Source organism: Corynebacterium sp. MSK039, from assembly GCF_030232315.1.
GTDB lineage: Bacteria > Actinomycetota > Actinomycetes > Mycobacteriales > Mycobacteriaceae > Corynebacterium.
Genome location: NZ_JASPJL010000009.1, coordinates 1 through 57,671, shown reverse-complemented (window position 1 = coordinate 57,671; position 57,671 = coordinate 1). Strand labels below are relative to the sequence as shown.

Sequence of the window (57,671 nt, the reverse complement as noted above, 5' to 3'; positions counted from 1 at the left end):
CTCTTTCTCTAGTTAGGAACTCGCGCGGTGCCCTTAGGCAGCGTTGCGGTCCGTCATGTTTTCGCCGGCTTCACGGGTGCCCGTGCGGTCGGAAACGAATGGGTGGGTAGAGGTGGAGTACGGAGCTTCACCGATGGACTTCAGAGCCTCGGAGTTCGGAGCCTCCGGGTTGTCCTGACGGAACTTGATGTAGTCCGCGAACTTCTCCGGGGAGACGACGCGCAGCTCGAAGTTCATCATGGAGTGGTAGGTACCGCACATCTCGGCACAGCGACCGACGAATGCTCCCTCTTCCTTGATCTCGGAGATCTGGAAGCGACGCTCAGACTGGTTTGCCTCTGGGTGCGGGAACACGTCGCGCTTGAAGAGGAACTCTGGGATCCAGAAGGAGTGGGCAACGTCCGCGGAGGCGAGGTTGAACTCGATTGCGGTGTTGGACGGAACAACCAGGACCGGAACCTCGTCGGTGGAGCCGACGGTCTCGATCTTGTTGAAGTTCAGGTAGCTGTAGTCTTCCTTCGAACGGCCGTGGATCGGGCCGACACCGTGGTTGGTGTTGGAGCGGATCTCGTACTTGGAGTCCTCAGCGCGCTGCTGAGCCTCCTTGTCGACGCCCTCGTAGTCCTGGCCGCCCAGCAGCTCGCCGTTGATCTCGCCGTAGCCGAACTTCCAGTTCCACTGGTAGCCGGTGACGTCGACCTTGACCTTCGGGTCCTTATCCAGGGCGGTAACGCTGTCCTGGGTCTGGACGTTGAAGAAGAACAGGACCATGACGATCAGGACCGGGAGGGTGGTGAGCACCAGCTCGAGCGGGACGTTGTAGCCCGTCTGACGTGGGAATTCCTCGTTGTCGCCACGGCGGGAGCGAGCCTTGCTGGAGTAGCGACCCATAACGAAGAACATCAGGGCCCACATGATGATACCGATGATCCAGGCAGCCACCCAGACCCAGACCCAGTAGTTGCCCATCTGCTCAGCCTCCGGGGTGATACCCATCGGCCAGCCCATGCGGAGAGCATGGAAAAAGCCGTTCTCCGGGGGCGCGACGTTACAACCAGCAAGGGCGAGGCCGGACAGGCCGAGCGTCCCTGCCATAGCAATACGGCGAGTCATACCGTGCACTTTTCGCTGTTCCACGCGATTATGCCTTCCTCGTTCACACGTTCATAGCCTTGGGTTTTTCGGCGTTATCGCTCGTGGTGAGCGCACGCTTGTTGCGCCCAAGACTGCTTCACTAGAGAACTTTAGACCATATACAGCGAATTGCCACTATTCGTTGCGGTGGGTGCCACATTTTGGGGGTTTCCTGTGAGCCCCTCCCCCCGTCCGGGGCAACTTGCCCGTTTTCTGCCCCGCGCGCCAGCTAGGACGAGCGCCCCCGAGCGCGTAGTTTGTAGTCTAACCGACCTGGCTCGCGGCCACCTCTGTTCCGCGCGTCAGTTTATATAGTCCCCGATGATTCAGGAGTAGTAAAGCACCCTATGTGTGGCCTACTTGGTTTACTGTCCGCCGACGGCACTGCCAACACGTTCACCGACCCGGTCGCTGAAGCGCTGCCGTGCATGCGTCACCGTGGTCCGGATGATAGCGGCACCTGGAACGACGACGATGTGGTCTTCGGCTTCAACCGCCTGTCCATCATCGACCTGGAGCACTCCCACCAGCCGCTGCAGTGGGGGCCGGCGGATCAGCCGAACCGCTACTCCATGACCTTCAACGGCGAGATCTACAACTACGTCGAACTGCGCGAGGAGCTCCAGCGCTTGGGTTACTCCTTTAATACCAGCGGCGACGGAGAGCCGATCGTCGTTGGTTTCCACCACTGGGGTGCCGATGTGGTCAACCACCTGCGTGGCATGTTCGGCATCGCGATCTGGGATTCGGTCGAGCGCCGCCTGTTCCTCGCTCGCGATCCGTTCGGCATCAAGCCGATGTACCTGGCGTCGACAGACAAGGCGACGGTCTTCTCTTCCGAGAAGAAGTGCATCCTTTCCCTTGCGGACGCCATCGGCCTGAACCTCGATCTGGATCCCCGGGCTATTGCTCACTACACAGATCTGCAGTACGTCCCTGAGCCGGAGAGCCTGCACAAGAACATCTTCCGTCTGGAGTCGGGCTCCCGCGCGTTCATCACTCCCCCAGCGGAGGGCGCACAGGGCGGCTGCACCATCGAGGAGGAGCGTTACTTCGAGCCGAAGTTCCCTGTGGCTAAGGTGCCGGCGGGCGGCGAGGATGCCCTCTTCCAGCGCATCGCCGAGGCCCTGGAGGATTCCGTGGCCAAGCACATGCGCGCGGACGTCACGGTGGGTTCCTTCCTTTCCGGCGGCATCGACTCCACGGCCATCGCCACCCTGGCGAAGCGCCACAACCCGGACCTGCTGACCTTCACCACGGGTTTCCAGCGCGAGGGCTACTCCGAGGTGGATGTCGCCGCGGAGTCCGCTGCGGCGATCGGCGCGGAGCACATCGTCAAGGTGGTCAGCCCGGAGGAGTTCGCCGACGCGGTGCCGAAGATCATGTGGTACCTGGACGACCCGGTTGCCGACCCGGCGCTGGTGCCGCTGTACTTTGTGGCAGCCGAAGCCCGCAAGCACGTGAAGGTCGTGCTCTCCGGCGAGGGCGCGGACGAGCTCTTCGGTGGCTACACCATTTATAAGGAGCCTTTGAGCCTCGCCCCATTCGAGAAGATTCCTGGCCCTATTAATAAGGTGTTGGCGAAGCTGGGCGACGCACTGCCGGACGGCGTGCGCGGTAAGTCGCTGCTGCAGCGCGGCACGATGTCCATGGAGGAGCGCTACTACGGCAACGCCCGCTCCTTCAACTACGAGCAGCTGGAGCGCGTCCTGCGCGAGGTCCGCCCCGAGTGGGATCACCGGGAGGTCACCGCCCCGATCTACGCGAAGTCGAGGGACATGGATCCGGTGGCCCGCATGCAGCACCTGGATCTGTTCACCTGGCTGCGCGGGGACATCCTGGTCAAGGCGGACAAGATCACGATGGCGAACTCCCTGGAGCTGCGCGTTCCGTTCCTGGACAAGGTCGTTTTCGACGTCGCGGAAACCCTCCCGATCGATATGAAGATCTCCCACGGGACGACGAAGTACGCGCTGCGTAAGGCGATGGAGCGCATCGTTCCGGAGCACGTGCTCAACCGCAAGAAGCTGGGCTTCCCGGTGCCGATCCGCCACTGGTTGGCCGGCGACGAGCTCTACGGCTGGGCGAAGAAGCACATCGAGGATTCCCAGACGGATCACATCTTCAACAAGGCCGAGGTTCTGGCGATGCTCGAGGAGCACCGGACGGCGATGAACTCCGGTTCCGGCCCGGATCACTCCCGCCGCCTATGGACGGTGCTGGCGTTCATGATCTGGCACGGCATCTTCGTGGAGAAGCGCATCGACCCGGGCATCAGCGAGCAGGATTACCCGGTGAAGCTCTAAGGCCACGCTCTTAGGCCGCTGGGCCGGGGCGGGAAACCCGCGCCCTAGGCCCTACCCCGGGCCCTACTCCCCCGGGGCCCTGCCAAGCCCTGGGACCTCACCGCTCGCTAGCCCCTGTTGGGCTCCTTGCAACAGAAAACGCCGCGGCACCCACTCAACGTGGGGCCGCGGCGTTTCGCCGTCTTCCCTCTTTCGCTCCCCCGCAGCCGCGGGGTCAAGGGCCTTTCTTCGGCTTAGGAGAAGGAGTCGCCGCAGGCGCAGGAGCCGGAAGCGTTCGGGTTATCGATCGTAAAGCCCTGGGACTCGATGGTGTCCGCGAAGTCGATCTTCGCACCCATCAGGTATGGGGCGGACATGCGGTCGACGACCAGGTTCACGCCCTCGTACTCGTCCTTCAGGTCTCCGTCCAGGGAGCGGTCATCGAAGAACAGCTGGTAACGCAGGCCAGCGCAGCCACCTGGCTGGACCGCGATGCGCAGTGCCAGGTCGTCGCGACCCTCCTGGGCCAGCAGGGAGCTTGCCTTGGCCACAGCGGCGTCGGTCAGCTCGACACCCGTGACCTTCTCTGGGGCAGTCATATTTCCTCCTCAATAAGGATGGTTTCGATGCTCGTTTAGGTTACTCGCGAAGCGGTGCGAATTCCACAAGCTCGCGCTCCGTCCTCCCGTACAACGAACGTCGCCGCGAAACTATTCCATCCTTTTGATAGCCCCCTGATTCTGCTCTAGCCTAAGAGGCGTGAAACAGTCGCGTAAGAAGAGCACATCCACCTCCGCTGCCGCCAGCACCGCCGCAGCATCCGCCGAGGCCACCCCAGAGGCTGGGGACAAGCAGCCTGCCAACAAGGCCTTCACCCCGCCGAAGGGTCGGCCGACCCCGAAGCGTAACGAGCAGGAGCGCCAGGCCGGCGTGCGCCGCGGCCCATACCAGGGCCCAGAAACCCCGGCCGAGGCCCGTAAGCGCCGTAAGGAACTCAAGGCCTCCATGTCCAAGGAGGAGTACAAGGAGCTCAAGGCCAAGGAGCGCCGGGAGCGCGAGGCCGAGCGCCGCCACATTAACGAGCGCATGATGGCCGGCGACGAGCGCTACCTCATGGACCGCGATAAGGGTCCGGAGCGTCGCTTCGTCCGCGACTGGGTGGATTCGCACCGCTACCTCGGCAACTACTTCATGCCGATCGCGCTGGTCGTGGTCGTGATCATGGTGATCGGCCTGCGCAACCCGATGCTGGCGAACACCGCCTCCCTGGTGATGTTCGGCATCCTGATCCTCATGGTCATCGAGGGCATCATCCTGGGCCGCAAAGTCAACCGCCTGGTGCGCGAGAAGTACCCGGACACCACGCTGGGTAAGTTCGGGCTGGGTATGTACGCCTTCGGCCGCGCGACGATGATCCGCAAGATGCGTAACCCTGCCCCGCAGGTAGAGATCGGCGAGGACGTTCGCTAAATGGCAGTGGACTTCACGGCCGTGGAAGCAGTCGATCCGACGCGCGTTGCTGAGGCGACCCGCCGGCTGGAGGCGACGACGATGGCTGCCGGTGGCGGCCGTGCGAGCTTGGGGGAGCTCGCCGCCTGGGGTGGCTGGTTGGCGGCCTGCCAGGGCCGGGAGCTGCCCGCCGCGCTGGAGCGCGTGACCTTGGCGGTCGTCGCGGGTGGGTCTTCAACGACGCCCAGCGTGTCCGTTCTCCCAGAGGACTCCCTTTCTCAGGTGGGCGAGCTGTATTCCTCGGGTCGCTCCCCCGTCGCCGCCGCTGCGGTGGCCCAGGATGTTCGGGTGGAGTTTATCGACGCCAACGCCGCGGCCGCCGATCAGCTTTCCACCGAGCAGGCCTCCCCTGGAGCGGAGCCCGGCATCGAGAAGTGGCTAGCGGCCGGCGCAGCTTTCGCCGATGCGGAGGCAGATAAGGGCACGGAGCTGCTGCTGCTCGGCGATTTCGGCCCGGGCACCACGACCGCGGCCGCGACAATCATCGGCGCGATCTGCGGGATCGAGCCGGTCAAGGTCATCGGCTGGGGTTCCGGCATTGACGACCAGGGCTGGCGGCGCAAGGTCGCCCAGATTCGCGACGGTATGTTCGCGGTGCGGGATGTGCGCACGGAGCCCCGCGAGATCCTCGCCCGGGTGGCCGCGCCGCAAATCGCGGTGCTGACCGGGATCCTCGCGCAGGCCGCGATTCGCCGCACCCCGGTGATCTTCGATGGGGCGGGCTGCGCGGCGGCCGCGCTGTGCGCGCAGATGCTGGCTCCCACCGCTCGCGACTGGTGGCAGCCTGCCTCTCCCGGCACGGAGCCGGCGATCGTGCCGGCGCTCGGCGCGTTGGGGCTGAGCCCGATCCTGCCGTCCAGAATCGGTCTGGGTCAGGGAGCGGGCACGCTGCTCGCGTTGCCGCACTTGCGCCTGGCCACGCAGTTTGCCGAGGGCGGGGCCTAAAACTGCACTCCCCTGATCAGCGCCCTGCCTAGCAACGCTTCAGGCCCCAGCGCCACCGAAAGTGAACTAGCCCCCGAAAGTTGGCTTGTTTACCCCTAGACGGTACGGAAACTGCTCCCCAGTAGTTGGTAGCTGATAACTCAGCCCAACTACTGGGGAACAGTTCATTTATTTAGCGGGGTTTCTTCGGTTTATGAGTCGTCTAATCGCGACAGCTAGCAGGTTGAAAGGGGTGCAAAGCAGCGCTATTCCCACAAAGGCAAAAACAACCCCAATTCCTTCTTGGGATGATATTCCAAAGGCTGCATCGAAGGCGAAAGCTGTGCCAAAACCTGAGCCTGTAAGAAGGGCTATAATGAGAGATTCCTTGACGGACCTGTAGTTAACATACGCAATCATGCTCGATCCGAGTATCAGGGAAATTCCGCAACCAATAATCTGCCATTTAGGGAAGTGAGTAGGCGCGCCATATAGAAAAAACTCTTCAATGCTTGATCCCGGAGACCATGAAAGCCAGGCTGCAGCTGACAGAAGTCCAACAAGAAAAGATGCAACGGGTGCCCTATATGGAAGTCGTGAGTTCTGAGCACTTTCAGGAACATGCCTGTTTATTAAAACGTAAACTACTACGGTGGGAACTAGCACCAAGATAAAGGCGGCCCAAAGGAATTGCCGAGGGTGAAAATTTCCAATCAGCATTGCGTCCCCAATCAAAGATTATCGCTGTGAAATCCTGTAACAACAACCCAGTAGGTATCTCTGAAGTCTCTGCATCCGTACCGTCGTGGGTCTGGGCCACTATAAACATTTGTGCAGATAGTTTCCATGTCGCGCCAGAGTTTGTTATTACAAGACCCGTACCCGATACCTATTCTATCCATTTCATCCATACAAATATCATGTCTAGCGCAACCGCCACTGAATTCAGCATTTTGTCCAGGGGAAGGGAATTGGTCTGGTGAGTTGGTGCAGTAGTCATGACGACCGATGCCAACCCAGTCCTTACTTCCGTCAATACAAGCCCAGTAGTCGTACTCTGATGGGATAGTAACACCGCCATATTGATCCTGAGTAGAGTCGGGGATCGGGCATCTGCTCACAGAGCGAGCAAACGTTTGGGGCGTTATGCCAGATGGTAGCGCTTGATCAACCGGAAGAGTCAGGCCTCTTGATTCAAGCAGTTCGAGTGCGAATTTGTTGATGATCTTTCCATTAACAAGCGACTCCCCTGAAGAATCAATGACAGCCCTAGCATCGAGTGGTTTTTTAGAAAAATCCTGTTTAACTAAAACTGGTGCTTCGGGATCTTGCTGCGCTGAACCTGCCGGGTACCCCCATTCTGACTTTTCGTACCCCCTGAGTGACCAAATGACGAGTGGCAGCCCTCGCACTTCATGCGCGCCGTGTTGTGGGTGCCAGTAGATCTTTCCGTCTACGAAGTTACTAAACCGCCCGATACCGTCAGGAGTTATTGTTTCATCACCTGTGGGGTAGCCTAGCGGGCCTTTCTCCGCTCCGGTGTGAACCCACTTGTTGTAGATCGCGCCGCGTATTGTGGCTAGGCCCGCCAGTGAGCCGTAGATGTGGCCGTGTTCGAAGGATTGCTTACGCCCGATACCATCAGACAGGCCAAATTCGTCGGTAGTGGGGTAGCCCAGCGGGCCACGCTCCCATCCGGTACGAGCCCAGGCGACAGAAAAGTGCGTGGTGATCGGATGAGCGCCGGTATTAGGGTGCCAGTAGATGAACCCGTTGACGAACTCGTTACGACGCCCTACACCATCGGGGACCTTCAACTCGTCAGATTTTGGCCACGTCAGGAAGCTTCGCGGCCCACCGAGAGAATCATATTTCTCGCGAATCTTTCCGCAGACCTTAAACGGGCTGGGCCAGTACGTCCGGCACGTATCGACGACGGCAAAATTCTGAGGCCGAGAGCGCGCCTGCGTGGCCTGTTCTTCAGCTTCTTGAACTTCGGCGCGGTTGGCTTGTTCTTTAGTGAAACCGCCGGGAATTTCCTCCTTATCGGAACGCATCTGTCCCGGAGTGACCTTGCTCTTGGGGTTGGTGGTAGGGTGCCAGTTTTTGCCCGCTTGGTTATCGACGGTGTTGTCATCGAAGCCTGGTTCTGCCGGTTCGAGATCTTCGCGCCCGGGGGCGACGTAATCGGCGTTATTTGCGGATGGTGTGCTGGCAGCTGCCGGTGGCTGTGCGGACTGAGACTGCACAGCGGGAGTGAAACCGATGCTGAGGGTGAGGGTGAACAGGAGGGTGGAGATAATGCGAGATGGTCTGGCCATGGTGGGTCATCTTTCGATGTGATGAATGGGTAGAAATGACCCTAGCGCGCGATGGCTACTTTAGGGCAGAAACCACTTAACAGCTAGGAAATCTTACAAAAATGCAGGAAGAATCCTAAACGTATTAAGCCTGGATTTTTCTGACAGCGCTATTCCTCGCTATATCTGTTCTTTTTATATATGGAACATGTGAACGGCCGAGGGTGCGCTAGCCCCCTTCCGAAACTTGGACTTGTTAAATCCTAGTCGGTTAGGAGCTCAAGGGGCTGATTCCGATATTGCATTGGAGTCAGGCCCTTGAGTCGTTGTTGGATGCGTGCAGTGTTGCACCACTTGACGTACTCGTTGATTGCGTGGTTCAACTCCCCGACGCTATCGAGGACCCCCGGGGGGGGGACATCCCTGCCCTTAAATGCCCAGAGAAGTTCTCCATTACGGCGCTGCTATAGCAGTTTGCTTTACGCGCCATCGATCATGTGATCGGCACCGTCGATAGAGCCTGCGTGATGCATACCTCAGCACTCCGACTCTGCGTGCAGCGCCGTGGTTTCCCACGCCCTATACGCACCAGGTAACTTACTGCTCGCGCTAATCTTCGCGCGGCGAACTTCGCGCGCTCAACGAAAAACTGCTCCTCACTAGTTGGTAGCTGATAACTCAGGCCGACTAATGGGAGCAGTTCAAAGACGGTTGCCGGGGCCTCAATCTCTCTCCACCGCCGCGCGAGGCGCGTTACGGAGCTAGGGCGTTATCGCAGGCGCGCTACTGCAGGTCCTCAGCCGGAACCAGGGTATGCAGCCAACCGTGCTTATCCTCCACGGCACCGCGCTGGATGCCCGTGAGGTGGTCGCGCAACCGCATGGTGACCTCCCCGGTCTGGGCACCGTTGATGTCGTACGCACCGCCGGCGTACTTCACGGAGCCCACCGGGGTGACCACGGCCGCGGTGCCGCAGGCCAGCACCTCGGAGAGCATGCCGGAGTTCGCGGCCTGCTCCCACTCCTCGATGGAGATGCGGCGCTCGTTGACGTTGTAGCCCAGGTCCCGGGCGACCTGGATCAGGGAGTCGCGGGTCACGCCCGGCAGCAGGGAGCCGGAGAGCTCCGGGGTGATGACCTCGGCATTCTCCCCCTCGCCGAAGACGAACATGAGGTTCATGCCGCCCATCTCCTCGACCCACTTGCGCTCGACGGCGTCCAGCCACACGACCTGGTCGCAGCCCTGCTCGGCGGCCTGGGCCTGGGCCATGAGGGAACCGGCGTAGTTACCAGCGCACTTCGCGGCACCGGTGCCGCCGGGTGCGGCGCGCACGTACTCGGTGGACAGCCACACGCTCACCGGCTTGATGCCGCCGGTGAAGTAGGCGCCCGCCGGGGAGGCGATGACCATGTAGGTGTAGGTCTTGGATGGCTGCACACCCAGGTGGACGTCCCGGGCGATCATCAGCGGGCGCAGGTACAGCGCGGCCTCGCCGCCTGCTGCTGGCACCCACTCGTGGTCGATGGCGACCAGCTGCTTCAGGGACTCGAGGAACAGCTCCTCCGGCAGCGGGGCCATGCCCAGGCGCTCGGCGGAACGGGCCATACGCTGGGCGTTCTGCTCCGGGCGGAAGGTGGCGATGCTGCCGTCCGGCTGGCGGTAAGCCTTAATGCCCTCGAAGATGGCCTGGCCGTAGTGGAAGACCATGCTGGCCGGGTCCATACTCAGCGGACCGTAGGGCTCGACGCGGGCGTTGTGCCAGCCGATCTCCTCGTCGTAGTCGATGAGGACCATGTGGTCGGTGAAGTGGACGCCGAAGCCCGGGTTCTCGAGGACCTTGGCGATGTCCGCCGAGGAGGTGCGGTTCTCGTTCGGCGTGACGGTGAAGCTCAGATTGGTGTTTGGTGCGGTGGTGTTCGGTGTGCTTTCGCTCATGGCTACAACCATAGTTCCTCGAAAAATTGTGAGTACAGTTGATGGCGCATTAGTGAGTTTTCGCATTGCGAAAGGATTGATTTTCGATCATGACCACCCAGCCAGGCCAGCCGATCGCGCTGGATCCCGCCCAGACTTATTCCGCCCTGCCGAACCGTGGCACGATGCCGGCGATTGACCTCGTCGCGGAGGTTCCGGCAGACGCGGAGGTGGACACGCTTATCGTTCCGGTGTTCCAGGGTGCCAACGGCCTGGAGCTGGCCGCCACGGGTTCTGGTCTGTTGAGCAAGGAGCAGGAGATCACCCTGTGGCGCGTGCTCACCAGCGTGGGTGCGACTGGCAAACGCGAGGAGCTCACCCCGGTTCCGGGCGAGCTGCTGGCGACCGAGGGCACTGCCCCGGCGGCCAAGATCCTGGCGCTGGGCCTGGGCGATATCGACGAATCCACGGACGAGGACATCCGCGAGCTCGCGGGCGTGGCCTCCCGTGCTGCGAGCCTGGGTTCCAAGGTCGTCTCTAGCCTCGGGTTGATTTCCCCGGAGGCCGCGCTGGTCGGTCACGCCCTGGGTGGTTACCGTTTCGCTGGCTTCAAGGGCGCTTCCGCCAAGGACGCCGCTGGTCAGGACGTTTCCGCTAAGGACGACGACGCAGCGTCCGACTCCCCCGCCACCATCACGGTGCTCGCCCGCGAGGCCGACGCCGCCCTGCTGGCCCAGGCTCAGGTTGACGCCGCCGCGGTGGCGCTGGCCCGCGACTTCGTGAATACCCCGGCGAACTTCCTGTACCCGGAGACCTATGCCAACACGATCCGCGAGGTCGCTGAGGCCGTGGGGCTGGGCGTCGAAATCCTGGATGAAAAGGAGCTGGAGGAGAAGGGCTACGGCGGCATCGTCGGCGTCGGTAAGGGCAGTGAGCACGCCCCACGCCTAGTGCGCCTGACCCACGAGCCGTCCGCGGATAACGAGGCACCGCAGGTCGCACTCGTCGGTAAGGGCGTGACCTTCGATACCGGCGGTATTTCCCTGAAGCCGGGCGCGAATATGTGGGACATGATTTCGGACATGGGTGGTTCCGCGGCTGTCGTCGCCACGATGGTGGCTGCCGCACGCCTGGACCTGCCGATGAAGGTCATCGCCACGATCCCGCTGGCGGAGAACACCCCGAGCTCCACCGCGACCCGCCCAGGTGACGTGCTGCGCCACTACAACGGTCTGACCACCGAGGTGCTGAACACGGACGCCGAGGGCCGCCTGATCCTGGCGGATGCGATGGCGCGCGCCTGCGAGGATGAGCCAGATTACCTCATCGAGACCGCGACCCTGACCGGCGCGCAGATGGTGGCGCTGGGCAACCGCACCCCGGGTGTCATGGGTTCCATCGCCTTCCGCGACAAGGTGGCGGAACTGTCCCAGGAGATCGGCGAGAACGGTTGGGCCATGCCGCTGCCGCCTGAGCTGGGCGAGGCGCTGAAGTCCGATGTGGCCGACCTGCGCAATATCTCCGCCAGCCGCTGGGGTGGCATGTCGGTGGCTGGCCACTACTTGGCCAACTTCGTGACCGAGGGCGTGGAGTGGGTGCACGTCGATATCGCCGGCCCGGCGTATAACACCGAGGGCGCGTTCGGCTACACCCCGAAGCGCGGCACCGGTGTGCCGGTGCGCACGATCCTGGCGACCCTGCGCCACCTGGCGGCGTCCACCAAGGAGGGCTAGCCCCCGCCCTGGTCCCCCTGGGCGAGACCTGCTCAGGGCGAGGGCCCCTTCCCCGGGCAGCTAGTACCCCGGGCGAAGCCCCCCTTCCCCCTGGGAGCGCTAGGACTCCTCTTCCGAGCGGCGCGCCTGTTCCATGCGGGCGCGCCGTTCGCGCTGTTCCAGACGCTTTTTGATCAGCCGGTCGCGCTCGATGCGGTCGCGCATGCGCTGCGGGTAGCCGGTCTCTTCGGCGAAGTAGAGGGGGATGTTGAGCTTCTTGGCGACCACGTCGATGCCCTTCGGCCCGCCGATCTTGCGCCGCGTCCAGTCGCCGGAGCCGTCAACGAGGACGACCGACATCTCGTTGATGAGGGTCTCGGGTTCCACAAAGCCCTCCACCCCGCCGGTCTGACCACCGTGCTGCGCGGACCAGGTGCTCAGGTACTCCAAATCACGTGCGCGGATGGTGTCTCCGGGCGCACGCGGCGGCTTGGTCTGATTCTTGCTGGATCGGCCAAAAAGATTGAACACAACTCACCATTCTAGGCAGTCCGGTTCTCGGTCGGGGTTGGGTGCGTCGAAACTTGCTTGAGAGCGTACAATTGTTGAGTAACTGGTCTTTAAACTCGACCACAGCTAGTTTTCGCGTTTCAAGAGGAGCTTCAACACCATGGCGCAGTCCGTCGAAATGCCCGAGTTGGGCGAATCGGTCACTGAGGGCACCATCACCCAGTGGCTGAAGAAGGTTGGCGACAAGGTAGAGGTGGATGAGCCTTTGCTCGAGGTGTCCACCGACAAGGTTGATACCGAGATCCCCTCCCCTGTTGCCGGCGTTCTGCTGAAGGTAATGGCCGAAGAGGACGACACGATCGAGGTCGGTTCCGTCATCGCTGAGATCGGCGAGGAGGATGAAGCTCCTTCCTCCGACGACGAGGGCGACGACTCCTCCGACGAGGACGAGGCTGCAGACAGCTCCGACGAGGACGCTGCTGAGGAGTCCGAGGACGACTCCTCCGACGAGTCTTCTGACGATTCCGCTTCCGAGGGTTCCGGTGAGGGCGAGGACGTCACCATGCCGGAGCTCGGCGAGTCCGTCACCGAGGGCACCATCACCCAGTGGCTGAAGTCCGTCGGCGACAAGGTCGAGGTCGACGAGCCGCTGCTCGAGGTCTCCACCGACAAGGTCGACACCGAGATCCCATCTCCGGTCGCAGGCACCCTGGTCGAGATCCTCGCAGAGGAGGACGACACCGTCGAGGTCGGCGACGTCATCGCCCGCATCGGCGACGGCTCCGGCAAGCCGGCCAAGAAGGAAGAGCCGAAGGCTGAGGAGCGGGAGGAGACCGAGGACGAGGACGCTGAGGACTCCTCCGAGGACGCATCCGAGGACACCTCCTCCGACGAGTCTTCTGACGATTCCGCTTCCGAGGGTTCCGGTGAGGGCGAGGACGTCACCATGCCGGAGCTCGGCGAGTCCGTCACCGAGGGCACCATCACCCAGTGGCTGAAGTCCGTCGGCGACAAGGTCGAGGTCGACGAGCCGCTGCTCGAGGTCTCCACCGACAAGGTCGACACCGAGATCCCATCCCCGGTCGCAGGCACCCTGGTCGAGATCCTCGCTGAGGAGGACGACACCGTCGAGGTCGGCGACGTCATCGCCCGCATCGGCGACGGCTCCGGCAAGCCGGCCAAGAAGGAAGAGCCCAAGAAGGAGAAGTCCGAGGACAAGTCTTCCGAGAAGGAAGAGAAGTCTGAGAAGAAGGACGACTCCAAGCAGGAGCAGAAGTCCGAGAAGAAGGACTCCGGCAAGGACAAGGCCGCGTCCGCCCGCGAGGCTGCGCGCGATAAGGCTGCGGAGACCACCGCACGCCCGAACGTCGCTGACCGCAGCGCGAAGTCCGGCTCCGCTGGCGAGCCGTCCGGCGATAACCTGCCGTACGTGACCCCGCTGGTCCGCAAGCTGGCCGAGAAGAACAACGTGGACCTCTCCAAGGTCACCGGCACCGGCGTTGGCGGCCGCATCCGCAAGCAGGACGTCCTGGCTGCTGCCGAGGGCGATAACATCACCACCGGCGCGAAGACCAACCTGCCGGCCGGCCCGCGTGCGTCCACGCACAAGGTCGACCCGGATAAGCAGGAGCTGATCGGCACGACCCAGAAGGTCAACCGCATCCGCGAGATCACGGCACGCACCACCCTGGAGTCCCTGCGCAACTCCGCGCAGCTGACCCAGGTCCACGAGGTCGACATGACCCTCGTCGCCGACCTGCGCGCGAAGTCCAAGAAGGCCTTCCAGGACGCCCACGGCGTGAACCTGACCTTCCTGCCGTTCTTCGCGAAGGCTGCCGTCGAGGCGCTCATCTCCCACCCGAACGTCAACGCGTCCTACAACGCTGAGACCAAGGAGATGACCTACCACGACCGCGTGAACCTGAGCATCGCGGTGGACACCGAGGACGGCCTGCTCTCCCCGGTCATCCACGATGCGCAGGACCTGAGCCTGCCGGAGCTGGCGAAGGCCATCGCGGACATCGCTGACCGCGCACGCAACAAGAAGCTGAAGCCGAACGATCTGGCCGGTGGCACCTTCACCATCACCAACATCGGTTCCGAGGGTGCCCTGACCGACACCCCGATCCTGGTTCCGCCGCAGGCAGCCATGGTCGGCACCGGTGCGATCGTGAAGCGCCCGGTCGTCCTGACCGAAGACGAGAACGAGGCCATCGCTATCCGCGACATGGTCTTCCTGCCGCTGACCTACGACCACCAGGTCATCGACGGCGCCGACGCAGGCCGCTTCATGTCCACCCTGCGCGACCGCCTGGAGAAGGGTGACTTCGAGGAAGACCTGGAGCTCTAAGCTCCTTCCTCCCCTCCCTGGGGCCGTAAGCCCCCGCCCCTACACGGTGGCGCTGGTTGATGGCAGCGCCACGCGCGGAAGATAGCGCCCGCGGGTAGTACCGAGCACGCCGCTCGCCCCGCAGCATTTAGACCCCTGAGCCTCAAGGCTTGGGGGTTTTATGCTGCGCGCTACACTTGGCAAACATGGGCTTTCAAACCGGCAGTATCCGCATGGACTCCACCCCGATCGAGGTCAACGAGCTCGGGACCGTGGACTACGAAGAGACCTGGCATCGCCAGGCTGAACTCGCCGCCGAACGCGCCGAGGGGAAGATCGGCGACCAGCTGCTGATGCTGGAACACCCGTCGACCTACACGGCGGGTAAGCGCACGGAGGACAGTGACCGGCCGGATAACGGGCTGCCGGTGGTGGACGTCGACCGTGGTGGTCGCATCACCTGGCACGGTCCCGGCCAGCTGGTTGCCTACCCGATCATCAAGCTGGCCGACCCGGTGGACGTGGTGGACTATGTCCGCCGCCTGGAGGAGGCACTGATCCAGACCTGTAAGGACGTGGGCCTGGAGGGCACGGGCCGCGTCGAGGGCCGTTCTGGGGTGTGGCTGCCCGCCGGCGTGGTGGGCGGCGAGCTGAAGCCCGCCCGGAAGATCGCAGCGATCGGCATTCGTGTCACCCGCGGGGTGACGATGCACGGGGTCTCCCTGAACTGTGACAACACCATGGAGTACTACGGGCACATCGTGCCCTGCGGCATCGCCGATGCCGGGGTGACCACGCTCTCCGCCGAGCTCGGCCGGGACGTCACCGTCGAGGAGTGCCGCGAGGCGCTGGAGAAGAACATCGTGGCCGCGCTGAACGGCGAGCTGGCGGTGCACAAGGACTAGCCGCAGTGCTCGCCATGCCGGTGATGTTTGGGCAGGTCAGCCCGCACGCCGAGATTGTTAGCAATCATCGGGGGACCAGCGTAGGGTGGTCTGTATGACTGTCAGCGCTAACGGACGCCGGATGCTTCGCATTGAAGCTAAGAACTCGCAGACCCCCATCGAGGCTAAGCCCCGCTGGATCCGCACCACCGCGAAGATGGGCCCCGAGTATCGGGACATGAAGAACCGCGTGACGGGCATGAGCCTGCACACCGTGTGCCAGGAGGCTGGCTGCCCGAATATCCACGAGTGCTGGGAGGACCGCGAGGCCTCCTTCCTCATCGGCGGCGACACCTGCTCCCGCCGTTGCGACTTCTGCCAGATTAAGTCCGGTAAGCCCACTCCCCTGGACCGCGACGAGCCGCGCCGTGTGGCGGAGTCCGTCCGCGAGATGGGCCTAAAGTACGCCACCGTCACGGGCGTGACCCGCGACGACCTGGACGACGAGGGCGCCTGGCTGTACGCGGAGGTCGTCCGCAAGATCCACGAGCTCAACCCAAACACGGGCGTGGAGAACCTCACCCCGGATTTCTCGAATAAGCCGGAGCTGCTGCAGATCGTGTTCGAGTCCCAGCCGGAGGTCTTCGCCCACAACCTGGAGACCGTGCCGCGCATCTTCAAGCGCATCCGCCCGGCCTTCAAGTACGAGCGCTCCCTGGAGGTCATCCGTGCGGCTCACGATTACGGGCTGATCACGAAGTCCAACCTGATCCTGGGCATGGGCGAGACCGAGGAGGAAGTCGTGGAGGCCATGCGTGACCTGCGCGAGGCGGGCACCGACATCCTCACGATTACCCAGTACCTGCGCCCGACCTCCATGCACCACCCGATCGAGCGTTGGGTGCGCCCGGAGGAGTTCGTGGCACACTCCGAGGCTGCTTATGACATGGGCTTCCCGGCTGTCATGTCCGGCCCGCTGGTTCGCTCCAGCTACCGTTCCGGCCGCCTGTACGCGCAGGCGATGCGCGCCCGTGGCCGGGAGATCCCGGAGAACCTCTCGCACCTCAATGAGAAGCTAGACGGCTCCACCCAGCAGGAGGCCACCAACCTGCTGGATAAGTACGGCGCTTCCGAGGAGACCCCGGTCGCTTACCGCTAGGGAAACCCAGCGATGTAGCGCTAAAGATAATCCTGCGGCGTACCGCTAGCGCGAGAAGCGTTGAGACGCGCGTAAGGCTTCGCCCCTTGCGCGCGTTTCTTTGTTTTTCGCTGCATGTTCTATCCTGGAGCACATGGCTAAGGACATCCGCGAGAAGGAAAACAAGAAGGCAGAAAAGGCCGCCAAGCGCGCCGCCCGCAAGGAGCAGCGCGGTCAGCTGTGGCAGGCCTTTAAGCTGCAGCGGCAGCGCGATAAGAAGCTGATCCCGCTGATGCTGGTGGGCTTTTTGGTGCCCGTCGTGCTTCTGCTTCTGCTTTCCACTGTGTTCGGCTGGTGGTGGCTGAACCTCATCGTGGGTATCCTGCTGGGCATCGCCGTGGCGGTGTGGGTGTTCACCCGCCGCCTGCAGAAGGGTGTCTACGAGCAGATCGAGGGCGAGGCCGGCGCTGCCGCCTGGACCCTGAACAACCTGCGCGACGGCGTGGGCATGAAGTGGATTGTCGAGCCGGGCATCGCGCAAAACACGAACCTGGATGCCGTCCACCGCGTCGTCGGCACCCCGGGCATCGTCCTGGTCGGTGAGGGTGATTCGAACCGTGTAAAGCAGATGATCGCCCGCGAGCGGAAGAAGATCGCCCGCATCGCTGGCAGTGCCCCGATCTACGACGTCGTCGTCGGCGACGGTGAGGGCGAAGTTCCGGTCCGTAAGCTGCAGAACCACCTGATGCGTCTGCCACGGAACATTAAGAAGAACGAGGTCGATGCGCTGAACTCCCGCATCGATTCGATTTCCCGCCTGCAGTCCCCGATGGCGAATATGCCGAAGGGTCCGCTGCCGAAGGGCGGACAGATGGCCGGCATGAACCGCCGCGCCCGCCGTGCTGCACAGCGTGGCAAGAAGTAAAACTTAAGATATTTTGCGCTCAACCGGCCGCACTCTGTGGCCGGTTTTTGCTTGGAGATTTGGGATTAATTTGTGGAATTAACGAACATCGGGATCGTCATGCTGATGAACATGCTCGGCGTGATGACCCCTGGACCAGACCTGTTCCTGGTGCTGCGGATGGCCTCCCGCTCGCGGAAGCATGCCTTCGCGGCGATCGGCGGGATCGTCACGGCCCTGATGTTCTGGTCGACGCTGGCCGTGACCGGCGCGAGCGCGCTGCTGAATAAGAAGCCGTGGATCCTGGATTATCTGCAGATCTTCGGTGGCCTGTGGTTGGGCTATATGGCCTTTAGCCTGCTGCAGCAGGTGCGGGAGTACTACCGCACGCGGGTGGGGGCGAACGCTGATCTGGTGATGCCCCCGGGCTTGGGCTCGCCGCGTGCTGCCTACCGCACGGGCGTGGCGACGAACCTCTCCAACCCGAAGGTCGTGCTGTACTTCACGGCGATTCTGGCGCCGTTCCTGCCGGTGGGCGCGCCGTGGTGGGTCTCTGTGGTCTATGTGGTCACCATCATGGCCTCGGCGGCGATTGTGTTCAGCCTGATCGCGCTGTTTGTGTCGACGCAGCGGGTGCAGTCGCGGTTGCTCTCCGTCTCCCACCTGATCGACTTGGGTGCGGGGCTGTTCTTCGCCGTGGTTTCGGTGACGTTGCTGTACAACGGCCTGACCGGCCTGTTGGGCTAGCGCTTCGGCGCCGGCGGTCTCGTTTCGCCGGGGCTCCCCCTCCTGGGTCCCGCAGCCAGCCCCTCTTTCTTGAGCTCCCCCGGTCGCTTTGCCCCTGTTTCTTGCGCCCCCGGTGGTTTTGCCCCTGTGGCCGCGCGGTCCGCGGCCCTGTTCCCCTTTTCGGGAGGGGCTAGCGGGTCTTGATGACGCCGGTTTGGGTCACGCGGTCGTGCAGCCCGCGGCCGTCGGTGTCCTGGACGACGGGCGGGAACATGAAGATGGTCAGCAGGATGCGCACGAAGGAGCGCCAGAGACCGACGCGCTGGGTGGCGTCGTCCAGGCGGGCGACACCGATGCCCATCACCGCGTGGCCTGGGGTCTGGGCCAGCAGCCAGACGGTGAGCAGGCGCATCAGCACGAAGACCAGCATGGTGAGGGTGGACAGGCCACCGAACTTGGTGGTCTGGGTGGTGATGAAGAACGCGATGCCCATGCTGAGGAACCAGTCGATGAGCAGCGCGATCATGCGGGGCATCAGCGGTGAGAGCGAGCCGGGACCGTCCTTGGGCAGGCCGATAGCCTCGCCCGGGTAGGAGCTGAGTTTGTTCGGGTCTTCGTTTTGGCCGGGCAGCTGGGGGCCCTCGAGCCAGGAGCGCTTCTGAGTCATGATGGTTTTGAGCCTATCCAAGCGCGGGGGTGGGAACAATTTCCCGCGCCCCTGCTGGGCTTATTAGGCTGCCCTGACCCGGCTGGAGTGAGGCTCGGCCCGGGACCGGGGTTAGCGGCTGATCACCTTCTTCGTGGTGCGCGGCTTGGCGCCCAAGAATTGGCGTTTGAAGTACTCGGAGACCGAGCTGGCCCACTGGCCGGCGCCTGGCTTTACTTGTCGCCCGGTGTTGGCCGCCCCTCCCCGTGCGCCAGGCGCCATGCCGCCGTAGAAGCCGCGGCCGCGTTGGTTGTTCTGCGCAGCGGCGGCCTGCTCGGCGTGCGGTGATGCCGTGGTCGAATAGCCGTGGCTGGTGCCGTGCATGCCCGTGTTCGGGGCCGTGTTGGGAGTGCCCGGCGCGCCGACACCGTGCAGCCCGCGGCCCGCCGCACCGTTGCGGAGGTTCTCCGGGTGTGCGGCTGGTAGTTCGGGGCGGACGACGGTGGCCCGTGGCGTTCTCCCCTGCCCGGTGGTGGCGTGGGTTCCGTAGCCGTGGTTGCGGCTACCGGTGCGTTCGCCGGTTGTTTCTGCCCCGCCGAGCCCCGGTGCGTTACGGAGGGCGGAATGCGCGCCGGTGCCGTGTGGAGCACTGCCTGCCCGTGGCACCGGCGCGTGTCCTGCGTTTGGCCGGTGTGCACCCGTCGTCGGCAGCGCGGGGCGAGCGGGCTGTGCTCCCCTCGCGCTCGGGCTCCCACCTGCACCGCGTTGGTTGGTTCCAGGCAGGGCGAGGCCCGGTGCGGCTGCGTTGGATGGAGCCCCGCCCGGCATGCCTGCTGTGTGGGCGGGGGCGTGCGCGGGCAGCTGCGCACCTGCCGGCGCCACGCCCGGACCCGCGGGTGCTGCGGTGTTAGCACCTGCCGGGGCGACGTGCTGCTGGCTGGCGGGGATGTGCTCCCCTGCCGCTGGGCTGGTGTTCCCGGCTGCTGGCGCGTTGGCGGCGGCGTTACCCCGACCTGCCTCCGTCACAGCGTCGGCGGTTTGTGCCCCGAGTTCTTGGACGTTGTTCGCAGCGGCGGGTGCGACGTTGCCGTTGATGCCCTGGAATGCCTCGGCGGGGCCGGCGGTGTTGAAGCTGGTGATGTTCACCCCGCCGCCCCCGTTGTGCCCGACGACGGGCACCCCGAAGTTGTGGACCGGTGGCTTGAGCAGCTCCAGCGAGGGCTGCAGGTGCGTGCTCACGAAGGTCGCTACCGCAGCTTTCCGGGCAGCCAACACCCCGGGCCCAGTCCCTGCCAGTGAGTTAGTGCTCAGCAGCCCTTGGAGATAAGTCAGGTTCGCTGCCCTCACCACTGGAAACTGGCTCGCAGATTCGGCCATGAGCGCAGCGTTGCCGGAGATGTTGTGGCCCCGCTTAACGAAGTCCTCCAGAGCATTCCGCACCTCATCGAAAGCTCTCCCCCTGTTGTTTCGGGCGAGGTCGCCGGAGATCGAGTGCAGGGTGTGCGCCGTGGCCTCCAAGCGGGTGGCTGCCTGCGACCATCTTTCTGCTGATGCCAGTGGTGCTGCATCCGAGCTGGTGAACATTCCGATCAGAACTTCAAGCTCGGTGCCTGCTTCCGCGACTGTCACGGGCGCCGTGTAGTTCAGGTTCTTGAATGGTTCGTTGTCTCGTGGCTGAAAACATTCAAAGCTGCCAACTCCAGCTGCGTGCTTCGCGACATCAAATTTGTCGAGCACCTTCGCGCTGGACTTATCCTGCTGATCGATCGCGAAGCCGAGGCTATCCAGCAGATCCATCGCCCACTGCAGGTCCGACTCGTATTTCTCCATGGCCTGCAGCACGTCCCCGGGCTGGCCGTTCCAGAACGTCTCGTGCTGAGCATAGGCCTTGGCCAACGAAGGAACCGTTGTGTAACTCTGCGTCCAAAACTCTATCTGGTCAGGGGTTGCCCTGTTGGCCAGTGTCGACGCGATCCCCTGCTTCGCACCGTCAATGTCTGCGATAGAAGCTTGCAAGTCCATTTATGACTCCCCCAAAACATTGTTGAGCACCTGCCAATAGAAGGCGCTATTTTTACAATTCGCTTCTCGCGATCTCACGTTCAAGTTTCCCGATTGGACATAGAGCCGGTGTTCATCCCGAAGGCGGGTTCCCCGAGCAACGCAGGCCACAGCTTCAGGGTTCGATGCGATGACTACAAGCGCAGATTCTCGAGACAACTGGTAGTCGGTCTCCCCCTGGTACACCTCGAGATCGCCCATCGGCGTTCCCAAAGAGGTGGCGATGGTATCCAGCTGTTCAGCCCTATCCACGCCGTAGTTCACATATGTGCAGCCATAGCGATAGTCGTAGTTGCTACCCAACCCCTCGTCATCCGTGTACCCCAGCTCGGCCATGCGCTCGCGCACCACCGGGCTGCAAATATCCGGCAAGCCCACGAAGTCCCCCTTCACCTGCCTCTGCTTCAACTTTGGGATGTCCACCGGCTCGCCCACGAAGCGCTGCGATTCCCACACCACATGCTCCCGGCGGCCGTAGGGCTCCTTCTCGAACCAGATGCCGTCGAAGCCCTCCGGCCTGGGCCAAGAAAGATCCATCCCACCGTTATTAGACAACCGCTCGCCCAGTTCGGTTCCCACGTAGTTCCCCGCGTCCACGATCGGCATCACCCCCGCAGCCTCCCGCCGCAGCTCGCCACCCGTGCCGGGCGCGAAACCCATCACCCCCGCCAACCCCAGAACCATGGCGATCACCACCACAACCCGCATAATCCCGCGGGGAGATCGGGTGGATTTGCGGGGGTTGACGTCGTAAAAAAAGCTGGTCACAGCGCCCCCTCGAAAACAACGACTTCCCACCCCACCCCGCAACCGGTGCCCCCTGCTGCGGGAACGAGGTAAAAGAAACAGTAACCCAGCGGCCACCGGCGTGGACGGGAAAAACGGAAAGTTCACCCCCGCGTTATCCCCGAGGGCAATACTCCGGATAACGGCGGGTAAAATATGACCCCAGCAACCCCCGAAAACACGACTACGAAGAGCGGAGTTTAGCGTGGCATTTGAAACACCCGAAGAGGTCGTGAAGTTCATCAAGGACGAGGACGTGGAGTTCGTCGACATCCGCTTCACGGACGTCCCTGGCACCGAACAGCACTTCAGCATCCCCGCAGAGGCTTTCGACGAGGACGCCATCGAGGAAGGCCTGGCCTTCGACGGTTCCTCCATCCGCGGATTCACCACCATCGACGAGTCCGACATGAACCTCCTGCCGGACCTGTCCACCGCGAAGATCGACCCCTTCCGCGAGGCGAAGACGCTGAACATTAAGTTCTTCGTCCACGACCCGTTCACCCGCGAGCCGTTCAGCCGCGACCCGCGCAATGTGGCGCGTAAGGCGGAGCAGTACCTGGCGTCCACCGGTATTGCGGATACCTGCTTCTTCGGCGCGGAGGCGGAGTTCTACCTCTTCGACTCGGTGCGCTACCGCGTGGAGGGCCACGAGGCGTTCTACAGCATGGATTCGGATTCCGGCTGGTGGAACCGCGACCAGGAATTCGACCTGGATGGGTCCCGCAACCTGGGCTACAAGACCCGCCCGAAGGGTGGCTACTTCCCGGTCGCGCCGTACGACCGCTACCAGGACCTGCGCGACGAGATGAGCAAGGAGCTCATGAAGGCGGGCTTCACCCTGGAGCGCCTGCACCACGAGGTGGGCTCTGGCGGTCAGCAGGAGATCAACTACAAGTTCGACACGCTGCTGGCCGCGGCGGATGACATCCAGACCTTCAAGTACATCATCCGCAACGTGGCGTGGCGGAACGGGAAGTCCGCGACCTTCATGCCGAAGCCGCTGGCCGGCGATAACGGTTCGGGTATGCACGCGCACCAGTCCCTGTGGAAGGACGGCGAGCCGCTGTTCCACGACGAGAACGGTTACGCAGGGCTGTCTGATACCGCCCGCTACTACATCGGCGGCATCCTGGAGCACGCTGGCGCGGTGCTGGCGTTCACCAACCCGACGCTGAACTCCTACCACCGTCTGGTGCCGGGTTTCGAGGCTCCGATCAACCTGGTGTACTCGCAGCGCAACCGTTCCGCTGCGGTGCGTATCCCGATCACGGGCTCGAACCCGAAGGCGAAGCGCATTGAGTTCCGTGCGCCGGACCCGAGCGGTAACCCGTACCTCGGCTTTGCCGCGATGATGCTGGCTGGCCTGGATGGCATCAAGAACCGCATCGAGCCGCACGAGCCGGTGGATAAGGACCTCTACGAGCTGCCGCCGGAGGAGGCGAAGAGCATCCCGCAGGCGCCGACCTCCCTGGAGGGCGCGCTGAAGGCCCTGGAGGATGACAACGAGTTCCTCACCGAGGGTGGCGTGTTCACCGACGACCTGATCGACACATACATCCGCTACAAGGTGGATAACGAGATCATGCCGTCTCGCCTGCGCCCGACTCCGCTGGAGTTCGAGATGTACTACGACTGCTAGTTGCTGTTGTAGCGGGAGGCCCGGGAGCGTGATGCTTCCGGGCCTTAAGCTGCTGGGAGAGCCACCTAGTGGAGCTCCGCTAGCTAGTGGCGCTCCGCCAACTCCGCGAAGATTGCCGTGTTGAAGTTGAACGCCCGCTCCGCCTCCGTCAGCAAGGTCGCGCGCTGATCATTATTCAGCGCCAGACCATCCACCCGCTCGCGGTATCCGTTGCGGTACGGCGGGATCTTTCCGATCGCGCTGAAGTCGTAGAAGTTCAGCGCCCCAGCCGGAATCCCGTAATGGGAGCGCAGCATCGCAGCGATCACCTGCCCGCCGGAAATATCGCCCAGGTAGCGGACATAATGATGCGCCACCACTTCCACAGGTTTACCCGCGATCTCTTCCAACCGCGCCACATAAGCGGCGGTTGCTGGCAGGGCCTGGATCTTCTCACGCCAGTCCTCGCCGATAAACAGCTCTAGGTCCGCCTCCAGTGCGTCACGACGCTCAAGCCGTGGGTCCGCTACCGCACCGGCGATCGGGCTGTTGGCTACGCTGCGGGCAGCGTTTTCGAGGGCGTCGTAAACAAACCACAGCTGGCCGGCAAGATCGGCCGCAGCGGCTTCGGTGAGCTGCCCACTGAGCAGGCGCTGCATGAAGGAGGAGTTTTCCGCCCTCGCGTGGACTGCCGCGGTCGCGTCACGCAATGCAGCAGACAATGGTTTATCGATGGTGGTGGTCAAGGTTCTTCTCCAAGGTTTAATCGGACATATTGGAATAGGAATTTAAGGGTAGCCACACCTTAGTTGGAGACGTGTAGGGTGTCCCGACCTGCGGGAAAGTATTTTCTCCACCGCTGCCTCCTATTCCTAAGATGTGGCAACCCTCGTTATTGACGGGGCGATGCCAACCGTCCGCCGCTATCACGCGGCCCGTCGTTGTAGCTCTAAACTTTCAGCGTTGTGCCTGAGTATTTAACGGCTCGGCAATTAGCGCTGGAAGAAAGAACGAATGTTGTCGAGAGCACCAGACTTCACGACTGCCTGCCACAGGATGCCGAACATCCCGCCGATGGCTACAGCTCCGAGGAAGTAGTTCCAGAAGTTCTTGAACTTCGAGATGGCGGAGGACCCGGTGTCCTTGTCACCCTGGCCGTCCTTATCCTTATCCGGCTTCGGGGTCTCTGGCCCCTTCGGGTTCTCCGGCTCGGTCGGCTTCGGGGCCTCCGGGGTCGTGGTCTCCGGCTCCTTCGGCTTCTCCGGCGCAGGCGGGGTCGGGGTCTCCGGCCCCTTCGGGTTCTCCGGGGTCGTGGTCTCCGGGGTCGTGGTCTCCGGGGTCTCCGGCTCCTTCTTCTCGCAGGAGACCTTGAGGGTCACCTTCGCCCCATCCACCTCTGGGTTGTAGTTAGGGCCATACATACCCATGAACAGGAAGTCGACGCCCTCGACAGCACCAGCTTCATCCGTGCCCGGCTGGGGCACATAGGTCACGTCGCTCGCATCGAGGGTGAGGGTGTCACCCTCCTTCTTCCACTGCGCCTTACCGTGACCGAAGGCACCCTCACCGGTGCGCTTGTTTTCCTCAGTGCGGTCGTCTGCGGTGTATTCGTGCATGGCCTTACCTTCGACGAAGTAGGCCTCGTACTCGGAACCGAGCTGGGCCTTGTCCCCGTCGGTCTGGACGAATGGGTTGATCATCTTCGAGTACAGCGCGCCGTGGTGACCAGTGAAGGTGACTGAGGAATCCTTGGCCCTAATCTTCGAAGCGGTGACGTTGCCGTTCTCGTCTACCGTCACCGTGGAGGTTGCCGGGTCGACGTCGAAACCGAAGGTGAAGTCCTTGGCGTTCGGTTCCCCGTTTTCGTTCACCGGGCCGGCGGTCTCCCAGGTCCCCTGGGCGATACGGCCCTTGATGTACTTACGCCAGGACTGCTTGACGCCCCAGTCGAAGGAGCCGGATTCAATGGTGCAGGTTTCTGCTTCTGCCGCGGACGCCTGCGGCACGGTGATCGCGGTAGCTGCGATGGCGGTCACCAGGATTCTTTTAAGCATGGAATTCCTCCAGTTGATGTGAGAAAAGTGGATTGATGGTGGGCGTGGCACGTTGTGGCTGCACCTGCAGCCCGTTGACGGAGATCGGCCACCCGTACACCTCGGACAAGGTGTGATCGGTGAAAACCTCCGCCACACGCCCTTGAGCTGCTAACCCCCCACATGAGACGCACACAATGTGATCGCAATATGAGGCTGCCGCGTTCAGGTCGTGGAGTACGACGAGTGCGGCGACTCCGGCTTCCCGGGCGAGGGATTTCACGGTCCCCAGGAGCTGTTCTTGGTGACGGATGTCGAGGGCCGCAGTCGGCTCATCCAAGAGAACAATCGGCGTGTTTTGGGCAAGCACGCGGGCAAACGCCACCCGCGCACGTTCCCCACCGGACAAGGTGCTGATGTCACGTCCCGCGAGGTGGGCGACGTCCGCGGCCTCCAGGGCGGCGTCGATGAGCTGCTCGTCAAGGTCCGCATGCGGGGTTCCGCGCCAGGGGCGGCGCCCCATGGCGACGACGTCACGGACCAGGAATTCGAAGGACACCGCGACGTCCTGAAGCATCACCGCACGTGTCCGAGCGAGGTCCAGAGGTGGGGCCTTCGGTGACAGTCCGCCGACGCTGATCTCGCCGGTGTAGTCCATGTCCCCCGCCACCGCGGCGAGCACCGTGGACTTGCCAGCACCGTTCGGGCCGATCAGCCCAGTGACTTCACCTGGCTTGGCAGTAAAGGATACGGAGTCGACAAGGGTGCGCTCCCCGACTGTGACGGTGAGGTTGTCAACGCTGAGCATCAGTGCACCCCTTTCCGCATCATGCGACGCAAAAGAATGAAGAATGTTGGTCCGCCAACCAGGGCGGTGAAAATGCCGATCGGCAGGTCCGCGAAGGGAATCAGGGTTCGTGCTGCCACGTCCGCGAAGCCGATAAGCACCGCGCCCCCGAGCGCAGAGGCCGGGATGAGGATGCTGTTTTCCGGCCCAACGATGCTGCGCAGTAGGTGGGGAACGATGAGGCCGACGAAGCCGATGAGGCCGGCGAAGGCCACCGCCGCGGCGGTGAGCACCGCGGAGGCAATGATCGCCACGATGCGTAGCACGGGAACGTTCACACCGGTGTGCGCTGCGGCGCGTTCGCCGAGCGCGAGAATGTCCAGCTGCTTACCCAGGCGCAGCGCCACGGCGATGCCGAGGATCACGACGGGTAGAACCACCCAGACGTGCTTCCACTGCGAGCCGTTGAAGGAGCCCATCTGCCAGAAGATGATCGCTTCTCGGTTCGCGGTCGGTGCGAGGTACACCATGAAAGCGATCACGGCATTGCACACCGCGTTGATGGCGATGCCGGTGAGGATCAGGTGGACCACCGTCACACGCCCGTTGTGACGAGCGAATTGGTAGATGATGAAGGTCACCACGAGCGCGCTGACGAAGGCGAGTGCTGGAACGGTGAAGGTTCCCAGGAAGGAGACGTTGAAGACGATCGCCACCGCGGCACCCACACCTGCGCCGGAGGTCACTCCGATGATGGAGGGTTCCGCTAGTGGGTTGGCGAAGATCGCTTGCATCAGCGTTCCCGCAACTCCCAGGGCGGCGCCCACGAGGAGCCCCAGCACCAGGCGTGGCAGGCGAATGTTCCAGACCACGCTGGCGGTGAGGGACTCCTGGCCGGGGCCAAGGGTCAGGATGGGTACCAGGTCACGGATCGTGATGTAGTACTGCCCGAGGATGATGGAGACCAGTGCGGCCAGGATGACGAGTACTCCTAGACCCACGAATACCCATCTGCGCTGTGTGCGGCGGCGGGCGAAGATCTCGCTAGGCGTTGTTTGGGTCATAGACAGCCTTTGCGAGCTTGACCAGCGTCTGGCCGGTCATGGGACCGAAGGCCAGCGACTGGCCGTCGGGGATCGTAACGATTCTTTGCTTCTGACCAGCGATGGTCTGTTTGACGCCGGGGCGTTCCAGCAGGCCGTCGATGCCGCCGGTGGACTTCAGGCCATCGGTCATCATGATGATGACCTCCGGGTTGATGCGGGCAAGTGCTTCGGCGTTGGCAGGCTCGGCGTAGGAGAGTTTGTGCTCTGCTGCGAGGTCCACCCCACCGATGCCTTCGATGAGGTCCTCGGCGCCGGTGCCTTCACCCATGATGAAGAACACGCCACCGTTGCCGCGGGCGTAGAGGAAGGCCATGCGCATCGGGTCCTCGGGAACGATGTTTTTGATGGCTTCCTTCGCCTCGTCGATTTCCTCGATGGAGCGCTCGGCCAGGGTTTGTGCCTCATCCGACAACCCCACGGTCTCGCCCAGGGTGGTGATGTCCTCCCCCACCGAGTCGATTGTGCGCTGTGGCTCCATGACGACGGTGGTCACGCCCGCATCCCGGATCTGGTCGATCGCGTCGCGAGGTCCGATGGAGTGGTCAACGATGACGAGGGTCGGCTTGAGCTCCAGGACTGCCTCGACGTTGATGTTGTGGCCGCCTTCGGTCACGACCGGAAGGTCGGCCAGGTTTGGTTCCGTGGAAGAGACGGTGCGGCCCACGATGTTGTCCGCCAGGCCCAAGCCGGTCAGTGTCTTGGTGTACGTCCCGTAGATGTCCAGCGCGAGGATCCGGGAGGTGTCGTCGACGGTGACGTCGTAGCCATCGGCGTCGGTGAGCTCGACGGGGAGGGCTGGCTGTGCGTTATCAGTCACCGGCTCGATGTCGGCGAAGTCGCTGACCTCGGTGACCCCTTCGAAGGAGCGGGGGTCGGAGAGGTTTTCGGGGTCCGGGAGTTGGTCGGTGTAGCTGCCCTGCACCCCGCAGGCGGTGAGTCCCACGACGCACAACAGTGGGACGAGTAAACGTAGAAGGAGTTTCACGACAATCTTTCTAGGAGTTGTTCATGATGAGTCGGCTCGTGGAGCCACCGGCGATGACCAGCGCGGCGATGAACAGGAGGAGGTAGGTGGCTGGGTCGTCTGCCGTGCTGCCGTTCGGGCCGTTAGCGGACTTGATCTTGAACTTCTTCGAGCCGTCTTCGTAGCCCTGCTCGGAGTCGCCGGCGAGCGCTTCTTCGATGGCTGCGTCGTTGACGCCACCGCCGCTCGCGGAAGCGAAGTCACCGCCGCCTGCTCCCCCGCTGGCGCCGCCACCGGCGACGTCGCCGCAGTCAGCGTTGCCGCCGAGGGTTGCGCGGAAGCTCAGTGGGTCCAGCTGGGTGCCGGGCTCGTAGAACTCGGCGAAGGCCTTGGATCCCACGTCGGAGAGGGAGACGGAGGCTTCACCGGAGGCAGAATCGGCGCCGACGTTGAGGGAGCTGAAGTTCAGGTTGGCGATGACGGTGCGGCCAAAGTTCTTCTTCTGGCCCTCCATGTTGGAGGAGCGAACGTCGGCGATCAGCTTGCCGGTCTTGCCGTTGAAGGTGATCTCCAGATTGGCGATGTTCAGGTCGAGCTTGCCGTGGTGGCCGTGGAATTGGATGCTTCCGCCGTAGCGGATGGAGCCTGCGCCGTCCTTGACTGCACCGGAGTTACCGGAGAACTGGAAGCGGCCGTTGTTGTAGCCAACGCCCGAGAGCTGCCACTTGCCCTGTGCGATGGAGCCGGTGATGTAGGACTGGAAGGACTTCTTCACGCCCCACTGCGCGGTGGCTTGGGTGACGCCGGTGGCCTGGCAGGATGCGTCGCTGCCGCCGGACGCGCCCCCGGAGGACGTACCGCCCGCGCTGGTAGCCCCGAAGCCCGAGCCCCCGGCGGTGGAGGCCCCTGCGCCGGCGCCGGTCCCGCCGGTTCCCGAGGTGCCGAAGTCTGTGCCAGAGTCGGAAGCGCCGGAGTCGGAGGTGAAGTTACCGGACGGTGAACCCCCGGAGTTCGAGTTTCCGGTGCCGGAGTTGGAGTTCCCGCGGTTGCGGAAGGATTCCAGCTCATCCAGGAATGCCTGGGTGTTGCCCATGAAGGTGGTGATGCCGTTCATGGTGTCGTTGGTCTCGGAGAGGATGTCCATGGCTTCCTTGTTGAAGCCGGTGAAGTTGCCCGAGATGGAGTTCAGCTGGCGCTGCGAGCCCGATCCGCCGCCAGCGGAACCGCCACCTGCGCAGGAGCCGTCCAGCGCGATGGTTCCCGAGGATGGGTCGAGGGCCTCGCCCTGGTTGTAGAAGCCGGTGAAGAGCTTGACTCCGCCGGAGGTCAGGGACGTGGATCCTGCCAGATTGACCTTCTTGGCGCCGGACTTGACGGGCTCCTGAAGGCGGATGGTGGCGATGACCTCGTCGTCGCCCTGGATTCGCTGACCGCGGCTGTAGTTGCTCCGGTTGAGCTCGTAGGACACGTAATCGACGGAGATCTTCGCCTGGTTGCCGGAGGCGGTGACCTTGAAGTCGGACATCGTCATGTCGAGGACGCCGTCGTGCCCCTTGAAGTTCAGGGTGCCCTGGAACGGGACAGTGACGGTGTCGCCGGAGGCCTGTGGCGAGCTGGCCTTGAAGACGAACGCGCCGTTGCCCGTTTCGTTTCCGGTAAAGCCGATGCCGCTAGCACCCCAGCCACCGCGGGCGATTTTTCCCTTGATGTAGCTGCGGAAGGATTGCTTAATTCCCCAGTTCCAGGTGCAGGACGTGTCTGCCTGGGCGACCGGGACGGTGTGGAGAAGTGGTGCTGCGCCGAGTGCGAGAGGGGTGGCGATCATGACGCTGACTGCTGAGCGCCAGAGATTTCGAGTCATGTCAGAAACCTTGTTTTATCCGGTGAATTCTGTAGGCTAGGCTTGCCTTAGTTAGGGAATCCTTCCCTTAAATTGTGTATTTGTCAATAACTGCATTGGAAGAGAGAAAAAGCGTGCACAGCTACCCCCAAACAGATGTCTTCAGAAGCATCTACCCGGATGTGGATCCCGCCCAGAATTTCCCACCTACGCTGGGAGAACGCACTTCCCTAGCGCTTGCTGTGGGCATTTTTATGTTCGGTGGCGTGCGGGGGGATCTGATCATCGCGGGGGCTGGACTGGTGTTTGTGGTGGGCTGCGTATGGGCGCTCTCACGGAAGGCGCCGAGGCGGATTCGCGCTGAGGCGCGCAGCCGCTTCCCCCAGCAACCGTGGGTGGAGCAGCCCAGCCCGCTGGTGCCGGTGGCGTGGTTCGCGCTCGCGGTGGTGGCACTGTTGGCGTGGTGGCTGACCCCTGAGAAGTTCTTGGTGTGGAGCGCGGCCGCGGTGGCCATCGTTGCGGCTGTGGTGACGTGGTTCCTGCCGGTTATCCAACGCCGACGTGCGGAAGGCGACGAGGAGCTGGAGCTGTTCGAGGGGCTGGACGGGGCATTCTAGGGGCTGAGTTTCGGCTGGACTGGCTGGCTGATGGGGCCCGTTTTGGGCCGTGGCGTGTCACTTTTCGCGCGTTTTCTGGCACGGCACAGCCCAAAAGCGCGCCCCTGCCCCGGCGGACCGCGCTCCTCCCCTATCCCGGCCCCAATCCCGTGGGTAGGTGAGCCCTTTTAGCGAGCCTCTGCTCCAGCAAGGGCAGCAAGCAGTGTGCTGATTTCGCCGTTGAGGATGGCGGTGTGCCACACCTGATTGCCCATCATCTTTGCGAAGTCCTGGTAGAGCACCAAGCACGCCAGCGCCTCTTCCGCAGTGATGTCACTGCTATCCGTCCCAGCCAGGAACTGCTGCAGCGTGCACCCGCCAATCTTCTCGCTCGGGTTCTCCACCTCGTGCTGAGCCACGGCCTGCGCAAGGTTCTGGATCTCATCGGACATTTCCGACTGCGAGAGGCTCGTCCCGGCAAATTCATCGATGAGCGGGCGCAGAGCTACCAGATCCGCATAGGGGGAAGGTTCAGCCACATTATCGACCTCAGCGGACTGACCCTTCGCCTCTTCGGGGCGCATGTAGAACAAGATCTCATCAGGGTCGTAGCCAATGGCCTGGGACACCTTACGCAGCAGCGCGATCTTCGCGTTCGTTGAAGTCGAGGTGAAGACTGCCAGCGCCGGGTCGATCATTCGCCATCGTTGGTCCTCATCGGTCAGCGCCCGAACGTCGCTCGTCTCTAGATGGACGTTATCCTCCGCCATGTTGAGCACGCCCTCGCGGTTGTATTCGAGAAGGTTACGCATGGTCTTTTCAACCACATCTGCCCAGGTGCGTACGGCACTCTTCGTGCCTTCGATTTCAACCGCGACGATTTTGCGCCCGACGAAGCTACGGTCCATTCCCATCGGTTCGAATGGGATGACCTCCTTCTCCGGCTCGAAGTTCGTTTTCGGAGACAGCCAGAGCTCAAGTGCACGGTCGGCCAGCAGCTTGCCCCGGGTTTCCAGTTGTTCCAAACCCCAGCGCTCTTGGGTCTTGACATAGCTATTCAGCTGATAGGGCGACTGCTTAAACCCGTCCTCCATCGTGAGCTTTTCCCGGAAGGAGCGGTTCGAGTACTCCGAGTTATAACCCGTGATCGTGAGGTTAGCGAGGCGGTTAACCCAGACTGAGTGAATCTCCTCATAATCCGGGCCAAGGTCCTCACGCCATTGCTTGGTGAGGGTCTGCGGCATGATGTGCTCGATTGTGAGATCGTTCGACGCGATGCCACCAGCGATGTCGCGAACGTCCTTCGAGGAGCCCTGCTCGAGTACGTCGAAGAAGTAGCTCCGGTACTTGTTCATCGCATAGAAGTTCCTGGTCTGGAAACCTTCCCAGAATTCACTATCGCTTGGGAATCGCCCGCCGCCTTGGCGGTTGAGCAGGACGTACGCCAGGATCTCGCTATATGGCTCCTCGTTCTTACGCAGCTTCTTAATGTCCCCGTAGGCGCCAGCGAAGATCTTGTTCAACGCATTAGTACCAAGGTTGGCGACCACTCGGCGGAAGATATAGCTTTCGACGATAGCCATGATGGACTCAAAGTCGCTCGCATCGATCACGCCGTTTTTGTAGTCACGGTATGTCAGCCACAGCAGCGGCTTGGATATCCCGCCGAAAACGAGGTTGGCACTGCGCAGACGGCGATCGATTTTCTTATTTCCTGTGGCTACGGTCGCGAGCTCCCGCGCATACACGGAGAAGTCGTGCAGCTCTTCAGCGAGCTTCCGCGAGCTCTGGCCACTCTTCTTCGCGTAGTTTTTGAAGGCCTCGTACACATCCGCCCGGTTAGGGGTCTTCGAGGTCTGGGCGACGAGGAACCAGCGGATGAATTCGTCCGTGGCATAGTCCACGTTCTTTTCCATCTCGTTCCAGTACTTCTCGTAAACATCGTTCTGCTCGCGCTGCGAGAGGTCCATGAGGATGAAGTTTCGGATCTTGTCCGATTCCTTCAAAGCCAGGCCGGTGGAGTTGAGTGACTCGAAGATGCGCTGCGGGTTGTCTTGCTTTTCCAGGTCGAGAAGCATGACCTCGAGGTTGGAGATACCGTCGTCCCACAGGGTTTTGGCATCGAAAGACGTTTTGCGAAGCCGGTCACGGAAGTAGCGGTAGTTCGAGGTGATCTTGGACTTCTCGTTGAAGTGTTCCTCTGGGCCGAAGAGCCGCGCATAGGAGTCGCGGTCATCCTTCACCGGTTTGAGCTTGAATTTCTGGCCGCTCCCTTCGTTGAACTCCAGGTAGTTGCGCATGAGCTGACCGGCAAGGTCCTTGTCGCCTGCCTCAATGTCGCCGGCTTCGATGGCGTGGACGAGCGCAAGCATCAGCAGGCTGACGGTGGTCATACGCTGCTGACCGTCAATCACAACCCAGGTGAATGAGTCCTCTGGGTTACCCACAACGGCGCCGAAGAAGTGCTTGGGGCGATTGGACTCAATCATGTCCTCGATGTCGTCAAAGAGCTTCTCGCACTGTTTCGTGGTCCAGTCGTAGTTGCGCTGGTAAACGGGGATAACAAGCTTCTTGTCTGTCCCGTCGAAGGCCTTGTAGATGTCGACGACGTTGCCCTTCATTGGATGCAGCAGCTCCCTTTGCGTGGTGGGTGGTGATGTTTGTCGGGATTCTAACAGCCAGGGTTCTCTGCGCCCGGCTTCCGGCGGTCTAGGGTCTGTTGGGGTGGTGCCCGCTGAAAGTGCGAGCGCTTGCACCCTATATGCCCTCGGGCTCATCGGTCGCACCGCATGTAATTGCGGAGATGACACCCCGGGTGAGCTCTCCACCGTGACCAGCCATTGGCCTCGCCACGTTGCACGCAGCCATCTCGCACAAAATACAGAGTCCGGAGAAACCTCATGGTGTTCGGAAGCATTGCCGACTGCCTGGGGATACGAGGTTCAGACTGCAGTTCAGGGGTCTAACCAATTCCGAGTTGTGCGGTACCTTCTACCTCAGAAAACCCGGCACTCCACCTCGTACTGCCCAGAGTTCGTACGGGACTGCAGCCGCAACTTTTGGGAGCAAAGAATGTGTAGCCCTCCGCACACCTACGAAACGCTACCCAAGATTTTTCGGCCTGTATATCTGCGGGAGATTGCGCGGGAGGACATGGTGTGGTTCGGCATGGTTGTCAACGCGCTGGCTGCAAACGGAATAGCTCAGTCTTTAACGCGGCGCATGGAGGAGACGGTTCTGGGCATGCCCGAGTTAGTGGTTAGCGGTGATGGCATGCGTATCCACATTATTGATGGGACTCTACGTACCGACCATGCCGTCGAGCTGGTGAGCACCGGGCGTGATGGTCGCGTGGTCCTTCCCACGCCACTGGATCCCAACCCGAAGAAAGCCACTACCAGGAGCATTCCTGGGCAGCCACGGCTAAAGCGAAATGGCGAAGGCAACGATACCGGTTACAAGGAAAGCCCCGTAGAACGGCCAGATCGCCCAGGTTGTCACTACCGAGCAATGCTCGAGGAGAGAGCTCTTACGAGTATCGCCCGGCTTCTTGAAGTTAAGCGAGTACCGTGGCACATCACTGTCACCAATCGCAATCCGCTCATAGAGATCGCGGTACTTCCGTTCAGTTCGCAGGTATCCGATGTCGAGAATCCCGAATACTACTGTCGCAACTATGCCAAGAACTGCAACAGCGACGGACGATTGTGTGAACGCATACCCGTAGGTTGCGGTCGCAACTGGTAGGAACCAGCTCTTCGCGTTTGCTGAGGACTGAGCCATGCGTGTGATGATGTCCTGAGCAAAAGATAGATGCTGTCGCTTGTCCTCTGCGTCAACTGTAGGGCCTGGTAGGACTGTGTTCGCGCGGAGCTTGGCAAGCACACGATCCTTGTCCTCATCTGAGTAATTCGACTCCGGTGGCCAAATCTCACCGACTGGATCGTCTTTCCATCGTGGCAGAACGTGTACGTGGACGTGCGGCACACTCTGGCTGGCAGCCTCGCCGTTAGACTGGATGATGTTGATGCCCTCCGGCTGGCATGCTTCTTGAAGGCTCTGGGCCATTGCCTTTGCCACGCTCATCACATGGGATACCTCGCCGGTAGTCAGATCCGAGAAATGCTCGACGTGACGACGTGGGACCACCATGCAATGGCCCAGCACGGCGGGTTCGGTTGGGAAGAACACAATCGCTGAATCGTCACGGGCAATCTCGCGTACAGCAGCGTCTTTCCCCTGAACGATCGAGCAAAATGGGCAGAGGTTCACTACGCCTGCCTTACGCGTCCTTGAGAGCTCCAAGAGCGCAGATGGTCCACAAGATTTTGGTAGGTTGCTTTCGAATCGATATCTCCCAATACGCCGCTTACTGTGGGATCAAAAATCGGGAGTCCTGGATTACGCCCCTCAAAGCCAGATATTTGCGTGAATGGATCAGGGCCGATGGTGTCGACTGTCCCCATAGAAGAAAGCCCATGGATGCGAATACCGAGCAGCGGCTTCCTGGCATTCCAGGCCTTTTGGATTTCGTACCGCACCCAAGGTCGCGATGCGGTCTCTCGCCCGATGAGGACAATAACAGCAGCTTTGTACTTCATCTGCTCGTCAATCCAGTTAGCGATTACTGAGGAACCACGCGCTCGAACTGATTCCCACTCTTGGGCATTGAGGATCGGCTGGCCCTCAATGAGCCCCATCTGTCTAATAAGTTGCACGCGGTTGACATCACGTTCGTAATGGAAACTGTAGAACACGGCCATGTCGTTGCTGCCTTTCTGTTGGGATTATTGCGCTACGACCTGTTTGATCATGGTGACGATGTCGTCGCGTTTGAGTTGCGGGGCGAAGTGGACGGAGACGTTCTCATTACTGATCGACTCGAAGAACTTCCGAGCGGCCTTGATCCGTAGCTGCTCGGTCTCGCGCAGGTCTGCCTTAGAGTCGACGTCCTTGGTTTCAACGATGAAGTTCAGCGACATTTTGCCATCCGCGGTCTTGAGCACGTACATGAAGTCCGGGCTGGTAGTTCCACCGAAATAGACGGGCACCTGGATCGATTTACGCGGGATCTTGCCATAGACAACGACCTCGTCGAGAACAGAGTCACGGATCGTGGTCTGTTCCTTCGGGGAGTCGTAGACGAACGCGTCGTAGAGGAACTTCTCTGGAACCTCGGAGGTGGTGTCACGGTAGATACCGACGTTTCCTTGCGCAATAGTCTTCAGCGGTTGACCGTCAGGGTCGGTCAGCGCGGTGGCTCCCAGTGGCCCGTCGATCCGAGTGTAGGAGAATCGTTTGACATATTCGCGCTGCATCCAGCCATGGAACTGCGCAACGAACTCACCGAGTGTGGCCTTGTTGAAGAAATCGCTGGGAAGCTTCTTCTTCGCGTTGCGTCGCACCAAGCCAGCGTGAATCTCGCTGATGGGTAGATAGGTTTGGGTGTAGGCCAGTCTCAGCCACTGTCCATAGGGCATCGACCCGTCAACGGCGTAGGTTTCCTTCGTTGACGAGATGGTCGTCAGCGCCCCGTCCTCACCGGTCGTGAGCAGGTCTTGGGTAAACTTACCGGTTTGTGCCTTGTAGATACCCTCGTTCAGAATCTCGTCGATACAGGTACTGATTTCGGCAGGCGTAAGATCGTCGAGTTTGAGATAGTACTTGGCGTTGACTGCTTCCCATAGTTGCTTGAGCTCGGAGTAGCGATTCTTGCGGATGCCGACTCGGGCCTTCTTTTTGTCGGTGACAACTCTGCCAGGCTTGAGCTTGCCTTCCGCGAATTGCGGATATAGCTCATAGAGCGCCTCGGCCTTGCCTTCGATCAGGTTTTTATCGCTATCAACCAGACCTTTTTGGAGTAGTTCAATAAACAGCTCGGTCTCATCCCTACCGACATGGGCAGCCACACGCGGCAACAGCTCCTTAACCGAAGGTGCCTGGCCGCCGGCGTCCGCGTTGATTTCGCTCACAAGGCTGTTGGCGAAGGATTCCTCGGTGTAATCGATGAGGTAGGTCAGCCGGAAGTCTTCGTCTGAAAGGCGACTGCCGGTGACATCAACGGGCAGGCGCAGACCGCGTCCGACCTCCTGGAGTTTGGAGATTTCCGAGCCCGATGAGCGTAATTTCACGATCTGGAAGACGTTGGGGTTATCCCAGCCCTCGCGTAGCGTCCACTTCGAGAACACGAACCGCATCGTGTTCGGAGACCCATCCGCTTTCGTGAATGACAGCATCGATTGCTTATCGCGCAGAATTAGGTCCACCTCGGCCTGGATCGCCTCATCAGTGGAAGCATTATCCGCAGAGAAGTACCCACCGTTAGTTGCCGACACATCGGCTAGCGAAGCTTTCAAGTATGCGACATAGTCTTTGGCGACCTGTGAGGACTTTTCCTCGTATTCGGCGATGACCTTCTTGAGCTTGGCAGCCAACAGTTCCTCGAACCGAGTGCGTAGGTGGCCGGGGCCGTCCTCACCACGGTATGACGCGATCGAATCAATGAAAAACAGTGTCAAAGTTTTAACTCGGGTGGCGCGCCGGTAGTTCTCCCACTCGGTTTCGAAATGGTTGTCTAAGGCACGAGCCATCATTAGCTCTTGATAGGTCTGCGAATACACGCCAGCCACCACGGTGTCGCCCTTGCCAAGGATCTGGCCGTTGGACAGGCTCACCCCGGACTTGATCGCAGGATTCTCCGTCTTCCCCACCGCCTCGATCGTGATGCCCGCGAACGCTGCATCAGCTTCAGCTAACGAGCCGCCCAACCCCACCGTCAAGGTCTTAGACGTGTCAAGGTTGGTAAACGTAGCCTGTTTGGGCTTGCGAGCCGACAAGCTTGTCAATTTCAATCTCGTGGAGTTTTGACCATCGTCCTCCGGGTACTGCACAGCCACGCCCTTCACGAGTTGTTCGTTGAATGCCTCGACCGCACCAAGGTTGAACACCAGATTGTTGTAATCGATGTGGCTGGTCGTGTCATTTTTCGGGAAGGTCGCACCAAACCTGACCACGGCTTGGGGCTGGAGCTGGTCAATGATCGTTTGGTAGGCCTTGTTCTCACGGCGGAACCGATGTGGCTCATCAATAATCACCACCGGACGAGTCGCTGCCAACGCCTCATACGGCTGGCTTGACATCCCCAGCACGGTCTGGTCATAGATAGCACCCATCGTCGCTTTCGAACGCAGCATGCTGTCAGTCATCAACAACGCGTGCACACGACCCTTGGTTAGTCGAGATGCCGACACGAAATTCGAAACCGCGCTAGGGAAGAGCTTCCGTCCCTTCGAACGCTTCTGTGGATCAAGAACATCCAGATCGAGCTTAATGCTGCCACCATAGGTGTCATCGAAATAGTTACGCGCATAGCCTGACGTGATGAATGATCTGGTGCCCAGCTTGATCGCCGTCGACGGCACCACAATGATGAACTTGGTAAACCCGTAAAGCCTGTTGAGCTCGTACATCATCTGTGTGTAGACCAGCGTCTTACCCGTGCCGGTCTCCATCTTTACGTCGATACCGAGCACCCCATCATCTACGCGGCCCCGCCAACCACGTGGAATAGCAGGTACGCCCTCGACTGCACCATTCTGTAGTTCAGAAATGTTATGTGCCAGCTGTGCATCAGCAAGATCGAAGGTCGGGTTAGCTTCCATCAATCCGCCAGAGTCAAAATTCACGCCATGAAAAACACGGGTAATGGCTGTCAGTGCCCGCTGTTGGTGTTCAAGAGTCTGTAGCCTGATCTGCATCGCCTTACAGCCTCTCAATCACAGACACGGTACGACCAGACTTCAGCACCGAGAGGTTCTTCTTCAACTCGTGCATCACACCAAACGTGACCGAGTACCCAAACACCACAATACGAGAAACCGTAAGATCCCCATTCTCAAGAAGGCGTATAAGTTCTACCACATCATCACTCGTCAAACCTGGCGAAATAATATAAGCAGAATCACCACACACGTCCAGCTCGTAACCAACCAAGGTAATCTTCCGCGCCCGGGCAGTCAGACCGTGACCATCCTCCACCAGCCACGTTGCCAGCACCGTGTCATGCCCAGGTGTACCGTTCAGATCGAACTTCGAAACATAATCAGCAGCCAGCAATGAAGCGCCCTGCTCCGGCTCAAACGTCAGTAGATCGTCAAGAACCCCACCAGACGGCTCGTTTAGCCTATACAGTTTAAAACCATAGTCGATATCCGCATCCGTCTCCTCTTTGATCTTTGCTGCCGCCCGCGTGATCCGTTCACGACCGACTGAGTCAATCGTGCGATAACCAGCTTTGTAAGCTACTGAGGATTCTCCGGTGGGTTCATCCAGCTGAATAGAAATGAAACGCCGTTTAATTTCGTCATCCACGTTCAGTTCAAGCGCTGCATGAGCAGAGGTCGATGATCCAGCAAAGAAATCCATAAAGAAATCACCATCGTTAACCTCCACCGATCCCAAAAGCGTCCTCAGTAGCGCAGTTGGTTTTGGGTACGAGAAGACACTCTTGCCACCCATCAACCTCTCGAGCTCGACTCCTCCATCGCTTTTAGTCGATTGAATTGATCGCAAAAGCAAAGTGCTTAGCTCATCTAGATAACTAATCGAACTTGGCTGTATTGACTCGTCTTTGCCAAACCAGATGTTTCCAGTGCGATAGCTGCCGTCGTGAAGCTTTTCGACGGATTTGTAACGCCCCTGCTCAAATCCTGCAGCAGTGCAAAACGTTTCATATTTCCAGCGCCATCCACGATCCGGTATCGGCACCGGTCGTCCTGTTATTGGATGCAATACTTCGTACTGGGGGCCAAACGTATCACCGTTCGGCCAGCTCATGTTGATCTTTCCCCAGAGTCTGTAATTCTCGTCCAAAGAGTTATATAACGTGATCCCGCGATCGAGTTGATTTTTCTCATAGTAGAGCTTGATCCGACGCTCTGCCTCCGAGAGATCGACAGCAGATCGCTTAAGCTTCTGAGTCAGATCGAATACCCCTTCAAGCCCTTCTTTTCGCATCGTAAAGGATTGTCGGAACCTAGCATTGCGCGTGTAGATCAGAACATATTCATGAATACTGCCAACGCCTTTACTATTCTTTGGAATTCGCTTATTCCACACAAGCGACTCGATAAAGTTTTCTTCGCCGAGCACTTCGTCACAAACCATACGCAGATTTGCGTGTTCATTATTGTCGATACTGATGAAGATGACACCGTCGTCTGCTAAGAGCTCTTTGCCTAGTTGGAGGCGCGGGTACATGAAGGTGAGCCATGCTGAGTGTGACGACTTGCCACGTAAATCAAGGACTCGCTCGGCTTCATCCTCGGTGAGTCCGACTTTTTCAACGAGTTGGGGCGCGGTGAAGCCGAAGTCGTCGTTGTAGACGAATCCGTCCGAGCCTGTGTTGTAGGGCGGGTCAATGTAGATGCACTTGATCTTGCCCGCATATGAGCCGAGCAGATGCTTAAGTGCGTCGAGGTTGTCACCGACGATATAGAGGTTCTCGGAGTCCGCATTTTCAGGTTTTGAGTTGTGCTCAAGGTCGGGCACAACCACGGTCTCTGTCTTGGTTGACGTGAGGTACTTGGCGTAGGACTTGCCGAGGAACTTCATTTCGTAACCCTCGCGGGTGAGATCGACGTCCCCGCCTTGGAGTGCCTGTTGGAGGCGGTCGATCATGAAGTTGCCGTTGCTATCGAAGTACTCGGGTAGCGCAGTGCGGAGCCGATCAAGTTCAAAATCATTGGGCTTGACAGTCTCGTTGTGGTCACTGATATTTCGGATCATTTCGTTGGTTCCTTGGCTATTTCGCGGATGTCGTTGATGTCTACTGCCAACGCCTCACATACTCGGACGAGGACTGCGATGGTGGCGTTGCCGTCTTTGCTCATCTTGGCAATGGTGGCCGCTGAGAGGCCGGTGGCCATGCGTAGTCTTTGGTCATGTTTCGGTCGATAAGAAGTTTCCGCAGAGGTTCGAACATGCTGAACACTTTGTTTCTGCTCCTTCTACGGTCTGATCGTCTGGCTCGGTATGCCAGATGAAGCTATAAAGCGCTTCAACATCATCGTCGAGATGACTGACTCGGGCGCCGGCGACGATCTTCCTGGCTTCATGCCATAGACCTTAGTGGCACCGAAGGAGAAGAACACATGCTTGGGTTCGTTCGCGCCGCTGTTCAGACTTGTGGTGTTGCCGTAGGCCTCGAGCCGCGTCGTCACCGGCGCGAACGCGATGGTCTTGATGATCGCGAGTCGTGGATCAGGAAGGTCAACGGAGGCTTCGCAGCCCGGTGAAGGCACCACTACCGTCAGGCTTGCGAGCCGCAACCAATGGTTTATCCAGCAGGGCAAGATGCGACTCGTCGTCACGAGAGAATCGACTTGCCAAGTCCCGCCATGAGGCACCCAGTTTGGTCAGCCCCGCTGGCCGGGATTTCCTGAGGACGGCAAGCGGCCCGGCTTAGGCAACGCCGCCGAAGAGCGCGCCCGCGCCGTAAGTGAGCGCCAGACCCAGGCCGCCACCGACGACCAGGCGGACCACCGAGCGGGTCACGCTGGTGCCGGCGATCTTCGCCGAAATCAGGCCAGTCAGGGCCAGCGAGAGCATCGTCACCGCAGTGACCACCCAGGCCTGGGTGCCGGTTGGCGCCACAAAGACCGAGATCATCGGCAGCGCAGCACCGGCCAGGAAGGACAGCGCAGAGAAGAACGCCGCCGCCCACGCGCTCGTCAGCTCGTTGGCATCAATACCCAGCTCCAGCTGCAGGTGGGCGCGCAGGGCGTCCTCCGCGTGAATCTCGCGAGCTGCCTCCACGGCCGTGCCTTTGCTGATCCCGTAACCGGAGAGAATTCCCGCGAGCTCCTCCAGCTCCTCCTCCGGGGCCTCCCGCAGCTCCTTCTTCTCCTTGGCGATCAGGGTCTGCTCGGTGTCACGCTGGGCGGACACCGACACGTACTCGCCCAAGCCCATGGAGACTGCTCCCGCGATGGTGGCGGCCAGACCCGCCATCAGGATGGCCTTATCCCCCGCCCCGGTGGCGATCACGCCGATCAGCAGCGCCGCCACGGAGACGATGCCGTCGTTGGCACCCAACACACCAGCGCGCAGCGAGTTCATCTTCGCCGCCTCGTCGGAATCGTGAAGCTCCTGGTGAGCGCCAGGAACAGCGGGCTTGGTGGTTTTCCTCATGCCCGGAATTTTAGCCCACTGATTCACCAGGGCCGGACCTGCGACCGCTGCTATGCACCCGCACCATTGGGGCTCACTGCGTGGCATAGCTGCTGCTGCGCATAGTCGAACAAGATTCTTTCCTGCTCAATGCGCAAGCATCCGCCTGCAGACCGCCCCCGGAGATAATCCAAAGCCAAGCGCTCCCCGTAACTCAACAGCTCAGGATCAAACCGGCTAGGTTGCGGTTCCTCCACCGCAAGATCAGCATGATCCCGAACCGTATCCAGGTCCATGAGAACAGAACGCGCGTGAGGCACGTATCGCCTCACGAGTTCCAGGATGTAGAACCCATACGAATCCAGATCGCCCCAATAAAGAACGTCTATCTCCCCTAACGATGGGATCTGCTGGACGATCCTGGCAGCGTTCAATCCACCACCGTAGATCGCCACTGTCGCAGGCAAGTCGGGCAAGGCAAGGAAACTCTGGTGATTTTCGACGATAAGAACCCGCTCCCCAGGCGTTTCACCCAGCTCAGCCACCGGGCACGCTAGATATCGCATCCCGCTAATATCCAGCGCCGGGTCAAGGCTGCGGACCTCTACCAACTGGGGTTTAGACTTAAAATTCAATGGGCCGACTACCGCTTCAACGACCGCCCTATGCGCCTCGAACCACTTGCTATCGACGCCAAAGATTGGCAGTTCGCGAATATAAAAGTCGCTGACCTCATGTTCGTGGACCCACCGGACAACAGCGATGAACTGTTCCACGGTCACGTCGCCCCAGTCTTCCCATGAAGAAAGGTGCCTGATGAGTTCTGGGCGAACGCTTTCCCCCAACTCCATGCAGAAACGGCCCAAGACCGCCTGAAGACGTTGCCAATGATCAAGCTTGCCCGCCACGCGAGCCGCAGTATCCGCATCGAAGAGAACAACACGCCGGGGCAGCGAATACGTCCCCAAGTAGCTGAGCTTTTTATCCTCCCACTCAGCGGTAATTGAACTGCGGTTCCACTGTGCCACCCATGCTCGCACGGCAGCGCCGTCATCACGCTCTGCCGCCCTTCCAGTCGGCGGATCCAGGTTGATGGTCAGCGTCTTGAATTCCCCGGCCAACCAGCTGCGATGGTTACGCGAATAAAAGACCGCAGCACGTTGGCGCACCTGATCAGGAGTCTTCATCCTGCACCTCCTCGATCGTCAAAGAACTCGTTCGAGATCGCTTCCGGTCTGGGCATTCCACCATCAGCACACCCCCGATATAGTCCTGCACGGTCTGCAGCAGCTTCTCGGGCGTGGCCAGAATCATGTGAAAACCAAAGCGGCGGAAGGCCTCCATCGCAGCCCGGGTGAACTCCGTATCCGCACGGTCAAAAGCCTCATCCAGAACAATGGTGCCGAATCGCGGGTAAATATCCTCCCCCACCCGGACAATGGATTTCTTTTCTTGCGCGGTCGGCAGGCCCATCCCAGTCAGTCGGTAACGCAAGGCAGCAGCCAAGCAGAAGGAGGACAGCTTTTGGGCTTGGCCACCTGAAAGACCTTCCGATGAGTCATAGACCGCACCACGCGCTCCATCCTCGCTATATTCCACGCCCAGGAACTTCACGTGTTGCCTCGTGTCCAGGCGCAACTGGCGATCACGAGTTGATGTACCGTCCGAGACCGTCACTGCGTCGATCACCGCCTGCAGCTTGTGGAACCGTTGCTCGCTCTCCTCCTGATCAACATCATTGATAATCCCAGCCAACGCAGAATCCAGCAGCTCAACGAAATCGCGGGCGATCGCAGGCTGTGCTTCCCGCACCTCGATCGTCAGGTAAGCACCCGGATAGAACTCAACCTCAGCGAGCGAATCATTAATCATCTGGATCGAGCTGCGCGTCTTTGCTGTCGCATCACGGATCAGCCGCCGCAGGCGCCCAAGATGCTTGTGGGTTTCGTCTTGCAGCATGTCCCGGAAACGCTGTTCGAAACGTGGCAAATCGTCTGCCTCAAGCCTGCCCAGTTCCTGGAGAAAGTCCTGCTCCCACTCCATGTCCGCCTTGAGGTCGCCCGCTCGATCCGGCCAGCGCACCAAGTAGAGGTTCATCGCGTTCACCAAGTCGCCACCATGTTTGGTGAACCGAGCATTGAGCTCTGCAAGTTGATCCTCAATACCGCGAACGAGCTGGTTGCTGAGCGCATCGATGTTATCGGACCGGATGGTGCGATCGATAGCCTTGCAACGCTCTGTCAGACGAGCCGCAACGTCCTCGGAGACGGTCTTCCCACCTCGACGAGTCCGAACCCTCTCAAGCGTTTCCTCTGCCTGCTCCAGACGAATTTTGAAGCCGCTGAGCTGATTACGCAGCGCCATGACCTGCTCCTCAACTTTGTCGAGAGCAGATTCGACACTCTTCAACTTCGCCTTCAGCTGAGCCAGCTCGGCGTTCCCATCAGTGAGTTCATCCACGTCGCTCTGGGCTTCCGCAAGCTCCTGGGCCACCGATGACACGTCGATATCCTGAAAACGCTCCGTCTCCAATAGCCGCTCGATCGTAGCTATTTGGGCACGCCGTTTCTCCTGGCCAGCCGCGATGGTCTTGCGTTGACGTTCAGCGTCTTCAAGTTTCGCCACAATGGAGCGCACCGATGCTTGGAGAGCATCAATCTTGTCAGCGAGGTTGCCCCACAGCACCCAGTTCGAACGGTCATCGATTCGGCGGCGATCATCCTTAATGTGGTCGTTGCGGTTATGCTTCACCTGCCCCTTCGCAGTCACCGCCCGCCGCGCGGCACGAAACTCTTCCATAGAGTCACAGCACAGGTAATCGAAATTCTTAGAAAGTTGAGTCTGGATCCAGTCGTGATACCGCCCGGGTTTCACGTTGATTTTTAGGCCCAGCGAGTTCGGCACAAAACGCGATGGGCGCTGTTCTTCCAGATCCTGCGTGAACCGGGTGTAGCTCACCTTCGCACCAAGGTAGGTCCCATCAATAGCCGAAGAAACCTGGTCATAATGTTCATCTGGAACGAGGATCCGCCGAGCAAAACCACCCATCACCCGTTCTGCGGTTCCCTGCCAGTGGCCTTCACCAGGCCTCATGCTCACGAGGTCAGCGATGAATGGAAGATCAGATTCTCGCACCCCAGACCGCTCCGCAATCAAGGCTCTCGCCCGGAGCAGCCGGTTATCCATGGCCGATTCGTATTTACGCAACGCTTCAAGCTCCGCGATGCGCTCTTTCTTGTTCTCGCCCAGCTCGTGAACTCGCACATGTGCTTGGGCTAGCTTTACGTCTTCCGTTTCATACGCAACGCTCAACCGCTCCCGCTCTTCACGCAACTGAAGAACGAGGTTGGTGAATTCCTCCGCGCTCCCGGGCTTTGTAGCCCCAATGGATTTGAGCCGGGAGTTGAATGCCTCTTCCTCCTTGGTCGCTCGCTCCAGCCGGTCTTGCAGACGGTCGCGACGAGCTTGTGCAGAAACCAAGGCCGAATCCTGCGCGCCATGAATCAACGCGCGCAACTGATCTGCTTGCGCTCGGTGCGCATCCCGCACCCCGGTGGCTTCTTCGATCGTCGCGCTGACTGCTTTGATCTCGGAGGTCCGCTGATCCCGTTCTTGTTCGGCAAAGCGCTGCCGCCACTCGTCGACGAATGTTTCGACGCCGTCCCGGTCTTCTTTCACCCTGGTCAGGCTGTCTTCGACCTCTGCGCGCTTCTCTGCCGCCACGCGTACCGGTACCAGTTGCTCGATCTGCTTACGAGTTTTCACCACCGACTCATACGCCATACGTAGGTCTGTGAAGTTCTCCGCTGCCTGCTCCGCGATCTCGAAGGTCTCTGGTTCGGGCAACATGAAAGTACGCATCAAGTGGTTAAGATCGCCAAGCGTTTTGGCCGATTGCGTTCGGTTCAGCAGGTCCAAAGCGCCGGCATCCGCGATCCCCACTGCTCGGCGCAGTGCCAAGCTGAACTTCGGGTGATTTCGACTGACGTGCAGGGCATCACCGTACGTCTTCTTCGCCTCGGTAACCGGCAGGTTCTTCTGCGCCAGATCATCAAACTCCGTCAGGTCGGCGTCCCGAGGAAGCAAAATATAGAGGTCTGTGATCTCCTGGCGCGAGTAAGCATTTGCAGGCAAAAACATCAACCGGCACGCTGTTACAGTCTCCCCCGCCCCGTCGCTGTAGCGTAGAGCGACGCCCGTCCACGTCGCACCTGTTCGGAGATAGGACTGCGTAAGTTCGTCTGCCTCGATCGAATGCTCGCGGCGCCAGGCGCCGCGGCAGTAGGTAACCAAGTTACGACCCGAGTGCGCTTGGTTATCCGCTGCAGCATTGAAACGAATCTTGCCGGGTGGAACAAGAATCGTCGAAATCGCATCAATTAGCGTCGATTTACCGGAACCTGAAGGGCCCGTAATGAGGAAGCCTTCCCGTGGCACCTCGACACAGTGGAGGTTGTCGAATGTTCCCCAGTTATAAACCTGGATTTGGGAAAGCCGGAATTGGCCAGGCAGAGTCGTCGTCATTCTTCTTCCTCCAGGAGAGCACGGAAAGACTCGGTGACAGCAGCGATTTCTTCGCTAGAAAAGATGATGCGCAGCACTGGGGATACCTCGAAACGCCCCTCGGTCGGGGTGCTGGCGATAATCGAGTAGTTCTTCAGCTTGTTCCACGCTGCAGTAAAACGCTTACGCTGCGTGGACTTATCTGTGCCGGCGTGCCCTTGATACGGCAGGGTCGCCTCAAAAACCTCGCCCTCATCCACGATGGTTCGCTCGTTGGGGCTCGTCGTCACCAGTTCACGGCGCAGGTGGAGGATCACCACCGTGTCCATGAAAGTCAATGACTGTTTACGCAGCAACGCACGCTTTTCAGGGACATCCGCTTCCCACGCCTTTGTGTAGGCAACCCCCGCGTTCTCATCGAGGATGAGGGTGAGGAAGAGGTTATCCAGCTGTTGGGCAAGGATCTCCCGTGAGTTGGATATCGCAGTGAAGACCTCCGGCGATTTCACGCTCGACACGTATGGGCCACGGATGAGTTCCGCCAGGGCACGACGCTGCAAACCTGTCAGGGTTCCGGTATCGCCTTCATACAGTTTATTTTCCATCTAAATGCGCCCAACCTTCCTCCGAAATTCGAAACGTTCATACCGTGCTTGGTACCTTTTCCCGCTTGGTCTCTCCCACTGCAGGATTTCCGTACCGTCGGACCTTTCACCGTGATCATGTGCAAGTTTGATGAGCCCCACCACACTCGCTAGCCCCTGGGTAGCAGGATGTTCTTCCAAAACTTCCCGAATCGATGCTTGCCCCTTACTGCCGACCACATCGTTGATTGCGACGCGCAGTTCCTGCCAGTCAATTTCTGATTCCCGGATGCGCTGACGCATCTGTTCGAAATCGATCTCGCCCGACTCGTTGACTTCCATCGAGCGCTCGATGCGGTATTCCTTAGGATTGTGTAGTTCCCAACTGGACAGCGACGTCGGTTGCCGCGTCGTCAGCTCAAGCTCGTAGCCGACCTTCTCGTAGGGCGCGATCCCTCGTTTTGCGAGCTCGAGTGCTTGCTGCTGCGCCTGATTGATTGCCCGCGTGAGCGCCTGCTGCGATTCTGCTTCTCGGGACTGCACGAAACGCCTGAGCGACCGAGATAGGCCCGTGAGCGAGGTATGTACCTGCCCCGAGGAGGAATCCAGCATGTCAACTAATTGAGCGATCTCAATCCGCTCTTCCGGGCCTAGCTGCTCCATGAAGTCCCGAGATTGCACGGCATCCATCACGGCATCGAGCTGCTTTGATTGCTCCGGGTCAAGGAAAAGCTCATAGAAGGAGTTGAAGGCTCGCCCTGCCTCCGACTCTGCGATCAGATCAACACCGCGGAAGACATTGTCCAGCACCTCACCAGCGTTGAGTTGCCCTTCGACGAGCGATTCTCGAAGTTCGTGATCGACATTTTCAACCTCCTCTCGAACGCGGGAGAAGTCGGTGGGCAAATCCCTAGCCAGGGCGAGGATTTCCCGCGCCCTCTCCACTGCCTCCTCGTCGGAAATCACGCCGACACCGTTGATGCGGATGTTGTCGATACGAGCTTGGATCTGATCCCGCTGGGCCTCCAGTCGGCTAATCGCCCTCGCCTCGTCGGGGTCTGTTTCAGCTGCGAGATCCTGAAGATTATTGAATAGGGTGCCGAGACGGGATTTGGTCACCACCCGCTGAGGACTGATCAACTGCTGCACATAATCGATGGCAACGTGAGCGTCCGTAGTGAGCTCGTAAAACTCCTCCCTCGAGCCCTGTGGACTGCGCCTCGTGAGGTATCCGAGCTTCACCCAGTCGTTGATATAAGCCACTGCCGACTTGGGCAGTTCCAAATTGGTTTGTTCCCGAATATCGATCAGCAACGATTCCACTGAGAGAGTGAGATCGGATCCGGCGATCTGGCGATTACTTCCTTCGAAGACAGCACTTAAGGCAGAAAGAACAGCTGGGGCGTTATGGGCACGAAGCATCGCCCAAGCAGGCACCGAGTCCGCAAGGCGGATCATCGCCAACGCATCTGCCACCGCGGTTGTCCGATTCATGTGCTCAATCTAACAACCGCTGCAGACGAGGATCCGGAAATATCGAACATTTCGCCGCCAATGGAAGCGTTCGATCCTCCTCTCCCCCACTGCAAGGTGGCCCTGCCCTGCAAGGAAAATCTAGGGGCGCGCACTGGTTAGCCCACTCCTCCCCCGCGCCCCGCCGTCACAACTTGGGCTAGCCTCGGGGCAACCAACCCCGCTCCCCGTGCGTGTGCCCAACCACATCGCAGGCCAGACCCGCCACACGGCAACGCCACAGGCCCCCGGAGCGCGGGCCCAAAAGAGAAAGGAACGCACCCATGGAACTGAACCGCGACAAGGGCGAAGAGTTCGTCCGCGAGACCCAGACCCCAGAATCCGCCGCCGCATGGAAGAAGCAGCTCGACGAGTTCGCGCCCGGCGCGTCCGACTGGGTCGTCGAAGCCGTCTTCGGCGGAACCTACCAGCGCGAAGGAATCACCCTGCGCGACCGGCAGATGCTAAACATGGCAGCCCTGGCCGCGATGGGTGGTGTGGAACCACAGCTGACCGGCCACATCAAGACCGCCGTGGACGTCGCTGGTATGAGCCCCGAGGAAGTCGCCGAGTGCTTCGTGCACCTCATGCCCTATGTCGGCGTGCCGAAGACCCTGGCCGCGATGCGCTGCATGAAGGCCGCGCTCGAAGACTAAAGCCCTGCCACTCACACAGCACCCCGTGGAATAAGGGCACCCTAAGTAGCGTTATGCTCCTGGAGAAGGATTAACCACACAAGTGACTAGGTGATTTTAAGGAGAGCGCACACCACGGTGGCTGAGAAGGACACGCACGCAGAAAGCACACGCCAGGAGATCAAACAGCACGGCGTCGGACAAGAGAGCGCCAAGCAACGGGGCCCCAAGCAACAGGACACAGCGCAGCCCGGCGCCACGAAGGCCACGATCCAATCACCGGGCACCTATCCCCCGGGCGAAGATCCGCGCCGCTGGAAGGTCCTGGGCGTGATCCTCACGACGATCTTCATGTCGCTGATCAGCGTGTCCATCATCAACGTGGCCCTGCTCTCCATCCAGCAGGGCCTGGGTGCCACCGAATCCGACATCCAGTGGGTCCTCGCCGGCTACACCCTGACCTTCGGCGTCGTCCTCGTCGCCGCGGGACGTGCCGGCGACCTGCTCGGCCGCGGCGGAATCTACCTCATCGGCCTCGGCATCTACACGATCTCCGCCATCGCCGCGGGCTTCGCACCCACCGCGGAGGCCCTCAACGTCACCCGCTTCATCCAAGGCATCGGCGCCGGCCTGCTCAACCCACAAGGCGTGGGCATGATCCAGCAGTACTTCCGCGGCAAGGAACGCGGCCGGGCCTTCGGCTGGTTTGGCACCGTCGTGGGCGTGGCCGTGGCCATCGGCCCCACCCTGGGCGGCTTCCTCATCCGCCTCGGCGGGCCTGAGCACGGCTGGCGCTGGACCTTCCTGGTCAACGTCCCCTTCGGCCTGCTGGCCTTCGCCCTCGCACTCCTGTGGTTCCCCCGCCCCCTGCTGGGCCGCGTCAAGGACCCGGTCACCGGCCGTAACGTCGGCGTCGTCCGCGCCATCCGCAGCCTCGACCCGATGGGCTCCCTGCTGCTGGGGCTGACCGTCCTGGCCTTCCTCTACCCCTTCGTGGAACACAACGGGAGTGCGCGCAACTACCTTCTCCTGCCCGTCGCCGCTCTCCTGCTTCTCGCCTGGCTGGCCTGGGAGCGCCACGTGAAAACCACCAAGCCCTTCGAGCCGATGGTGGACATGCAGATCTTCCGCTTCCCCAGCTTCCGCCTGGGCACCATGCTCGCGGGAGTGTACTTCATGGGCATCACCAGCATCTGGGTGCTCGTGGCACTCTTCTTCCAAAACGGCCTTGGCCACAGCGCACTGGTCGCCGGAGCCGTGGGCATCCCCGCGGCAATCAGTAGCTCCTTCTCAGCCAACTGGGCGGGCAAGCGGGTCGGCGATCGCGGCCGCACGGTCGTCATCCAGGGCATCACCGTGGCACTGACCGGCATTGCGTTGACGATCCTCGCGCTCGTGCTGCACCACACCGCCGGGGTTTCCGAGTGGTGGATGGTGCTCACCCTCTTCCTCGTCGGCACCGGCCAGGGCGCGGTCATCGGCCCGAACCAAACGCTCACGCTCGCCGACGTCCCCCTCAACTACGCCGGCAGCTCCGGCGCCGTCCTCCAAACCGCCCAGCGCATCGGCACCGCGGTGGGGCTGGCGTTCATCACCGCGATCGTCTTCGCCAGCGCTAGCGCGATCAACTGGACGATCGGCACCGCCATCGGCTTCGTCACCATCGGGGTGCTCATGGGGATCGGCCTGCTCATCGCGCTCTACGACAACCGCACCCGCGCCCGCCAGGCCCAGTAGCGCTTCTTCTTTGAGGACGTCCGTCCCTCGCGGTTGTTGTTCAGGACGTCGCGGCAGGACGTCAGGGTGAGACGTCGCGGCAGGACGTCAGTTCCTCACCCTGCCAGCCCCGCGGACCTCCGCGATGGGCACGTCCTGTTCGATGCCCCAGGCCTCCCACTCGGCGGCGGTCTTGGTCCGGAATACGGCCGCGAACTGCTCCTCGGTGCCGTCCACACCCAGCAGCTGCATCGCCCGAGCCATGAAGTGCGGCTCCAAGGCAGCGAAGGCCACATGGGTGGGTGCACCACCAGCGGGTGCGGCCTCATAGATCCGGTAGCCCGGCAACGCCCCGCCCAGCAGGCCACCCGGCGCGCTCAGACCGAACTGCGCGGGCATCGCGAAAGCCTCCGCCGCATCCGCGAGCGCGACCTCGTGATAGCCACCCCCACCAGCGGCGGTGGCGTTACATTGCTCCTCAGCACCCTGGCTTTCTGCGCCTTGACCGCCTGCACCCTGGCCTGCCGACCCCGCACCCGCATTTCGGCCCAGCAGCAGCGCCAACGCTGCCTGCACCGCAAGCTCGGCACCTGCCAGATCGGCCACGGGCACCGTCGGCATCGCCGGTGGCAACAGCGTGCCCGCATGTGCCTGGTAGGTCAGATCATGACCGGCAAGATCGGCGTCGTCCCCCGAATGGCCAACGATCGCGACCTGACACAACCGCGGATACGCCGCGTGCAGCTCCTCCCAGGCGAGCCCCAGTCGCGCGAGCGCGGCGGGCCGAGAGGAGGTGATCAGGACGTCGCAGGTGGACAGCAGCTCCTTTAGCTGGCCGCGGTCCGCCTCCTCCTTGAGGTTCAGTTGCACCACGTCCTGGCCCGTACAGAGCCACTCGTAATACTTCGGGGCCGCCTGGGCCATGAGGTCCCCGGTGGGGCCTTCGATCTTGGTCACCTTTGCGCCCATATCGGCCAACCTGCGGGCCGCGATCGGACCCGGCAAATTCGGCGCGAGGCTCAGAACATTCACACCGCGAAGCACGCTCGGTGGTACTGGCAAAGGCACAACAATCCCCTCCTGTATCCGGGCGCTCTGGGCACCCGGAAATAATAAATGTGACGGAACTCACATCTAGCGATATTAGCAACCAGAAATGGTCCTGCCCGCGTTTCGCGAGTGACGCGCATCACTGCATGTCTACGCCGGTTCCCAGCCCGCTCCCACCGATTTTTAAAGCGCCACTACCCCCGCTCCAGAACGCACCCCAACACCCGCCCTTTTCACGATTTGTGAAAGAAACCGCCCCACACGCTGCGCTTTTCCGTATCGTGGAAAACCGTGCCCCTCGGCGCGACGCGGGAAAACCCCCGCCAATCGCCCCCGCACCCGGGTCAGCAGACCAGCGCGGCACATCGCGCACCGAACAGATGCTGAGAGGCTGCCGAACACGATTCTGGAGAGAATGCCTCTGGGATTCCTTGTCCGAGGCCGCAGCACAGGTGGCCGTCGAAACAAATGGAAAGGATTGAGTCCCCTTGACCAGCTCAAGCACGGAGAACTCAAACACTACTGACCAGGCATCCGCCAACCCGACCCGCATCGACTTCCTCTACCTCAACGAGGAAGAGATGGTCGACGCCGGTGTCACCGACCTCGCCGCGTGCGTCGAGACGATGGAGGAAACCCTCATCCTGCTCGCCGACGGCGACTACCGCATGGCAGGCGCGTCCGCGAACTCCCACGGCGCGCAGATCAACTTCCCGGACAACCCGGAGCACGAAGGCATGCCCGCCAACGGCCCCGACCGCCGCTTCATGGCCATGCCGGCCTACATCGGCGGCCGCTTCCAAAACTCCGGTGTGAAGTGGTACGGCTCCAACGCCGACAACCGCCAGAACGACCTGCCACGGTCCATCCACCTGTTCATCCTCAACGACTCCGTCACCGGCGCACCGCTGTCCGTGATGTCCGCGAACCTGCTCTCCGCCTACCGCACCGGCTCCGTCCCGGGCGTGGGTGTCAAGCACCTCGCCCTCGAGAACGCCGAGACCGTCGGCATCGTCGGCCCCGGCGTGATGTCCCGCACCATCCTGGGTGCCGCACTGACCCAGCGCCCAAGCATCAAGAACGTCAAGATCAAGGGCCGCTCCGCAGGCTCCACCCAGCGCGCCGCCGACTGGATCAAGGAGAACTACCCGCAGCTCGAGGACGTCCGCATCGTGGACACCGAGGAAGAGGCAATCCGGGACTCCGACATCGTCATCACCGGTACCTCCACCTCCCCGGACGGCCCGTCCGGCTTCCCGTACCTGAAGAAGGAATACCTGAAGCCAGGCGCCCTGCTGCTCATGCCAGCAGCCGCCCGCCTCGACGACGAATTCGTCCAGTCCGATGACTGCCGCCTCGTCGTCGACTACACCGGCCTCTACGAAGAGTGGTTCAACGAAAACGGGCCGGACGTGACCTACGAGCGCCTGCTCGGCATCCCGGGCAACCGCTGGTGGGACATGAAGGAAGAAGGCACCCTACCTGCAGAGAAGCTCGTCAACATCGGCGACATCGCCTCCGGCAAAGCACCGGGCCGCCAGAACGACGACGAAATCTTCTGCTACTCCATCGGCGGCATGCCCGTCGAGGACGTCGCCTGGGCCACCGACATCTACGAAAACGCCCTGAAGAAGGGCATCGGCACCAAGCTCAACCTCTGGGACACCCCACGGTTGACCTAAAGCCTGCGGCAACGGACCGCACGCAGCAACGCCCGGTCGTCACAGCACTGACCGGGCGTTTTCCCTACCATTGGTAGTAAGAACTGAATACACAACTGAATAACGCACGACTTGCACACCACAAACGCCAAGAAGCGAAGTGAAACCCCATGGGTAAGTTCAAACCCGGAAGCGAACACACCACCCCAGAAGGCATCCAGAAGTTCATCCGCGACGAAGAGATCCGCTGGGTGGACGTCCAATTCACCGACGTCCCAGGCATCGAACAGCACCTCACCGTGCCAGCGTCCGCCTTCGACGAAGACGCGATCCAGGAAGGCCTCGCATTCGACGGCTCCTCCATCGCCGGCTACACCAGCGTCGACAACTCCGACATGATGCTGCTGCCCGACCTCGAGACCGCGTTTGTGGACCCCTTCCGCAAGTCCAAGACGCTGAACGTGAAGTTCTTCGTCCACGACCCGCATACCCGCGAACCCTTTAGCCGCGACCCGCGCAACATCGCCCGCAAGGCTGAGCAGTACCTCGCGGAGCTCGGCTTCGCCGACACCTGCAACTTCGGTGCCGAGGCGGAGTTCTACATCTTCGACTCCGTGCGCTACGACTCCACCACCAACAAGTCCTTCCACGAGGTGGACTCCGTCGAGGGCTGGTGGAACTCCGGCGCGAAGGAGAACCCGGACGGCTCCCGCAACCTGGGCCACAAGGTGCGCACCAAGGGTGGCTACTTCCCCACCGCGCCGTACGACCACATGCAGGACCTCCGCGACGAAATCGGTGAGCACCTGCAGGACGTCGGCTTCGACGTCGAACGCTCCCACCACGAGATGGGCTCCGGCGGACAGCAGGAAATCAACTACCGCTTCAACACCCTCCTGCACGCCGCGGACGACATGCAGACCTTCAAGTACGTCGTGAAGAACACCGCGAAGTTCAACCAGAAGTCCGCCACCTTCATGCCCAAGCCGCTCGCCGGCGACGGCGGCTCCGGCATGCACATCCACCAGTCCCTCTGGAAGGACGGCCAGCCGCTGTTCCACGACGAGAACGGTTACGGTGGGCTCTCCGACATGGCGCGCTACTACATCGGCGGCATCCTCAAGCACGCCGGTGCCGTGCTGGCGTTCACGAACCCGACGATGAACTCCTACCACCGCCTGGTGCCGGGCTTCGAGGCGCCGGTGAACCTGGTGTACTCCCAGGAGAACCGCTCCGCCGCGATCCGCATCCCGATCACCGGGTCCAACCCGAAGGCCAAGCGCATCGAGTTCCGTGCGCCGGACCCATCGGGTAACCCGTACCTGGCGTTCACCGCCGCGATGATGGCTGGCCTGGACGGCATCAAGAACCGCATCGAGCCAGGTGATCCGGTGGATAAGGACCTCTACGAGCTGCCGCCGGAGGAGCTGAAGGACATCCCGACCGTGCCGTACTCCCTGGACGGGGCGCTCGAGGCGCTGGAGGAGGATCACGACTTCCTCACCGCCGGCAACGTGTTCACCGAGGACCTGATCGAGGCGCACATCCGGTACAAGTTCGACGAGGAGATCATGCCAGCCCGCCTGCGCCCGACGACGCAGGAGTTCGAGCTGTACTACGACTGCTAGTCGGGTTTCTGGCTGGTCTGTTGCCTGCTAGTCGGTTTGCTGGCTGGTGGCCGGTGGACGGGCTGGGTCGGCGGTCGGTTGGCTGCTGGTCTGGCTGACCGCTGACCAGATCGAAGGAGGGGCGACGGTCCGCATGGCCGCTTTGAGGGCGGGCCGCGCTGCTGGATTCCCAGTGGCACGGCCCGCTTTTCGTGCGTTTTGCGCCCTCTTTTATGCGTTTTGCAGAGTTTGATGCGCGAATGGGGCGTGCTGAGCCCCCTCACGGCCCGTTTTGGGCTGTGGAATGCCACAAAACCCGCAAAAAATGACACGCCACGGCCCAAAACCAGGTTCGCTGCCCGCTAGTTGGTGCGTTTGCGCTCTCTTTTATACGTTTTGCAGAGTTTGATGCTGCTTTTCAGCCGATTTCCGGCATCAAACTCTGCAAAACACGAGAGGTCAGGAACACAATCTGCAAAACGTTCCGGTGGGCGGAGTTCTTTCGCCAGCCGCTGGCCCGCCGGCTCCACTACGCGCACCCCGACGCTGCCCCCTTCGCGTTATGAGCGTCGGATCCCGCCCCGTGAAGATGGCCCACCCCGGCGGTGGCGTGCGGGGCGTAGGGCGTTACTATGCCCTGCGTGATAAAGAAGTTTCGGGAACTCCCACCGCCGGGCCCCGCGTGGGGCGGCAGCCTCATGGGCACCTCGATCGTCGCGCGCCTGCTCGTCGAGAAGGACATGATGATCGGCGCCAGCATCTTCGCAGCGATCGCGTGCGTGATCCTCGTGGCACTGACCATCGGCTTCGCCCGCTACCGGCAGCCGAGCTTCCAGCGCACCACCGTGGCCGAGTGGTCGATGTTCTTCATCGGCATTCTGGCGCTCGGGGCTGCACTCTCTGGTCTGACGGACGTCCCCACCTACCGCCTCATCGGGTTCTGGATTGGCGCACCCGTCACCACCGTGACGTGGGCGATCCAGCTATCCCGCTTTTCTGGGACACCACGATTCACATGGGGATTACCACTGGTCGGGCCAATGATTTCCGCTTCGGTGGCTGGCTGGTTGGCCCGCGATTACGGGCAGATGTACCACGTCATGGGCACCGCATTCTTCGTGATGTCGCTGCTCACCGCCGTGCCGGTCTTCGCGCATGTCTACTGGGCGGCGTGGCACGGCGAGGTGGATCTTTCGGGACCGAATTCCGCGACCGCGTGGGTGCCGCTCGGCGTGATCGGGCAGTCCACGACCGCGATGCAGATCCTCTACCCCAGCACGACGTCGGTGTACTACGGCTACGTCGCGCTCGTGCTTGCTATTCCGCTGTCGATCTACGCGATGGTGACCTTTTACCCAAACGTGGCGCGCTGGGTGGATTACTCCCCGGCGTGGTGGTCGTGCACCTTCCCGCCGGGCACCGTCAGCATGGGTGGCCACCAGGTTGCGCTGGTCAATGGTTCGGAGTGGCTGGACGCGGTCGCGCTGGCGATCCCCTTCCTGCTTCTGGCGCACTGGACGGCCTGCTCGAGCCGCTTCCTCGGCTGGGTTGCTGAGGGCCGCCGCGGCTCGACCGCCTAGCCCCCGGCACGATCCCGGACCCTAGCCCCTTGCGCGGTAGTCCCCCGGCCACCTAGCCCCTGCCACGCCCCTCCTCACGGCCCGCGCGTGGCCCGTTTTGGGCTGTGGAACGTCACAAAACCCGCAAAAACTGACACGCCACGGCCCAAAACCGGATTCACGGCTTGGCCAGCACTGGGCCCGGGCCGGTCGCTGGAAGCGCTCGGCCCTCTCCCCTATGCGCGTTTTGCAGAGTTGAGTGTCGCTTTTTGGTCAATTTCCGGCATCAAACTCTGCAAAACATGAAAGAGGTGAGTGGAAAGCGGGAACGCACGCGGCGCGCGAATGAGGGGCGTGCCGCACCCCCTCACGGCCCGCCCGTGGTCCATTTTGGGCTGTGGAATGCCACAAAACACGCACAAAGTGACACGCCACAGCCCAAAACCGGGTCACGGCTTGGCTTGGCCGGGCCCGGGCCCGGTCGCTGGAGGCCCGCGGTCCTCTCCCCTATGCGCGTTTTGCAGAGTTGAGTGTCGCTTTTTGGTCAATTTCCGGCATCAAACTCTGCAAAACATGAAAGAGGTGAGTGGAAAGCGGGAACGCGCTCTACAAAACGCGAATAGGGTGCGCGCTGGAGGTAGCGCACAACCCCGTGTGTGCTGGTGCGCGCACGCGGCGCGCAAATGAGGCGCGCGCTGAGTCTCTCGCGGCCCTCCCGTAGCCCGCCCGTGGCCCGTTTTGGGCTGTGGAATGTCACAAAACCCGCAATAACCGACACGCCACGGCCCAAAACCGGGTTCGCGGCTAACCCTGGCGACTCGGGGCTAGTGCTCAGCCACGGCCCCAGGCAATCCGGTGGCTAGCGCTCGGCCACGGCCCCCGGCCATCCGGGGGGTGTCCCTATGTTTTTGTCAAGTGCCAGACCGATGTTGACGAGCGCAGTCTTGGGAGTAGTTTCTTAGGCGT

The 57,671-nt window shown here is 61.3% G+C and carries 43 protein-coding genes and 1 pseudogene; 16 read left to right on the top strand and 28 right to left on the bottom strand.

Annotated features, from left to right (window positions below; translation table 11 throughout):
* Positions 1 to 33: 33 nt before the first annotated feature.
* Positions 34 to 1,137 (bottom strand): aa3-type cytochrome oxidase subunit II, encoded by a 1,104-nt coding sequence (ctaC, locus tag QP997_RS07355; RefSeq protein WP_070757789.1) that lies wholly within the window; start codon positions 1,135 to 1,137, stop codon positions 34 to 36.
* A 344-nt stretch (positions 1,138 to 1,481) separates the two neighbouring features.
* On the opposite strand from ctaC, the gene asnB reads away from it, so the two are divergent.
* Positions 1,482 to 3,440 carry an asparagine synthase (glutamine-hydrolyzing) gene (gene asnB / locus QP997_RS07350; protein ID WP_284846720.1) on the top strand — a complete coding sequence of 653 codons (1,959 nt, stop codon included), beginning with the start codon at positions 1,482 to 1,484 and terminating at the stop codon, positions 3,438 to 3,440.
* A 233-nt stretch (positions 3,441 to 3,673) separates the two neighbouring features.
* On the opposite strand, the gene QP997_RS07345 is transcribed toward asnB, so the two are convergent.
* The gene (locus QP997_RS07345; RefSeq protein WP_012360489.1) at positions 3,674 to 4,018 is read right to left on the bottom strand and encodes a HesB/IscA family protein; all 345 of its coding nucleotides are present in this window, start codon (positions 4,016 to 4,018) and stop codon (positions 3,674 to 3,676) included.
* A 160-nt stretch (positions 4,019 to 4,178) separates the two neighbouring features.
* Here QP997_RS07345 and QP997_RS07340 point away from each other — a divergent pair, with 160 nt between their 5' ends.
* Both QP997_RS07340 and QP997_RS07335 read left to right on the top strand, forming a co-directional pair.
* A complete protein-coding gene (locus QP997_RS07340) occupies positions 4,179 to 4,889 on the top strand; it encodes a DUF3043 domain-containing protein (RefSeq protein WP_284846719.1) in 711 nt (236 codons plus the stop codon).
* On the top strand, positions 4,890 to 5,873 hold the full coding sequence (locus QP997_RS07335) for a nicotinate-nucleotide--dimethylbenzimidazole phosphoribosyltransferase (protein WP_284846718.1): 984 nt from the start codon (positions 4,890 to 4,892) through the stop codon (positions 5,871 to 5,873). It abuts the gene before it with no gap.
* 710 nt (positions 5,874 to 6,583) lie between these two features.
* Here the strand turns inward: QP997_RS07335 and QP997_RS07330 are convergent.
* The 3 genes and pseudogenes from QP997_RS07330 to QP997_RS07320 all read right to left on the bottom strand — a co-directional run bounded on the left by QP997_RS07330 (position 6,584) and on the right by QP997_RS07320 (position 10,099).
* Positions 6,584 to 8,173 (bottom strand): LGFP repeat-containing protein, encoded by a 1,590-nt coding sequence (locus QP997_RS07330; RefSeq protein WP_284846717.1) that lies wholly within the window; start codon positions 8,171 to 8,173, stop codon positions 6,584 to 6,586.
* 242 nt (positions 8,174 to 8,415) lie between these two features.
* Positions 8,416 to 8,508: pseudogene (locus tag QP997_RS07325) on the bottom strand (IS3 family transposase); the annotation flags it as partial.
* Positions 8,509 to 8,935: 427 nt separating this feature from the next.
* Entirely contained in the window at positions 8,936 to 10,099 is a 1,164-nt protein-coding gene (locus QP997_RS07320) for a branched-chain amino acid aminotransferase (RefSeq protein ID WP_284780028.1), read from the bottom strand.
* A gap of 77 nt (positions 10,100 to 10,176) precedes the next feature.
* Here QP997_RS07320 and QP997_RS07315 point away from each other — a divergent pair, with 77 nt between their 5' ends.
* The gene (locus QP997_RS07315) at positions 10,177 to 11,799 is read left to right on the top strand and encodes a leucyl aminopeptidase (protein ID WP_284846715.1); all 1,623 of its coding nucleotides are present in this window, start codon (positions 10,177 to 10,179) and stop codon (positions 11,797 to 11,799) included.
* Positions 11,800 to 11,898: 99 nt separating this feature from the next.
* On the opposite strand, the gene QP997_RS07310 is transcribed toward QP997_RS07315, so the two are convergent.
* Positions 11,899 to 12,309 (bottom strand): hypothetical protein, encoded by a 411-nt coding sequence (locus tag QP997_RS07310; RefSeq protein ID WP_284846714.1) that lies wholly within the window; start codon positions 12,307 to 12,309, stop codon positions 11,899 to 11,901.
* 139 nt (positions 12,310 to 12,448) lie between these two features.
* Here QP997_RS07310 and sucB point away from each other — a divergent pair, with 139 nt between their 5' ends.
* The 5 genes from sucB to QP997_RS07285 all read left to right on the top strand — a co-directional run bounded on the left by sucB (position 12,449) and on the right by QP997_RS07285 (position 18,290).
* Positions 12,449 to 14,638 (top strand): 2-oxoglutarate dehydrogenase, E2 component, dihydrolipoamide succinyltransferase, encoded by a 2,190-nt coding sequence (gene sucB / locus QP997_RS07305; protein ID WP_284846713.1) that lies wholly within the window; start codon positions 12,449 to 12,451, stop codon positions 14,636 to 14,638.
* 185 nt (positions 14,639 to 14,823) lie between these two features.
* The gene (lipB, locus tag QP997_RS07300; protein WP_149121633.1) at positions 14,824 to 15,522 is read left to right on the top strand and encodes a lipoyl(octanoyl) transferase LipB; all 699 of its coding nucleotides are present in this window, start codon (positions 14,824 to 14,826) and stop codon (positions 15,520 to 15,522) included.
* A gap of 94 nt (positions 15,523 to 15,616) precedes the next feature.
* Positions 15,617 to 16,660, top strand: a complete 1,044-nt coding sequence (gene lipA, locus QP997_RS07295) for a lipoyl synthase (RefSeq protein ID WP_012360497.1) — start codon at positions 15,617 to 15,619, stop codon at positions 16,658 to 16,660.
* Between the two features lie 133 nt (positions 16,661 to 16,793).
* Positions 16,794 to 17,564, top strand: a complete 771-nt coding sequence (locus QP997_RS07290) for a DUF4191 domain-containing protein (RefSeq protein WP_148792461.1) — start codon at positions 16,794 to 16,796, stop codon at positions 17,562 to 17,564.
* A gap of 72 nt (positions 17,565 to 17,636) precedes the next feature.
* Complete coding sequence (locus QP997_RS07285; RefSeq protein WP_284846712.1) at positions 17,637 to 18,290, top strand: LysE family translocator; 654 nt, start codon at positions 17,637 to 17,639, stop codon at positions 18,288 to 18,290.
* 169 nt (positions 18,291 to 18,459) lie between these two features.
* On the opposite strand, the gene QP997_RS07280 is transcribed toward QP997_RS07285, so the two are convergent.
* The 3 genes from QP997_RS07280 to QP997_RS07270 form a co-directional block, all read right to left on the bottom strand.
* Complete coding sequence (locus QP997_RS07280; protein WP_187441041.1) at positions 18,460 to 18,936, bottom strand: RDD family protein; 477 nt, start codon at positions 18,934 to 18,936, stop codon at positions 18,460 to 18,462.
* 111 nt (positions 18,937 to 19,047) lie between these two features.
* Positions 19,048 to 20,811: a hypothetical protein gene (locus QP997_RS07275; RefSeq protein WP_284846711.1), complete on the bottom strand. Its 1,764-nt coding sequence runs from the start codon at positions 20,809 to 20,811 to the stop codon at positions 19,048 to 19,050.
* Positions 20,812 to 20,937: 126 nt separating this feature from the next.
* Positions 20,938 to 21,744 (bottom strand): hypothetical protein, encoded by an 807-nt coding sequence (locus QP997_RS07270; RefSeq protein ID WP_284846710.1) that lies wholly within the window; start codon positions 21,742 to 21,744, stop codon positions 20,938 to 20,940.
* Positions 21,745 to 21,967: 223 nt separating this feature from the next.
* On the opposite strand from QP997_RS07270, the gene glnA (QP997_RS07265) reads away from it, so the two are divergent.
* Complete coding sequence (gene glnA / locus QP997_RS07265) at positions 21,968 to 23,404, top strand: type I glutamate--ammonia ligase (protein WP_015381717.1); 1,437 nt, start codon at positions 21,968 to 21,970, stop codon at positions 23,402 to 23,404.
* Positions 23,405 to 23,487: 83 nt separating this feature from the next.
* Here the strand turns inward: glnA (QP997_RS07265) and QP997_RS07260 are convergent, their stop codons facing one another.
* From QP997_RS07260 to QP997_RS07235, 6 genes are all read right to left on the bottom strand, one after another.
* Entirely contained in the window at positions 23,488 to 24,129 is a 642-nt protein-coding gene (locus QP997_RS07260) for a biliverdin-producing heme oxygenase (protein ID WP_284846709.1), read from the bottom strand.
* Between the two features lie 246 nt (positions 24,130 to 24,375).
* Complete coding sequence (locus tag QP997_RS07255) at positions 24,376 to 25,437, bottom strand: HtaA domain-containing protein (protein WP_284846708.1); 1,062 nt, start codon at positions 25,435 to 25,437, stop codon at positions 24,376 to 24,378.
* A complete protein-coding gene (locus tag QP997_RS07250; protein WP_284846707.1) occupies positions 25,430 to 26,224 on the bottom strand; it encodes a heme ABC transporter ATP-binding protein in 795 nt (264 codons plus the stop codon). Before QP997_RS07250 ends, QP997_RS07255 begins: the two co-directional genes overlap by 8 nt.
* A complete protein-coding gene (locus QP997_RS07245) occupies positions 26,224 to 27,267 on the bottom strand; it encodes a FecCD family ABC transporter permease (RefSeq protein WP_070757752.1) in 1,044 nt (347 codons plus the stop codon). The genes QP997_RS07250 and QP997_RS07245 overlap by 1 nt, the downstream gene beginning before the upstream one ends.
* Entirely contained in the window at positions 27,248 to 28,294 is a 1,047-nt protein-coding gene (locus QP997_RS07240) for a heme/hemin ABC transporter substrate-binding protein (protein WP_070761574.1), read from the bottom strand. The genes QP997_RS07245 and QP997_RS07240 overlap by 20 nt, the downstream gene beginning before the upstream one ends.
* Positions 28,295 to 28,304: 10 nt before the next feature.
* Positions 28,305 to 30,134 carry an HtaA domain-containing protein gene (locus tag QP997_RS07235; protein ID WP_070761575.1) on the bottom strand — a complete coding sequence of 610 codons (1,830 nt, stop codon included), beginning with the start codon at positions 30,132 to 30,134 and terminating at the stop codon, positions 28,305 to 28,307.
* A 221-nt stretch (positions 30,135 to 30,355) separates the two neighbouring features.
* Between QP997_RS07235 and QP997_RS07230 the strand changes: the two genes are divergently transcribed.
* Positions 30,356 to 30,730: a hypothetical protein gene (locus QP997_RS07230; RefSeq protein WP_284846706.1), complete on the top strand. Its 375-nt coding sequence runs from the start codon at positions 30,356 to 30,358 to the stop codon at positions 30,728 to 30,730.
* A gap of 167 nt (positions 30,731 to 30,897) precedes the next feature.
* On the opposite strand, the gene QP997_RS07225 is transcribed toward QP997_RS07230, so the two are convergent.
* The 12 genes from QP997_RS07225 to QP997_RS07170 form a co-directional block, all read right to left on the bottom strand.
* On the bottom strand, positions 30,898 to 33,330 hold the full coding sequence (locus tag QP997_RS07225; RefSeq protein WP_284846705.1) for a DUF262 domain-containing protein: 2,433 nt from the start codon (positions 33,328 to 33,330) through the stop codon (positions 30,898 to 30,900).
* An 802-nt stretch (positions 33,331 to 34,132) separates the two neighbouring features.
* The gene (locus tag QP997_RS07220; RefSeq protein WP_284846704.1) at positions 34,133 to 34,981 is read right to left on the bottom strand and encodes an HIT family protein; all 849 of its coding nucleotides are present in this window, start codon (positions 34,979 to 34,981) and stop codon (positions 34,133 to 34,135) included.
* Positions 34,981 to 35,472 carry a TIR domain-containing protein gene (locus QP997_RS07215; RefSeq protein ID WP_284846703.1) on the bottom strand — a complete coding sequence of 164 codons (492 nt, stop codon included), beginning with the start codon at positions 35,470 to 35,472 and terminating at the stop codon, positions 34,981 to 34,983. The genes QP997_RS07220 and QP997_RS07215 overlap by 1 nt, the downstream gene beginning before the upstream one ends.
* 24 nt (positions 35,473 to 35,496) lie before the next feature.
* Positions 35,497 to 38,466: a type III restriction-modification system endonuclease gene (locus QP997_RS07210; RefSeq protein WP_284846702.1), complete on the bottom strand. Its 2,970-nt coding sequence runs from the start codon at positions 38,464 to 38,466 to the stop codon at positions 35,497 to 35,499.
* Positions 38,467 to 38,470: 4 nt separating this feature from the next.
* On the bottom strand, positions 38,471 to 40,495 hold the full coding sequence (locus QP997_RS07205) for a site-specific DNA-methyltransferase (RefSeq protein ID WP_284846701.1): 2,025 nt from the start codon (positions 40,493 to 40,495) through the stop codon (positions 38,471 to 38,473).
* Entirely contained in the window at positions 40,492 to 40,635 is a 144-nt protein-coding gene (locus QP997_RS07200) for a helix-turn-helix domain-containing protein (RefSeq protein WP_284846700.1), read from the bottom strand. The genes QP997_RS07205 and QP997_RS07200 overlap by 4 nt, the downstream gene beginning before the upstream one ends.
* A gap of 81 nt (positions 40,636 to 40,716) precedes the next feature.
* A complete protein-coding gene (locus tag QP997_RS07195) occupies positions 40,717 to 41,079 on the bottom strand; it encodes a hypothetical protein (RefSeq protein ID WP_284846699.1) in 363 nt (120 codons plus the stop codon).
* Between the two features lie 91 nt (positions 41,080 to 41,170).
* Entirely contained in the window at positions 41,171 to 41,899 is a 729-nt protein-coding gene (locus QP997_RS07190; protein WP_502870441.1) for a VIT1/CCC1 transporter family protein, read from the bottom strand.
* Between the two features lie 50 nt (positions 41,900 to 41,949).
* A complete protein-coding gene (locus QP997_RS07185) occupies positions 41,950 to 43,065 on the bottom strand; it encodes a DUF3322 domain-containing protein (protein ID WP_284846698.1) in 1,116 nt (371 codons plus the stop codon).
* On the bottom strand, positions 43,052 to 46,402 hold the full coding sequence (locus QP997_RS07180) for an ATP-binding protein (RefSeq protein ID WP_284846697.1): 3,351 nt from the start codon (positions 46,400 to 46,402) through the stop codon (positions 43,052 to 43,054). The genes QP997_RS07185 and QP997_RS07180 overlap by 14 nt, the downstream gene beginning before the upstream one ends.
* On the bottom strand, positions 46,399 to 46,986 hold the full coding sequence (locus QP997_RS07175) for a DUF4194 domain-containing protein (protein WP_070761235.1): 588 nt from the start codon (positions 46,984 to 46,986) through the stop codon (positions 46,399 to 46,401). Before QP997_RS07175 ends, QP997_RS07180 begins: the two co-directional genes overlap by 4 nt.
* Complete coding sequence (locus QP997_RS07170) at positions 46,987 to 48,459, bottom strand: DUF3375 domain-containing protein (protein WP_262368691.1); 1,473 nt, start codon at positions 48,457 to 48,459, stop codon at positions 46,987 to 46,989.
* Between the two features lie 302 nt (positions 48,460 to 48,761).
* On the opposite strand from QP997_RS07170, the gene QP997_RS07165 reads away from it, so the two are divergent.
* Entirely contained in the window at positions 48,762 to 49,133 is a 372-nt protein-coding gene (locus QP997_RS07165; RefSeq protein ID WP_070757735.1) for a carboxymuconolactone decarboxylase family protein, read from the top strand.
* A gap of 90 nt (positions 49,134 to 49,223) precedes the next feature.
* Positions 49,224 to 50,849: an MFS transporter gene (locus QP997_RS07160; RefSeq protein ID WP_284846696.1), complete on the top strand. Its 1,626-nt coding sequence runs from the start codon at positions 49,224 to 49,226 to the stop codon at positions 50,847 to 50,849.
* 87 nt (positions 50,850 to 50,936) lie between these two features.
* Here the strand turns inward: QP997_RS07160 and QP997_RS07155 are convergent, their stop codons facing one another.
* Entirely contained in the window at positions 50,937 to 51,860 is a 924-nt protein-coding gene (locus QP997_RS07155) for a CoA transferase (RefSeq protein WP_502870442.1), read from the bottom strand.
* Between the two features lie 599 nt (positions 51,861 to 52,459).
* On the opposite strand from QP997_RS07155, the gene QP997_RS07150 reads away from it, so the two are divergent.
* The 3 genes from QP997_RS07150 to QP997_RS07140 all read left to right on the top strand — a co-directional run bounded on the left by QP997_RS07150 (position 52,460) and on the right by QP997_RS07140 (position 56,726).
* Positions 52,460 to 53,560 carry an ornithine cyclodeaminase family protein gene (locus tag QP997_RS07150; protein WP_284846727.1) on the top strand — a complete coding sequence of 367 codons (1,101 nt, stop codon included), beginning with the start codon at positions 52,460 to 52,462 and terminating at the stop codon, positions 53,558 to 53,560.
* 149 nt (positions 53,561 to 53,709) lie between these two features.
* Positions 53,710 to 55,167: a type I glutamate--ammonia ligase gene (gene glnA / locus QP997_RS07145; RefSeq protein WP_284779987.1), complete on the top strand. Its 1,458-nt coding sequence runs from the start codon at positions 53,710 to 53,712 to the stop codon at positions 55,165 to 55,167.
* Positions 55,168 to 55,778: 611 nt separating this feature from the next.
* Positions 55,779 to 56,726, top strand: coding sequence for a TDT family transporter (locus QP997_RS07140; protein WP_284846694.1), 948 nt, complete (start codon positions 55,779 to 55,781; stop codon positions 56,724 to 56,726).
* The last annotated feature ends 945 nt before the right edge of the window (positions 56,727 to 57,671 follow it).

Excerpts from the sequence above, each read along its gene's own strand:
- glnA (WP_284779987.1), top strand. The coding sequence starts at position 53,710 with ATGGGTAAGTTCAAACCCGGAAGCGAACACACCACCCCAGAAGGCATC.
- QP997_RS07320 (WP_284780028.1), bottom strand. The coding sequence starts at position 10,099 with ATGGTTGTAGCCATGAGCGAAAGCACACCGAACACCACCGCACCAAAC.
- QP997_RS07170 (WP_262368691.1), bottom strand. The coding sequence starts at position 48,459 with ATGAATCGGACAACCGCGGTGGCAGATGCGTTGGCGATGATCCGCCTT.
- QP997_RS07255 (WP_284846708.1), bottom strand. The coding sequence starts at position 25,437 with ATGCTTAAAAGAATCCTGGTGACCGCCATCGCAGCTACCGCGATCACC.
- QP997_RS07140 (WP_284846694.1), top strand. The coding sequence starts at position 55,779 with ATGCCCTGCGTGATAAAGAAGTTTCGGGAACTCCCACCGCCGGGCCCC.
- QP997_RS07245 (WP_070757752.1), bottom strand. The coding sequence starts at position 27,267 with ATGACCCAAACAACGCCTAGCGAGATCTTCGCCCGCCGCCGCACACAG.
- QP997_RS07150 (WP_284846727.1), top strand. The coding sequence starts at position 52,460 with ATGGTCGACGCCGGTGTCACCGACCTCGCCGCGTGCGTCGAGACGATG.
- QP997_RS07250 (WP_284846707.1), bottom strand. The coding sequence starts at position 26,224 with ATGCTCAGCGTTGACAACCTCACCGTCACAGTCGGGGAGCGCACCCTT.
- QP997_RS07330 (WP_284846717.1), bottom strand. The coding sequence starts at position 8,173 with ATGGCCAGACCATCTCGCATTATCTCCACCCTCCTGTTCACCCTCACC.
- QP997_RS07225 (WP_284846705.1), bottom strand. The coding sequence starts at position 33,330 with ATGAAGGGCAACGTCGTCGACATCTACAAGGCCTTCGACGGGACAGAC.
- QP997_RS07185 (WP_284846698.1), bottom strand. The coding sequence starts at position 43,065 with ATGAAGACTCCTGATCAGGTGCGCCAACGTGCTGCGGTCTTTTATTCG.
- QP997_RS07205 (WP_284846701.1), bottom strand. The coding sequence starts at position 40,495 with ATGATCCGAAATATCAGTGACCACAACGAGACTGTCAAGCCCAATGAT.
- QP997_RS07210 (WP_284846702.1), bottom strand. The coding sequence starts at position 38,466 with ATGCAGATCAGGCTACAGACTCTTGAACACCAACAGCGGGCACTGACA.
- QP997_RS07165 (WP_070757735.1), top strand. The coding sequence starts at position 48,762 with ATGGAACTGAACCGCGACAAGGGCGAAGAGTTCGTCCGCGAGACCCAG.
- asnB (WP_284846720.1), top strand. The coding sequence starts at position 1,482 with ATGTGTGGCCTACTTGGTTTACTGTCCGCCGACGGCACTGCCAACACG.
- QP997_RS07190 (WP_502870441.1), bottom strand. The coding sequence starts at position 41,899 with ATGAGGAAAACCACCAAGCCCGCTGTTCCTGGCGCTCACCAGGAGCTT.
- QP997_RS07200 (WP_284846700.1), bottom strand. The coding sequence starts at position 40,635 with ATGGCCACCGGCCTCTCAGCGGCCACCATTGCCAAGATGAGCAAAGAC.
- sucB (WP_284846713.1), top strand. The coding sequence starts at position 12,449 with ATGGCGCAGTCCGTCGAAATGCCCGAGTTGGGCGAATCGGTCACTGAG.
- QP997_RS07345 (WP_012360489.1), bottom strand. The coding sequence starts at position 4,018 with ATGACTGCCCCAGAGAAGGTCACGGGTGTCGAGCTGACCGACGCCGCT.
- lipB (WP_149121633.1), top strand. The coding sequence starts at position 14,824 with ATGGGCTTTCAAACCGGCAGTATCCGCATGGACTCCACCCCGATCGAG.
- lipA (WP_012360497.1), top strand. The coding sequence starts at position 15,617 with ATGACTGTCAGCGCTAACGGACGCCGGATGCTTCGCATTGAAGCTAAG.
- QP997_RS07335 (WP_284846718.1), top strand. The coding sequence starts at position 4,890 with ATGGCAGTGGACTTCACGGCCGTGGAAGCAGTCGATCCGACGCGCGTT.
- QP997_RS07180 (WP_284846697.1), bottom strand. The coding sequence starts at position 46,402 with ATGACGACGACTCTGCCTGGCCAATTCCGGCTTTCCCAAATCCAGGTT.
- QP997_RS07290 (WP_148792461.1), top strand. The coding sequence starts at position 16,794 with ATGGCTAAGGACATCCGCGAGAAGGAAAACAAGAAGGCAGAAAAGGCC.
- QP997_RS07280 (WP_187441041.1), bottom strand. The coding sequence starts at position 18,936 with ATGACTCAGAAGCGCTCCTGGCTCGAGGGCCCCCAGCTGCCCGGCCAA.
- QP997_RS07235 (WP_070761575.1), bottom strand. The coding sequence starts at position 30,134 with ATGACTCGAAATCTCTGGCGCTCAGCAGTCAGCGTCATGATCGCCACC.
- QP997_RS07315 (WP_284846715.1), top strand. The coding sequence starts at position 10,177 with ATGACCACCCAGCCAGGCCAGCCGATCGCGCTGGATCCCGCCCAGACT.
- QP997_RS07215 (WP_284846703.1), bottom strand. The coding sequence starts at position 35,472 with ATGGCCGTGTTCTACAGTTTCCATTACGAACGTGATGTCAACCGCGTG.
- QP997_RS07175 (WP_070761235.1), bottom strand. The coding sequence starts at position 46,986 with ATGGAAAATAAACTGTATGAAGGCGATACCGGAACCCTGACAGGTTTG.